General features: G+C 40.4%; 43 protein-coding genes, 1 tRNA gene and 1 pseudogene. 34 read left to right on the top strand and 11 right to left on the bottom strand.

The genetic code is table 11. The features are described 5' to 3' along the window. The 6 genes from KKH91_07575 to KKH91_07550 all read right to left on the bottom strand — a co-directional run. Nucleotides 1-783 (bottom strand): diaminopimelate decarboxylase (locus tag KKH91_07575; GenBank protein ID MBU0952661.1); only part of this gene is annotated, 783 nt, incomplete at its 3' end. 18 nt (nt 784-801) lie between these two features. Further along, the gene (locus KKH91_07570) at nt 802-1,782 is read right to left on the bottom strand and encodes a tetratricopeptide repeat protein (GenBank protein MBU0952660.1); all 981 of its coding nucleotides are present in this window, start codon (nt 1,780-1,782) and stop codon (nt 802-804) included. Continuing rightward, the gene (locus KKH91_07565) at nt 1,761-2,741 is read right to left on the bottom strand and encodes a patatin-like phospholipase family protein (protein ID MBU0952659.1); all 981 of its coding nucleotides are present in this window, start codon (nt 2,739-2,741) and stop codon (nt 1,761-1,763) included. The genes KKH91_07570 and KKH91_07565 overlap by 22 nt, the downstream gene beginning before the upstream one ends. Beyond that, entirely contained in the window at nt 2,728-4,035 is a 1,308-nt protein-coding gene (locus KKH91_07560; GenBank protein ID MBU0952658.1) for a TolC family protein, read from the bottom strand. Before KKH91_07560 ends, KKH91_07565 begins: the two co-directional genes overlap by 14 nt. 1 nt (nt 4,036) lies before the next feature. Then, nucleotides 4,037-5,359, bottom strand: a complete 1,323-nt coding sequence (gene argH, locus KKH91_07555; protein ID MBU0952657.1) for an argininosuccinate lyase — start codon at nt 5,357-5,359, stop codon at nt 4,037-4,039. Further along, nucleotides 5,356-6,552 (bottom strand): argininosuccinate synthase, encoded by a 1,197-nt coding sequence (locus KKH91_07550; protein ID MBU0952656.1) that lies wholly within the window; start codon nt 6,550-6,552, stop codon nt 5,356-5,358. Before KKH91_07550 ends, argH begins: the two co-directional genes overlap by 4 nt. A gap of 155 nt (nt 6,553-6,707) precedes the next feature. On the opposite strand from KKH91_07550, the gene KKH91_07545 reads away from it, so the two are divergent. Then, a complete protein-coding gene (locus KKH91_07545) occupies nt 6,708-7,514 on the top strand; it encodes an undecaprenyl-diphosphate phosphatase (protein ID MBU0952655.1) in 807 nt (268 codons plus the stop codon). A gap of 3 nt (nt 7,515-7,517) precedes the next feature. Here KKH91_07545 and KKH91_07540 read toward each other — a convergent pair whose 3' ends face one another. From KKH91_07540 to KKH91_07530, 3 genes are all read right to left on the bottom strand, one after another. Beyond that, nucleotides 7,518-8,294 carry a T9SS type A sorting domain-containing protein gene (locus tag KKH91_07540; protein MBU0952654.1) on the bottom strand — a complete coding sequence of 259 codons (777 nt, stop codon included), beginning with the start codon at nt 8,292-8,294 and terminating at the stop codon, nt 7,518-7,520. 144 nt (nt 8,295-8,438) lie between these two features. Then, nucleotides 8,439-8,765: a helix-turn-helix domain-containing protein gene (locus tag KKH91_07535; protein ID MBU0952653.1), complete on the bottom strand. Its 327-nt coding sequence runs from the start codon at nt 8,763-8,765 to the stop codon at nt 8,439-8,441. Nucleotides 8,766-8,775: 10 nt separating this feature from the next. After that, the gene (locus tag KKH91_07530; GenBank protein ID MBU0952652.1) at nt 8,776-9,129 is read right to left on the bottom strand and encodes a type II toxin-antitoxin system RelE/ParE family toxin; all 354 of its coding nucleotides are present in this window, start codon (nt 9,127-9,129) and stop codon (nt 8,776-8,778) included. 281 nt (nt 9,130-9,410) lie between these two features. Between KKH91_07530 and KKH91_07525 the strand changes: the two genes are divergently transcribed. Together KKH91_07525 and KKH91_07520 are read left to right on the top strand one after the other, a co-directional pair. Further along, on the top strand, nt 9,411-9,908 hold the full coding sequence (locus KKH91_07525) for a YajQ family cyclic di-GMP-binding protein (protein ID MBU0952651.1): 498 nt from the start codon (nt 9,411-9,413) through the stop codon (nt 9,906-9,908). Nucleotides 9,909-9,962: 54 nt separating this feature from the next. Then, entirely contained in the window at nt 9,963-11,219 is a 1,257-nt protein-coding gene (locus tag KKH91_07520) for an AAA family ATPase (GenBank protein ID MBU0952650.1), read from the top strand. A gap of 170 nt (nt 11,220-11,389) precedes the next feature. On the opposite strand, the gene KKH91_07515 is transcribed toward KKH91_07520, so the two are convergent. After that, entirely contained in the window at nt 11,390-11,587 is a 198-nt protein-coding gene (locus KKH91_07515; protein ID MBU0952649.1) for a cold-shock protein, read from the bottom strand. A gap of 282 nt (nt 11,588-11,869) precedes the next feature. Here KKH91_07515 and KKH91_07510 point away from each other — a divergent pair, with 282 nt between their 5' ends. The 10 genes from KKH91_07510 to KKH91_07465 all read left to right on the top strand — a co-directional run bounded on the left by KKH91_07510 (nt 11,870) and on the right by KKH91_07465 (nt 21,921). After that, entirely contained in the window at nt 11,870-12,670 is an 801-nt protein-coding gene (locus KKH91_07510) for a hypothetical protein (protein ID MBU0952648.1), read from the top strand. A gap of 9 nt (nt 12,671-12,679) precedes the next feature. Then, nucleotides 12,680-14,269 (top strand): S8 family serine peptidase, encoded by a 1,590-nt coding sequence (locus KKH91_07505; protein MBU0952647.1) that lies wholly within the window; start codon nt 12,680-12,682, stop codon nt 14,267-14,269. Then, nucleotides 14,266-15,216, top strand: coding sequence for a PorV/PorQ family protein (locus KKH91_07500; GenBank protein MBU0952646.1), 951 nt, complete (start codon nt 14,266-14,268; stop codon nt 15,214-15,216). The genes KKH91_07505 and KKH91_07500 overlap by 4 nt, the downstream gene beginning before the upstream one ends. A gap of 142 nt (nt 15,217-15,358) precedes the next feature. Beyond that, nucleotides 15,359-16,567, top strand: coding sequence for a Glu/Leu/Phe/Val dehydrogenase (locus KKH91_07495; protein ID MBU0952645.1), 1,209 nt, complete (start codon nt 15,359-15,361; stop codon nt 16,565-16,567). Nucleotides 16,568-16,623: 56 nt separating this feature from the next. Further along, a complete protein-coding gene (gene ppdK / locus KKH91_07490; GenBank protein ID MBU0952644.1) occupies nt 16,624-19,353 on the top strand; it encodes a pyruvate, phosphate dikinase in 2,730 nt (909 codons plus the stop codon). 106 nt (nt 19,354-19,459) lie between these two features. Continuing rightward, nucleotides 19,460-20,023: a peroxiredoxin family protein gene (locus KKH91_07485; protein ID MBU0952643.1), complete on the top strand. Its 564-nt coding sequence runs from the start codon at nt 19,460-19,462 to the stop codon at nt 20,021-20,023. Beyond that, nucleotides 20,020-20,196, top strand: a complete 177-nt coding sequence (locus tag KKH91_07480; GenBank protein MBU0952642.1) for a thioredoxin — start codon at nt 20,020-20,022, stop codon at nt 20,194-20,196. Before KKH91_07485 ends, KKH91_07480 begins: the two co-directional genes overlap by 4 nt. A gap of 2 nt (nt 20,197-20,198) precedes the next feature. Continuing rightward, nucleotides 20,199-21,290: a 4Fe-4S binding protein gene (locus KKH91_07475; protein MBU0952641.1), complete on the top strand. Its 1,092-nt coding sequence runs from the start codon at nt 20,199-20,201 to the stop codon at nt 21,288-21,290. Between the two features lie 132 nt (nt 21,291-21,422). Continuing rightward, nucleotides 21,423-21,707: a BrnT family toxin gene (locus KKH91_07470; protein MBU0952640.1), complete on the top strand. Its 285-nt coding sequence runs from the start codon at nt 21,423-21,425 to the stop codon at nt 21,705-21,707. Continuing rightward, the gene (locus KKH91_07465; protein MBU0952639.1) at nt 21,691-21,921 is read left to right on the top strand and encodes a CopG family transcriptional regulator; all 231 of its coding nucleotides are present in this window, start codon (nt 21,691-21,693) and stop codon (nt 21,919-21,921) included. Before KKH91_07470 ends, KKH91_07465 begins: the two co-directional genes overlap by 17 nt. 2 nt (nt 21,922-21,923) lie before the next feature. On the opposite strand, the gene KKH91_07460 is transcribed toward KKH91_07465, so the two are convergent. Then, the gene (locus KKH91_07460; GenBank protein MBU0952638.1) at nt 21,924-22,922 is read right to left on the bottom strand and encodes an ATP-grasp domain-containing protein; all 999 of its coding nucleotides are present in this window, start codon (nt 22,920-22,922) and stop codon (nt 21,924-21,926) included. A 46-nt stretch (nt 22,923-22,968) separates the two neighbouring features. Between KKH91_07460 and KKH91_07455 the strand changes: the two are divergent. The 21 genes and pseudogenes from KKH91_07455 (at nt 22,969) to KKH91_07355 (ending at nt 42,812) form a co-directional block, all read left to right on the top strand. Beyond that, nucleotides 22,969-23,222, top strand: a pseudogene (locus KKH91_07455) (hypothetical protein). A 9-nt stretch (nt 23,223-23,231) separates the two neighbouring features. Then, nucleotides 23,232-23,313, top strand: a tRNA-Leu gene (locus KKH91_07450). A 37-nt stretch (nt 23,314-23,350) separates the two neighbouring features. Next, nucleotides 23,351-24,643, top strand: coding sequence for a trigger factor (gene tig / locus KKH91_07445; GenBank protein MBU0952637.1), 1,293 nt, complete (start codon nt 23,351-23,353; stop codon nt 24,641-24,643). A gap of 17 nt (nt 24,644-24,660) precedes the next feature. Continuing rightward, the gene (locus KKH91_07440) at nt 24,661-25,275 is read left to right on the top strand and encodes an ATP-dependent Clp protease proteolytic subunit (GenBank protein ID MBU0952636.1); all 615 of its coding nucleotides are present in this window, start codon (nt 24,661-24,663) and stop codon (nt 25,273-25,275) included. Nucleotides 25,276-25,277: 2 nt separating this feature from the next. Further along, nucleotides 25,278-26,522 (top strand): ATP-dependent Clp protease ATP-binding subunit ClpX, encoded by a 1,245-nt coding sequence (gene clpX / locus KKH91_07435; protein ID MBU0952635.1) that lies wholly within the window; start codon nt 25,278-25,280, stop codon nt 26,520-26,522. Nucleotides 26,523-26,539: 17 nt separating this feature from the next. Continuing rightward, nucleotides 26,540-28,891 carry an endopeptidase La gene (lon, locus tag KKH91_07430; GenBank protein MBU0952634.1) on the top strand — a complete coding sequence of 784 codons (2,352 nt, stop codon included), beginning with the start codon at nt 26,540-26,542 and terminating at the stop codon, nt 28,889-28,891. A 280-nt stretch (nt 28,892-29,171) separates the two neighbouring features. Further along, entirely contained in the window at nt 29,172-29,570 is a 399-nt protein-coding gene (locus tag KKH91_07425; protein MBU0952633.1) for a transcriptional repressor, read from the top strand. Between the two features lie 12 nt (nt 29,571-29,582). Then, the gene (locus KKH91_07420) at nt 29,583-30,290 is read left to right on the top strand and encodes a rubredoxin (protein ID MBU0952632.1); all 708 of its coding nucleotides are present in this window, start codon (nt 29,583-29,585) and stop codon (nt 30,288-30,290) included. A 13-nt stretch (nt 30,291-30,303) separates the two neighbouring features. Further along, nucleotides 30,304-30,525, top strand: coding sequence for a NifU family protein (locus KKH91_07415; protein ID MBU0952631.1), 222 nt, complete (start codon nt 30,304-30,306; stop codon nt 30,523-30,525). A gap of 302 nt (nt 30,526-30,827) precedes the next feature. Next, the gene (locus tag KKH91_07410; protein ID MBU0952630.1) at nt 30,828-32,063 is read left to right on the top strand and encodes a cysteine desulfurase; all 1,236 of its coding nucleotides are present in this window, start codon (nt 30,828-30,830) and stop codon (nt 32,061-32,063) included. Next, nucleotides 32,064-32,441, top strand: a complete 378-nt coding sequence (gene nifU, locus KKH91_07405; GenBank protein ID MBU0952629.1) for a Fe-S cluster assembly scaffold protein NifU — start codon at nt 32,064-32,066, stop codon at nt 32,439-32,441. It begins immediately after the preceding gene. A gap of 2 nt (nt 32,442-32,443) precedes the next feature. After that, nucleotides 32,444-32,674, top strand: a complete 231-nt coding sequence (locus tag KKH91_07400) for a hypothetical protein (protein MBU0952628.1) — start codon at nt 32,444-32,446, stop codon at nt 32,672-32,674. A gap of 9 nt (nt 32,675-32,683) precedes the next feature. Further along, nucleotides 32,684-34,369, top strand: a complete 1,686-nt coding sequence (locus KKH91_07395; protein ID MBU0952627.1) for a 2-oxoacid:acceptor oxidoreductase subunit alpha — start codon at nt 32,684-32,686, stop codon at nt 34,367-34,369. Nucleotides 34,370-34,381: 12 nt separating this feature from the next. Then, on the top strand, nt 34,382-35,227 hold the full coding sequence (locus KKH91_07390) for a 2-oxoacid:ferredoxin oxidoreductase subunit beta (protein MBU0952626.1): 846 nt from the start codon (nt 34,382-34,384) through the stop codon (nt 35,225-35,227). Further along, on the top strand, nt 35,220-35,750 hold the full coding sequence (locus tag KKH91_07385) for a TlpA family protein disulfide reductase (GenBank protein ID MBU0952625.1): 531 nt from the start codon (nt 35,220-35,222) through the stop codon (nt 35,748-35,750). Before KKH91_07390 ends, KKH91_07385 begins: the two co-directional genes overlap by 8 nt. Beyond that, a complete protein-coding gene (locus KKH91_07380) occupies nt 35,747-36,940 on the top strand; it encodes a flavodoxin domain-containing protein (GenBank protein MBU0952624.1) in 1,194 nt (397 codons plus the stop codon). The genes KKH91_07385 and KKH91_07380 overlap by 4 nt, the downstream gene beginning before the upstream one ends. Before the next feature lie 12 nt (nt 36,941-36,952). Beyond that, the gene (locus KKH91_07375; protein MBU0952623.1) at nt 36,953-37,528 is read left to right on the top strand and encodes a rubrerythrin family protein; all 576 of its coding nucleotides are present in this window, start codon (nt 36,953-36,955) and stop codon (nt 37,526-37,528) included. A gap of 95 nt (nt 37,529-37,623) precedes the next feature. Further along, complete coding sequence (locus KKH91_07370) at nt 37,624-38,271, top strand: N-glycosylase/DNA lyase (GenBank protein MBU0952622.1); 648 nt, start codon at nt 37,624-37,626, stop codon at nt 38,269-38,271. A 5-nt stretch (nt 38,272-38,276) separates the two neighbouring features. Continuing rightward, nucleotides 38,277-40,229 (top strand): ferrous iron transport protein B, encoded by a 1,953-nt coding sequence (gene feoB, locus KKH91_07365; protein ID MBU0952621.1) that lies wholly within the window; start codon nt 38,277-38,279, stop codon nt 40,227-40,229. A gap of 11 nt (nt 40,230-40,240) precedes the next feature. Next, nucleotides 40,241-40,921, top strand: a complete 681-nt coding sequence (locus KKH91_07360) for a FeoA domain-containing protein (protein MBU0952620.1) — start codon at nt 40,241-40,243, stop codon at nt 40,919-40,921. Nucleotide 40,922: 1 nt separating this feature from the next. Further along, the gene (locus KKH91_07355) at nt 40,923-42,812 is read left to right on the top strand and encodes a glycosyltransferase family 39 protein (GenBank protein MBU0952619.1); all 1,890 of its coding nucleotides are present in this window, start codon (nt 40,923-40,925) and stop codon (nt 42,810-42,812) included. Nucleotides 42,813-42,929: the final 117 nt, after the last annotated feature.

The following is a 42,929-nucleotide window of genomic DNA, read 5'->3' as shown; positions in this document are numbered from 1 at the left end:
GGGTTTCAGCAGAGCAAGTACTTCTTTTGCAAGAGCGCCAGGCGCAGGCGGGATTTCGTTATGATATTTAATACCTAAGCCGCCGCCGATATCTAAATATTCAATGTTTATCCCTGCGTGTTGAAGTTTGATAAAAAGTTCTGCCATTCTTTTCGCCATCAGCCGGAATGTGGAAGTTATTTGCGAGCCTATATGGCAGTGGATTCCTGAAAGTTTAAGATTCCCGTACTTGCCAGCCAGTAAGTATGTTTCAAAAGCTCTTTTATATGAAATGCCGAATTTACTTTCTGATTTGCCAGTAGTAATGTATTTGTGCGTATGCGCATCGACATGCGGGTTAATCCTTATTGCAAGGCGGACTTTTGTTTTTTCCTGCTTAGCGATTTTATTTATTAGTGCTATTTCCTGCACAGATTCAGCATTAAACATAAGGATTTTAGACCTTATGGCATACCTGATTTCTTCCCGGGTTTTCCCTACGCCCGCAAAAACTATTTTTCCGGGTTGGGCGCCCGCTTTCAAAGCAATGTATAATTCGCCTCCGCTGACAACATCAGCCCCGGCGCCTTGCGCAAATATGGTTTTGCATACTGAGAGGTTTGTGTTTGCTTTAACAGCATAGCACAGAGTATGGGAAACCGGACTGAAAGCTTTTTCATAAGCATTCAGATTTTCAATGATTTTATTTTTTGAATAAATATATGTTGGCGTGCCGGTTTTACTGATTATTTTTTCTATCGGCACATTTTCGCAATAAAGTTGCTTGTTTTTATAGAAAAACATTTTAACTCCTTTTTGGTTTTATTGTTTTTTTTCAAGGTAACTTACAAAATAACTGCTATATTCTTTCAGCATTGGAGTATTGGCAAGTTCATCCGATTTTTTTAGTTCTGTATAGGCTGTTTTTGTATCATTTTTTAAAAATGAAAAAAAGCCCGAAAGAAAATATACCATTGCATCATTTGGATATTCGATTTTAAGCTTGGTGATTAAATCCTGGAAAGCTTCATAGTCGCCCTTTTTAAAATAGGCTGCCAAAAGATGAAGCTTTATATCTTCCCTTTCCGGATGCAGGGCACTTTCCTTTAAAAGGAGGTAGATGCTTTCGGTATACTTGGCTTGAACATAGTAAAGCATTGCTAAACGCAGGTTGTCTTCCGGGCTCGGTTCAAGCGAAAGGGCTTGTTTCAGCATAGATGCTGACATTTCCCAGTCGTGCATAATTTCGTAACATTTAGAAAGGTTTCTGTATAGAGCGCTTGTTGATTTTATCAATAGCGCCTGTTTGTAATTTTCAATGGCCTGGGTATTGAGCCCCTGTTCCTGGTAAATTTTGCCAAGCTCAAAATAAGAGTGGAATTTATCGCCTTGCAGGTTTATAACTTTTTTGTATTCGTCAATAGCAAATGAGTTCATAGAAGTTTTTTCGTAAGTAGAGGCTAAACTAAAATGATATTTCCATTCATTCGAGTTAAGCCGGATGCATTCCTGGAAGGCTTCTATAGCGCTGGCATAATCATTCAATGCCCGGTAAGACAATCCTTTTTTTTCAAGCAAGTCCAGTTTTATATCGTTTGGCAAATCGTAATCCTGTAATGACAGGCACTGGTCAACTACCATTTGGTAATTTCCGGAGCTATAGTAAAGATCCGCAGTATCTTTAATTTCCCGTAATCTTTTTTCTGGGAGGGTATTTTGTGCAAAGCCCAACCCGCAGGAAAAAGTGATGAGCGGCAATATTAAAACTGCATGTTTTATTTTTATGGGTGTTCCAATAACCATTTGAAAGTCCTGTCCATCATCATTTGTTTTATTTGTGGAATCGATTTTCTTGTTGCAATAATACCGGCATCAATGCACTCCCTGCCTCGCCAGAGCTCGTAAGTGCTTACACCGCTTACTGAAGGGGTGACTACAATATCAGCCAGTTTGAGCGATTCCTGGGAAAGCATCCCCGCTTGTATGTATATTGACTGGCTCAATATAAGCATCATATTCGTAGTATTGTTTCTTGAGAAATCATCTTTTATATCGACAGCTATTATGATGTCGGCATTAAACATCTTTGCCAGGTCAACAGGGACATTGTCTACCAATCCGCCGTCAACCAGGTAACGGTGCCTGTATTCAACAGGGCTGAAAACTCCTGGAATTGTTGCGCTGGCGCGCGCCGCGCTGGCCACGTCGCCTTCACGGAAAATAATTTTTTCGCCGGTTTTCAAATCTGTCGCCACGCAGGCGAAGGGCGTTGTAAGTTCATAAAACTGCTTATTGCCGATATTTTCGGAAATATATTTTTCCATGTTTTCTGTTGATAATAGTTTTTCAGAAATAATCATCCCTACCAGCGAAGGCGCCGAAAGGTTTGTAAGTTTGTCCCAGCCTATTTCTTCAGACATGGTTTCAATTTTTCCTGGGTCTACGCCGGCGCAATAAAGGGCGCCTACGAGAGCGCCTACGCTTACTCCAACAATTGCATCAACGGGGATTCCTTCTTCTTTCAAAACTTTAAGTACGCCGATATGCGCCATTCCTCTGGCTCCGCCTCCGCCTAACACCAATACAACCTTCGGGCGCTTTGGCGGGGCCAAAGTAACAACTTCGCGCCAGAAATATTGCGTAAGAAAGCTATCGGGGTTAACCCGGTCAAAAACCGGGCCGTCCTGTTGAGGGAAGGCTGCCGTAATGGAACTCAACAAAAAAAAGATAACGGATAAAGCAGATATTTTATTCTTTTGCAAGGGTCTTGCCTATTGCATGTTCTACGGTAACGCGGCTTATCAGGTGTTCTTTAGTTGCTTCAATATAACTTAGTTTATATTTCACGTAGGAATTGTATACAGCAACCATTGTCGGTGAATTGCCAATAATCCCCGCGGGTAAAAGCTGCTCGGAATTATTCAGTTGATTTTTTCTTTCAGACATTTCATTCATCCAGAAATTATAGTCCATGTAAGATTTTCTTACTTCAAATTGTATTGAATCTTCCATGTCTTTACGTTTTAGTTTGTTCTGGTCCTTCTGCAGGTTTTTTTGCCTGGTTCTGTAAATTGAAGCAAACCCGTCGTAAATAGGCAAACTCAGGTTAACTGTGGCATTCCACGCTTTTTTATCAAAATTGAAAGTTTCACCGGGAAATTCGTAGTGCGCGCCCAGCGAAACCGTGGGAGACCTGGCTGCCATTGAGAGTTTTACTGAAAGAGCGTCCATCTCTTCCTGAACCTGAACCTGTTTTGGTTCAGGCCTGTATTGGAAAGCCCAGGCCAGCAGTTTATTCAGGTCATAAATTTCCATTATGGGTTCAAAGGTTTCGTTTATTTCAAAACTTGTATTTAGTTCAAGCCCAATCGTCTGTAAAAATTCCAGTTTTTGTTTTTCGTATTCATTTTTAAGCAGAGTGTATTCATTTTTAAGCCCTTGCAGGCCGTCCTGAACTTGTAATTTTTCCACGGAAGTCCACGAAGACGGGGCCGGAACGCTCTCCATCTTTTGTTCTATGGACGATATAACCGTTTTATAGGTTTCTAGTTTTTTTTCAGTGGCTAAAAGCGAGTAAAACTCTTTTTTTACTTCAAAAGTAATATCGTTTTGTACTACTTTTTTTTGACTGTCTGCGCGTTCCAGATTTGATTGAGCCAGTTTAGAGTTCGATTTATATACTCCTCCGGAATAAACATGCTGCCAGAGAGATAACCTGGTCAGGCAATAATCCCCCGGGGTTGTCCTGGGAATAAGCAGTGAACCGAAAGTGGGCGGCAGCATCATCCAGTGGTCCGTGTCTACCCTTGAATAATTGAACGTCATGTCAATTTTAGGGTAATTAAAGGATTCCGCTTCATTGATACGCTCGACCGCTATTTTTATTTCTTTGTCGGCAAGCAAGGCTTCTTTTCTATTGTTAAGGGCTAACGAAATACTCAGGCTGATACTAAGGACTCTTTCGGGAACCGCAGTATTTGATTCCTGGCATGCAGCTCCCATAGGGATCAAGAAAGTTGCCAGAATTGTCGAGGCCAAAACGATTATTCTTTTCATATTATAGGATCTTAATAAGTTCCGTGATCTGTTTACGGACCGATTTGATTGAGCTGCCGCCTTCCGAAATTTTTAAATTAACTACATTGTCGGCAGATAAAACTTTTTTAACATCGTTGTCAAAAAGGCTTGAAAACTTTTTCAAGCCTGCCACTTCCATGTTTTCAAGCGGGGTTTCATTATCCCGGCAGTAATTTACAATGTTTTTGACGACGCTGTGCGCTTCTTTGAAGGGCATTCCTTTTTTTACAAGGTAATTTGCCAGTTCTGTGGCTATCATAAAACCTATTTTCATTTCTGTGTTTGAAATTTTACGTACTTTCATGGAAACAACCATGCCGGCCATAACTTCAAGCGACGCTGACAAGGTGTCAATCGCATCAAAAAGCGGCGGCTTGTCTTCCTGCAAATCGCGGTTGTAAGTGAGCGGCAAGCCTTTCATCAATGTTAGCAGTGCAATAAGTGATCCGTAGACCCTGCCGGTTTTCCCGCGCACCAGTTCAGCGAAATCCGGATTTTTTTTCTGGGGCATAATTGAAGACCCTGACAGATACTCGTCATCAATCTCGATAAAGTTGAAACTGGGGTTTATCCAGATAATTATTTCTTCCGCCAGCCGCGATAGGTGCATCATGGTAATGCTTGCGGCAGACAAAAATTCTATAATGAAATCCCGGTCGCTCACTGAGTCCATGGAATTTTGGCTTACCTTTGAAAAACCGAGCAGTTTTGCGGTAAATTGCCGGTCAATGGGGAAAGATGTCCCCGCTAAAGCAGCGCTGCCAAGCGGCAGAACGTCTGCGCGTTTATAACAATCCTGCAAACGCTCCTTGTCCCGTTGAAGCATCCAGGCATAAGATAAAATGTAGTGGGAAAAAAGCACGGGTTCCGCCGGCTGCAGATGTGTATAGCCGGGAATCAGTTTGCCTTCATTTAGTTTTGCCTGTTCAATAATATTTTCCTGGAAATCAGAAATAAGTTTTTTCAGGAGCATTATCCGGTCCTTCAGATAAAGCCGCAGGTCAAGCGCAATCTGGTCGTTGCGGCTGCGGGCGGTTCTTAACCGCCCGGTAGTTTTTTCGCCGATAAGTTCAATAAGTTTTTTCTCTATTGCGTAATGAATGTCTTCCTGAGGCGGCAGGTTTTTGCCGTTTTCCAGGTATTTTTGTATTTTTTGCAGGCCCTTAACTATTTTCCCGGCATCAGCAGCTGAAACAATTTTACATTTTGCAAGCATTTTTACATGAGCAATAGAGCCGGTAATATCGTATATTGCCAGCCGTTCGTCAAAAGAAAAGGATGCTAAAAAGTTTTTCAGAATCATTTTTTCCTCAGTATAGAATTGACTTCTACGGGCAGGCCGAAGAGTTTAATAAAACCTTCCGCATGGCGCTGATCGTATATGTCCTCTTTTTCGAATGTGGCCAATTTTTCCCAGTAAAGCGAGCTGGCAGCTTTGCGGCCTTCTACGTTAATGTTGCCTTTGAAAAGCTTGAGTTTTATCGAGCCTGTAACATATTTTTGAGTTTCGTTGATAAAGCCGTCAAGGGCTTCCCGCAAAGGGCTGTACCACAAACCGTTGTAAATTAATTCCGCGTATTTCGGTTCAATTACTTCCTTGTAATGAAAGGTTTCCCGTTCAATAGTAAGGTATTCCAATTCCCTGTGGGCGAAAATCAACAATGTGCCGCCAGGAGTTTCATAAACCCCGCGGGATTTCATCCCAACCAGCCGGTTTTCAACAAGGTCAGTGCGGCCTATGCAATGTTCTCCGCCGATTTTGTTTAAAGCAGCTATCAGGGCTACCGGTTCATAAGTTTTACCGTTGATTTTTTTAGGCACGCCTTTTTCAAAACAAATTTCAACAAAGCCGGGTTTATCCGGTGTTTTAGAAATTTGTTTTGTCAGTTGGAAAATATCTTCCGGCGGAGGATTGTTCGGGTCCTCCAGGATTCCGCCTTCGTAACTGATATGCCACAGATTTGCATCGGAAGAATAGGGTTTCTTTTTTGTAACCGTTATCGGTATTTTATGTTTTTGCGCGTATTCAATTTCATCTGTGCGCGATTTTAATGTCCATTCGCGCCAGGGTGCGATAATTTTGATTCCGGGAGCAAAAGCCCGGAAAGTAATCTCAAACCGCACCTGGTCGTTGCCTTTACCGGTAGCGCCGTGGCTTACGGCCCAGGCATTTTCTTTTTTTGCAATCTCGATTATTTTTTTTGCAATAATCGGCCGGGCCAGGGAGGTTCCCAGCAAATATTTGTGTTCATAAATAGCGTTTGCTTTAACAGCCGGGTAAATAATATCAGTGACGAACTCTTTTTTTGCGTCGATAACATAAGCTTTCAATGCGCCGGTGTTTAGGGCGCGTTTTTTAATTGCCGGCAGGTCTTCATTCTGCCCTACATCGATTATGGCTGCGATGATATCCGCATTATAGGTATCTTTAAGCCATTTTATCATTACAGAAGTGTCCAAACCGCCTGAATAAGCTAAAACGATCTTGTTTTTCATTTTATTACCTTATTAACACCCAATGTTAGCCGCTTAGAAGGCTATTGGGTGCATTCCTCTCAATTATTATATTGGGTGCATTCCTCTCAATTATTACAATTAAGAATTATACAAAAACGGTTGACTTTTGTAAACCCTTTTCGTAGAATAAAGGCATGGATATCATTTTATTAGTAAAAGCGGTGGTTTTAGGAATCGTTGAAGGCCTTACGGAATTTTTACCCATTTCTTCTACCGGGCACCTGATTCTTGCCGGGGAAGCGCTCCATTTTTCCGGTGAAACAGCAAAACTTTTTGAAGTATTTATCCAACTAGGGGCAATTCTTGCCGTTCTTTGGATTTATAGGGCAAAGTGCCTATCTCTCGTAGTACGGTTTCCTAAAGATAAGCAGGCGCAGCGTTTTGGGGTAAGTCTTTTAATTGCATTTTTGCCTGCAGCAATTGTAGGTTTGGTAGTACATAAAGCTATAAAACAATATTTATTCGGGCCGGTGACAGTTGCTATTGCGCTTATTGTTGGAGGACTTGTTATCCTGTTTATTGAAAGGCAGAAACATTCAAATAAAGTTGAACAGATGGAAGATATTACCTTTAAGATAGCATTGGCGGTAGGTTTGGCGCAGGTTTTGGCATTATTTCCGGGTGTTTCGCGCTCTGGCGCAACTATTATGGGCGGATTGCTGGCGGGAATGTCCCGAAAAGCTTCGACGGAATTTTCTTTTTTCCTTGCAATTCCTACGATGCTTGCGGCAACTCTTTTTGACCTGGCAAAGAGTTATTCCTTGTTATCTTTTTCGGATTTTCAGATGCTTGCAATAGGTTTTGTTTTTGCTTTTTTATCGGCTCTGTGGGTAATAACATGGCTCATCAAATTCGTCTCCACACACGACTTCAAACCCTTCGCTTATTACCGCATCGTTTTTGGCGGGATCCTTCTGTGCTATTACTTGTTTAAGTTTTAACTACTATCTTATTATTGCCAATTTGCCCTCATTGGATTTCATTAAAGTGTCATCTGGGTTAGTTATATAAAAAATATATATTCCTGAAGCTAAATTGTCTCCATCTTTGTTTTTCGTATTCCATAAATATCTCCCGTCTCCATCAGTTTCTTCAAATTCAGATACTAATTCACCTAAAATGTTATAAATCTTAAATTTGGCTCTTATTGTTAATTTGCTAAAGACAATGCCAGTCCCATCTGCGGGATTTGAGAAAGTTGTATCTTTGCTTGTTCCCTTTGCAATATAGGGGTTAGGATACACAGAAATATTTTCAAGGTTTTTTTCAGAAAAAATCGCATTGAAAATCCTGTAAACACTAAAATGATTTACTGTTACAGTAATCGTTTTATTTGTTTTATCAACTGATTGTGTATTGGTGACTAGTTCCCATATGCTATTAACTTCGTTTAGCTGATAAATTCGTAAATCTTTTTCTTTGTCAGAATTTACAGTACAATTTTTGTATGATAAAAAAATAGTTACCGGCGAAGATAATAATGCATCAGAATTAAACTCCATTACTGTATTTTTGAGATTTTCAACAGAATCCGTAATAATTTTTTTATCTAATTTCGCGTTATTGTTGGCATTATTGATTATGTTTAATTTAGTTATGGCGGGACTTGCAATGTTGACCAATTGCCCAATATTGGTATTTTGTGGGATTTCTACTTTAAGCCAGTCCTCTGGAATTCTCCGAGCGTAAGCTCGTGGGATATTTACTTTTCTGATTTTCATAGTAAATTTTTTGTTGTAAGGATTAAAAACCTGTAGGAATTACAAATATAGTAATTTTATTATTTGTGTTTGCCGAAAAGTTGTTCGTGTGATTTTATTCTTCCGGATTTGTAATTTTCTCTTGCATCTTTTATACTTATTAGGTTAACCAACTGTCAATAAGGAAGTGTGTTTAGACAGCTTTGGGAATGATATTTTGACACTTCGGCCAAGAGAGTTGGCGATTTTTAGAAGAGTTCCCAGCGTTAAATTATTTCCATCAGCGGTTTCAATTTGAGAGATAAACTGCTGGCTTACATGCAATCTTTTAGCAAGCTCAGATTGGTTCAAATTTTTATTTTGCCTGATTTCAGCTATTTTTTGGGCCAATGATACTTTAGCGCATTCCAACTCATAATGTTTCCTGAATTCTTTGTTTTTTAGTTTTTCTTTTAAGTGAGAATCAATCTTTTCAATTTTACATTTTGTCATAATAGCCACCTCACAATTCTATTTGCTCAATATTTTTATGCTCTTCTACCATTTGCTTTCTCTTTATGCACAGGCTTAGGTCTTCCTGCGGTATCTTGTCTGTTTTCTTTTTAATTGCATGCATTAATACGGCATTATCTTTCAGAAAAAAGAAATAAAATATTCTGTTGCTTTTAGGCCTTAGCTCATAGATGCCGTTTCCTAAATAACCTGTAATTGGCCTATGTAGATTATGCCCCTGATTGCGCAATTCTGCGATATAAGCAAATATTTTTGCTTGTTCTTTTAAAGGCAACTTATCAATAAATTCTTTTACGGGATTATTGCCTCTGTCATCTTTGTAATAATAGATTGCTTTCAGCATATTGTCTACTATTATTATACAAGGTATACCTTGTATTGTCAAGGGGCTTTTTTAATTAAAATATTTTCTGGGTGGGGGTGGATTTGGAGAGTTTGTTGAACTGCTCCTCAGTTATTAGTTTACCGTACAAAATATCCGAATCCGGCTGGGTACCGGCTGTTTTAGCTATTCGAGTTGGGATTGCCCTAGCCTGCATAAAATTATATAATATGAAATAATTGTTCGGGTCCTGAAGTGTCCTGTAAGCTGGTAATCGGGACCCCTGCCCGGGAGGTATTAAAATGGCTACGGATTTTAGTTTTGATATTGTTTCAAATGTGGATTTACAGGGAGTGGATGATTCAGTCAATATTGCAATGCGCGAAATTCCAGTCAGGTTTGATTTAAAAGGTACTAATTCCAGTATTGCTTTTAACCGCACGGAAAAAACAGTAACCTTATACTCCGGTTCAGATTTTCATCTTAAAATAATTAAACAAATTTTATGGGCCAAATTGGCGAAAAGAAACGTGGATCCCAGGTCCCTGGCGCCAAAACCGATTGAAACCAATGTTAGCGGCGAGGCAAAAGAAGTAAACAATCTTGTTTGCGGGATAGAAAAAGAGCTGGCAAAAACCATAGTAAAAGATATTAAAAACCTTAACCTAAAAGTTCAATGCGCCATTCAGGATGAACAGATAAGGGTTTCCGGCAGAATAAAGGATGACCTTCAGGGAGTCATAGCCTTTATCCGTTCAAAAAAATACTCCGTACCGCTCCAGGCAGTAAACCTCAAGTAAAAAAAATTGAAAAATATTGAATTGAATCCGCAGTTTAAAAAAGCGCTGGATTTGATGGAAAATACCGGCAAAAATTTGTTTGTTACAGGCAAAGCCGGTACAGGCAAATCTACGTTATTACAGTATTTCCGGTTAAATACCCAAAAAAAAGTAGTAGTACTTGCCCCAACCGGTGTTGCAGCCCTGAACGTGAACGGGGAAACAATACATTCCTTCTTTGGATTTAAACCCGGGATTACCATAAAAAAAGTCGACAAACTGAAGAGAAAAAACAGCGGGATTTATCAGGAAATTGATGCTATTATTATTGATGAAATTTCCATGGTAAGAGCGGATTTACTGGATTGTGTGAACCTTTTTTTGCGCTTAAAAGGCAGGGATAGCAGCCGGGCTTTCGGCGGTGTGCAGATGATTTTTATCGGGGACCTTTACCAGTTGCCGCCGGTAGTTAAGGATGAAGAAAAAGAAATGATGAGAATGCATTACGAGAGCCCCTATTTTTTTGATGCAAAAGTTTTCGAGTACTTTTCAATGGAATTTATTGAACTTGGAAAAATATACCGCCAGGAAGATGAAAATTTCATAAGCCTGCTTAACTCCATCAGGAACAATTCTATTTCATATAAACAAATCGCTACGCTTAATGAACGCCTGGGTTTTGAATTTACGAAAGAGCTGGAAAAAGGCTTTGCAGTTCACCTTACTACAACCAATAAAATGGCTCTGGAAATAAATAATGAGCGTTTAAACGAATTGGGGGCTGAAGTAGCAACTTACCAGGCGCAAGTTAGCGGGGATTTTAATGACAAATCTTACCCAACCGACTATGAATTGAAAGTAGGAAGGGGAGCGCAGATTATGATGCTGAATAATGATTCTTCAGGCAGATGGGTAAACGGTTCCGTTGGTAAGATTGTAGATATTAGGCCAAGTAATGACGGAATGGATGTTATTTTAGTAGAATTAGCTAACGGCCGCACAGAAGAAGTGTTACCGCATGTCTGGGAAGTGCTCCATTATAAACTCAATGAAAATACGCATACCATTGATACAGAAACTGCCGGTACTTTTACTCAGCACCCTATGAAACTTGCCTGGGCTATTACTATTCATAAAAGCCAGGGCAAAACATTTGATAGGGTCATAATAGACATCGGAACCGGCACGTTTGCCCATGGGCAGATGTATGTTGCGTTAAGCAGGTGTGTTTCTTTGGAAGGGGTTTCGCTTAAAAAACCCATAAAGAAGTCGCATATTTTGATGGATTGGAAGATAAGGGAATTTATGGAAAGGAATTCACCCCAAAACTAAAATGGAAGCAGTTTTGGGGTTTCGTCCAACTCAAAAAAAACCACCATGAAATACTCACGGTGGTTTTTATTTTTTGCAAGTTGCTAACAGATTTTGGCGTTTTCCGCCAGGTCCTCTACCAAAATACTTGAATTCGAGGGGGTAACTGATTAACTTCTATGCTCCACATATCATATCTTTGATACGTTTTGTGCTTTGGCACCCTTCGCGTCGTTGAGAACTTCGAACTCAACATTATCACCTTCATTCAGGCTCTTATAACCGTCGCCCGAAATGGATGAAAAGTGTACGAATACATCCGCACCTTCTTCCGGTGTGATGAAGCCGTAACCTTTGCTGGAGTTAAACCATTTAACTTTACCTTTCATTAGAAAATTCACCTACTTTTGTGAAGTTAAGATTTTTGAATTGTTTACAAGGTTTTTTGATTTTTACAAGAAGTGATACTGATTTCTTTTGTGGAAGGCAGCTCAACTAATTTTGTAAATGTGAAAAAATTTGTAACTTCAAACTTCACTACGCAGTTATTATAGCATACAACATTTTATTTGTCAATAGGTCAAAAAAAATAGGTGTTTGACAGTACTGAAATATTTTGGTAAGATTGGGAACATTATTAGAAACATTAAAGGATTATTAAATAAAAATTTATGGAAAATCTACCGATAATTGTTGTTAATTTGTTTATTCCAATCTCCGCAGGGTTGATTTTTTTTGCGCTGGCAAGATACGTGCGTTACATCGCGCCCATCAGGCATTTCTCGGCCGGAAAAGCGACCTATGACCAGGCCTATTACGGGTTTATCGCTTTTGGTTTATATTTAGCTACCAGACCCCTGCAAATCCTTGTTGGCCCCCATCCTTTTCCTTTAATAGTAAACAACATCCGTGAGTTTTTTATGATAGGTGTTTTTGGGCCGTCGGTTTTTCTGTCTATTTACGGCCTGGCTTACGGCGGTGAAAATATTAAAAAGAGCATGGTATGGACTGTATATAGCACCTGTATTATTTTTGCAATAATATTTGGACTGGTAAATATACGCGCCATCGGAGGAAGCGAACCTATTTTTTATATAGGTAGTTACGCGGCTTATGACGGCCTCTGGTTTAAAGATATGACACAGCAAAGATCTTTACTGATGACAATATTGTTTATATGCAGATTAGTCAGTCCGGTTATAATATTGGCGGCAGGCGCTACAATTGCTCTGCACAGAGCTGCTGCTTATCCGGAAGATAGAAAAAAATTATACAGCAATATGCCCAAGAAACTTGTTTTATCAGCCATAGGTACTTATTGTTTCAGTTTTTCCATGCTTTCCGTGGGCGCTGTCTGGATTTTAGGCGGCATACCAAACCAATGGTGGGGCTACTATATAGGCGCTTTTTTAGCGGGTTTTTTTGAAGCCTGGAGCATTTCGCTACCTATAAGGAAGGAACAAGACTTATAAGTTAACAATTTGAAACTAAACCCCTTTCCTTTAATTTTAATTTCATTATTAGTAATACTTCCTCAGTTCACCTCAACGTCAGAAGCGTTTCAAAGAGAAAAATTTTATTCCCGGCGAACCAAAAAAAATATCGATGTTGTAAAAGGCGAAGTTATAGTAAAATATAAATCGTCTGCGGGTAAAACACTAAAAGCAAATCATGCCAGGCGGATCAACGCTGTCAACAAGGGCGGAGCGGAGCATTTGGGTGTTGATGTAATGGAATTGCCTGAAAATATGTCTGTTGAATCCGCTGTTGAATACTATAAAAGCCTGCCCGAAGTTGAGTATGCAGAACCAAATTATGCCAGGCATGCATTTATAACTCCTGATGATACGCTTTATAATTCTTATCAATGGGGTGTCCAGAGGGTAGATTGTCCTTCTGCCTGGGACATGATAAAAGCATCCCCGAGCGTTATAGTAGCTGTTGTTGATACCGGCGTTGATTATACGCATTCGGATCTTGCAGGAAATGTTGATTGGGCAAATGGGTATAATTTTGTTTCAACTTTTACCGCCAATGACCATAATCCGATGGACGATAACGGCCATGGAACGCATGTTGCAGGCATAATTTCAGCAATGACCAATAACAATAAAGGTATAGCAGGTGTCAGTTGGGGGGCAAGGATTTTACCGGTGAAGGTTCTTGATGCAACCGGATCAGGTTCAACAGTATCCATTTCGAGCGGCATCTCTTATGCTGTAAGCAAAGGCGCAAAAATAATAAGTTTGAGTCTTGGCGGCCCTGATTTATCAGAATTGGAAAAAGATGAGATTGAAGCTGCATATAAAAGAGGCTGCATTATTATTGCTGCTTCAGGGAATGAAGCCGGTGATAGCGATACAACGGATGATTATGTCATGTATCCGGCGGCCATGACTCATGTTATCGCAGTAGGAGCTGCAGGCAAAGATAATAAAAGAGCGCCTTTTTCCAATTATGGCCCTGAACTTGATTTAGTAGCTCCAGGAGTTGAGATATGGAGTACAGTTCCAACTCAACTGCCAACCCTTCCTGATGGAACTGACAATACTGAAGGTATTTTTCACCCCTCTGGTTATGCCTGGTCATACGGAACATCTATGGCGACTCCTTTTGTTTCCGGTGTAGTTGCGCTTATCCTGGCAAAGGATCCGGCATTAACTTTTGATGATGTGTATGAAAAACTTACCAGTTCAGCAACAGACATTCTTCCTTCCGGAAAAGACAACGAAACCGGATACGGTTTACTTAACGCTTCGGGAGCAGTAGGCTATAAAGTGCCAGCAGTCCAGCCGACTATAACAGCTATAAGCACTCCGAATCCTTTTAACCCGTCGCAAGGACAGAGAGCGGAGGTATATCTTTCAAAGAGCCTCAAAGGCTCGAGTATTAAAATTACAATTTATAATATTGCAGGCGAGAAAATCAGGACTAAAACAGAAAACATAGCTAGCCATGCTGAGTGGGATGGCAGGAATGATGACGGTGATATTGTTGCAAACGGGATATATTTATATGTTATTGAGACAGATCTAGGAAAAACAAAAGGAAAGATCACTCTGATAAAATGAGAAAGAATATTCTTTTACTGATTCTTTTTTTAGGAACCGGTAATTTCCTTGTCTTTGCCCAAGGGCAGACACCCGGTACGACAGCGCTGCCGTTTTTAAAAATAGGTTTTAGCGCCAGGCCGCAGGCGCTTGGCGGCAACTTCGTTGCCTTGTCGGACGATGTTTCAGCTTTTGAATATAATCCCGCGGGTTTAGCCAACCTGAAAGGTTCCCAGTATAATTTTACTCATATGGCGTTATTTGACAATGATGTAACTGCTGATGTTTTTATGTCAGGTGTGGGTTTTGGCAATAACGCAATAGGATTCAGCGCTAAAGTCCTTAAAGTAAAAGATTATACAACGGCAAAAACAGACGTGGCCGGGGTTGAAACGATTGTTCAAACTACGGGATTAGAATTGAGTGACAGTAATTTTTCTTTTTTGTATGCCCGGAATTTTCCGGTTAGTGAATACAATTCAAGCGAAATAAAATTTGGTTTTACAGCAAACTCAATAATAGAAAAGCTTGATACCGGTCAAGTAAGCGCTCTATCAGCTGATTTAGGATTGCTGTATTTATCAAGGTCCACCGGCAACAGGTGGGGCGTTTCTGTTGCCAATGTTGGTTCTGTTTCCGGGTCCCAGGTTTTGCCTATGACTTTGAGAATTGGCACGGGATTTACTTCAAAGGAGTTTAATACCAGCATAGATGCTGTTCAGGCAATTGATTCTAAGGTAAAATTTGGCATTGGGTTGGAAATACCTCTGCAGAAAGTATTTATATTAAGGTTCGGTGGTTCTTACCAGCAGAGTTTGGATTTTTCTGCTGGTTTTGGGTTTGATTTTAAGTATGTAAAAATTGATTATGCTTATACGCCTCATGCAGATTTAGGTACATCTACCAGGATTTCACTTCTTATTGATTTTACCCCAAAACCAGAACATTTCTACTTTGGTAAACAATAGACATTTCTACACACATTTCTACGTTGGCTTGACTAGGGTTGTTTAATTTTATACAATCCAAATCTACATAAGTAAATCATTAATAAGGATAAATACCCCATACCGCTTCCAAGCGCGGGACATGAGGTACTGGTAATGAAAAGTGTCCATTTTCGATTCGCCTGCCCTAGAAAAACTGATGGTGATCCCACGTAATGCAAAGGAATTATTAAAAAAGCCTGAAAAACAAATTACTGTAAATATCGGCGTATGGCTTGATAGCAAGACCCTGGTTGTCTGCGAAGCTTACATAGTTTACCACAATATGGTCAGGGGTGCTGCAAAAGGCGGTATTAGAATTGCCGCTAATGTTACCATGGAAGAAACCACCGACCTGGCGGAAAGAATGACCCTGAAAACCGCTCTTACAGGTATTCCTTTCGGCGGCGGCAAGTCAGGCATCCGCATGGAAAATAAAAATCTTTCGCCTTATGATAAAAAAGAAATTATAAAAGAGTATGTCCACCTGATACGCAATGACCTCATGTCCGGTGTTTATATTCCTGCTCCGGATATGGGCACAGGCCCAAGGGAAATGGCCATAATTTACGGAGAGCTTCACATACCGGAATGTGTCACGGGCAAACCCGTTGGAATCGGCGGCCTGCCGGGAAGAAAGGAAGCAACCGGCTATGGTGTTGCCATGTCCGCTATCCATGCTTACAGCAAATATTTCAAAAAAGATATGAAAGGCGTAAAAGTTGCTGTTCAGGGCTATGGGAATGTGGGAAGCTGGGTGGCCTATTTTCTTCATGACAGAGGGGCAAAAGTAGTAGCCATTTCGGATGTAACGGGCGGCATATATAACAAGGAAGGGATTGATATTACGAGGTTGAGTGAGTACGTTAAAGAAAAAAACCAGGTCACTGGGTTTCCCGGTTCGGATGAAATATCAAATGAAGAGCTACTTGCGCTTGACGATATAGAAATATTGATTCCGGCCGCAGTTGAAAATGTGATAAATGATAAAACAGCGCCGAAGATAAAAGCAAAAATTATAGTTGAAGGCGCAAACGGCCCCACTACGGCCGAAGGCGATAAAATAATTGACCAGAAAGGGATAATTCTTGTGCCGGATATTTTAGCGAATTCCGGCGGTGTTATAGGTTCATATATTGAATGGAGAAGTTCAAAATCCGGAAGCATTACGCCGGTTGTGGAAGTTTATAAAATAATCAGTGACCTTATCATACAGTCTTTTGAAAGAGTGAGTGATTTGGCTTCTAAAGAAAAGATGACCAACCGAAACGCTTCTCTTGTGTTAGCAACCCAGGAAGTTATAAGTGCTATGCAGGAAAGAGGATGGATTTGAGTGGCTCCGAGGGATAAAAGTAAAATAAATTAAATTTAATGTGAAGGAGAATTACTATGGCTAAGAAAGGCAAGTATGTTTATTTCTTTGGCGCCGGCAAAGCCGACGGCAACGAAAAGATGAAAGATTTATTAGGCGGTAAGGGTGCAAATCTTGCGGAGATGGTAAATATAAAAATCCCGGTTCCGGCAGGATTCACAATTACAACGGAAGTATGTACTCATTATTATAAAAATGGGAAGAAGTACCCAAAAGAGCTTGCCGGGCAGTTAAAAACAGCCCTCGCAAGAATTGAACAGATAATGGGCAGCAAATTCGGCGACCCCGTAAACCCTCTGCTTGTTTCAGTGCGTTCAGGCGCGCGTAAATCCATGCCGGGTATGATGGAAACCGTATTGAATGTCGGGTTGAATAATATAACCCGCGAAGGGCTTATAAAGAAAACCAATAATCCCCGTTTCGTCTATGACGCCCAGAGAAGGTTGATCCAGATGTATTCCGATGTAGTTATGGAAAAAGCGGCAGGTATTGAACCGGCAGAAGGCAAAGGCATCCGCCAGCAGCTGGAACACGCGCTTCAGGCAATGAAGGATAAATACGGCGCAAAACAGGATACTGATTTAACCGCAGATAACTTGAAGGAATTAATTGAAATATATAAAGCAAAAGTAAAAGAAGTTTTAGGCAAACCGTTTCCGGAAGACCCGATGGAACAGCTTTGGGGCGGAGTAGGCGCGGTATTTTCAAGCTGGCAGGGCAAAAGAGCAATTTCCTACAGAAGAATTGAAAACATTCCGGATGAATGGGGAACAGCTGTAAATGTACAGGCGATGGTATTTGGTAATATGGGCAATTCATCTGCAACAGGAGTTGCTTTTACAAGGAATCCTGCCACCGGCGAAAAAGTATTTTTCGGCGAGTGGTTAGTTAACGCGCAGGGGGAAGATGTTGTTGCCGGTATCCGTACTCCGAACCCGATTAATGAATCAGGGAAATCGGAACACAGCGAGCACCTGGAATCGCTTGAAAAAGCCATGCCAAAGATTTATGGCGAGCTTGATACGATACAGAAAAAACTTGAAAAACATTACCGCGATATGCAGGATATAGAGTTTACAATCCAGGAAGGCCTCCTTTGGATGTTGCAGTGCCGCATAGGAAAAAGAAACGGCCCGTCAGCAGTCCGCATGGCTAATGATATGGTAAAAGAAAAACTCATAAAGAAGGAAGAAGCGGTTATGAGAGTTACCGCTTCGCAGATGGACGAGCTTCTTCATCCGATTATTGACCCGAAGGCGGAAAAAACAGCTGCAGTTATCGGAAAAGGTTTGCCGGCAGGCCCCGGCGGAGCCGCAGGCATGGCGGTTTTTTCAGCCAATGACGCGGTAGCATGGGCGAAGCAGGGAAAGAAAGTAATTCTTGTCAGGGAAGAGACTAATCCGGAAGATGTCGAAGGGATGAGAGTAGCGGAAGCTATTCTTACTGCCCGCGGCGGCATGACTAGCCATGCCGCTCTTGTGGCCCGGGGCTGGGGAAAATGCTGTATAGTCGGAGCAGGCGGCATTTCTGTTGATTATCATAGCAGGACATTCAAAACAAAAGACGGCGCTACAATAAAGGAAGGCGACTGGATTACGCTTAACGGTTCAAGAGGTTATGTATATTTGGGCCAGCTTCCAATGGTAAAAGCGACGGAAGATAACCCTGAATTTGTCGTTTTTATGAAAATGTGCGACAGTCTCCGCAGGCTTAAAATAAGAACCAATGCAGATACGCCGGAAGATGCGGCAAAAGCCAGGTCTTTCGGAGCGGAAGGCATAGGCCTTTTCAGAATCGAGCATATGTTCTACGGTAAAGGCGCGGAACAGCCGCTGTTTATATTAAGAAAAATGATTGTTTCCAAAAATGAAGCGGAAAGGCGCGCAGCGCTTGAAGAACTTTTTCCGTATATGAAAGCAGATATAAAAGGAACGCTTGAAGCGATGGACGGTTTACCGGTTACAATCAGGACCATAGATCCGCCGCTTCATGAGTTCGTTCCAAACAACCGTGAAGAAAGAGAAAAACTTGCCCAAAGTTTGGGCATAAATATGGAAGAGTTTTCCAAACGCGCAGACGGCCTCCACGAAAATAACCCGATGATGGGACATAGAGGCGTACGCCTTGGTATCACTTATCCAGAAGTAACGGAAACCCAGGTAAGGGCGATTCTTGAAGCAGCGGCTGAATTGATTAAAGCCGGGAAGAAAGCTTTCCCGGAAATAATGATTCCGGTTGTCTGTACTGTAGAAGAATTTGCAAACCAGAAAGTGCTTGTTGAAAAAGTATATAAAGAAGTTATTCAGAAATATGGAATGAAAAAACTTCCATACATGGTAGGAACCATGATTGAAATTCCAAGAGCCGCGATGACAGCAGACAAAATCGCGCAGACTGCGGAATTTTTCTCATTCGGAACCAATGATTTAACCCAGATGAGCTTTGGTTTCTCAAGAGACGACATAGGTTCATTCCTGCCGGATTATCTTGACAAGAAAATTTTAAAAGCAGACCCGTTCCAGACCATCGATATCGAAGGAGTCGGGGAACTTATACAGATGGGCATCACCCGGGGCAGAAAAGCCAGGAAAGACCTTAAGGTCGGTATCTGCGGTGAACATGGCGGAGAAGCGGCATCAGTAAAATTCTGCCATAAAGTCGGTATGAACTATGTTTCCTGCTCGCCTTACCGAGTGCCTATCGCAAGATTAGCAGCTGCCCAGGCAGTAGTGGAAGAGAAGAAATAGCAGATAATCAGATTATTGGATAATTGGATAAATAGAAAAGAGCCTCTATATAAAGGGGCTCTTTTTTTATATTGGTTTTGGGGTGTTTATTTTATATAATAATCTCATGTTAAAAAAACATATTTGCCTGACAATCGTAACGTTGATGCTCTTGTGTAATTTTCAGGTTTGGGCAGCAAAAAGAAATAAAACCGTTATTGTTCCAAAGAAAGAAATTATTCATCAGCGAAAGCTGGTTGTTGGCAGTAATGTCGGAAATTTGGCGCCCGATTTCTCATTGAAGGATATTGACGGTAAGCAGGTGTCCCTGAAGAAGTTAAAAGGAAAGGTCGTATATATAATATTTTGGTCCTATATATGTATATCATGCAGGGCAGAGCTTCCTGCAGCTCAAAAACAGCTTCATAAAGTTTATCCTAAAGATGTAGTTGTGCTGGCTTTCAGCCCCAGGGATACACCGAAAGTATTGAATAAATTCCGTAAGGCTCATGGGATTACCTTTAGCATGTTTACAAACTCATATAATATTTTTGAAAAGTATGGGGCAAAAGTTTCGCCCTATGCGGTTATTGTAGACAAATCGGGAGTTATCCGTTTCAGTAAAAGCACTGCGCTGAACAAAAAGACCATAAAGTATATAGAAAAGCTTATAAAACAGAAAGTAAAATGAGATATAACTATAAAAAAATATTTCTTACAGCGCTTTTATTATTGTCCTCCTTTGTAATGATGTATTACGGCATTAAAACTTATCAGATTGAAGAAACCCAAATAAACGGCAGTACCCTTTGTCTGGAATGCATAGGAATAGGCGTTGGTAATTCCTACGGAAATTTAGAGTAATTATGAACAGCGATCCAAATACAATCCCCAGTCAGCCCCAGCAAGACCGCCGAAAGAGATCCCGTATAGGCGATGTTTTTGTACTCGATAAAATTGTTTCAAAAGAGCGCATGCGGGAAGTATTGCAGGAACAACGCAACACCAAAAAAAAACTCGGCAAAATCCTTCTTGAAAAAGGTTATGTAACAAAAGAAGAACTGAAAGATGTAGTAGCAAAGCAAAACCTGGCAAACGGCTACTGGCAAAAGATTGTCCAAACACTTTCCTTTATTTTCACAAACAGTTACGTGAAAACAGTGACTGAAAAATCAATTTATGTCGGTCAGGGTAAAGGTTTTTGCCTGCCTTTCCTGCATTGTTATGCCTGCCCCGCAAGCGTTGCTTCATGCCCGATAGGAAATTTACAGCATTTCTCTGCGATAAGGTCAATTCCCTATTATACTTTAGGGTTTATAGGTTTGGTAGGTATGACCACGGGCCGTTTAGCTTGCGGGTGGCTTTGCCCGTTCGGTTTCCTGCAGGACCTGATGTTTAAAATAAAAAGCAAAAAAATTAGGATACCGACATTTTATAAATATTTCAAATATTTTTTCCTGGTTGCTTTTGTATTTGTTTTGCCCTACATCACAGGCATAAAATGGTTTTCACAGATATGTCCCAACGGAGGATTGATAGCGGGAATTCCGTGGGTATTATGGAATCCTATCAGCCCGGTGACTGGCGATCCCACAATACCGGCGGGGTCGGTTAACCTTTTTTTCTGGTTAAAGATGGCCATTTTATTGTTTTTTCTTGTCATGTTTGTTATGTCCAAGCGCCCTTTTTGCCGCATCATGTGCCCCATGGGTGCTATGCTGTCTTTGTTTAACCGGGTTAGTTTAATGAATATGGAAGTATCTCAAACAACCTGTGGAACCTGCAATTTATGCCGGGAAGTCTGCCCTGTGGATATTAAAATTTACGATGACCCTAAATCAATGGAATGCATCAGATGTTTGCACTGCACCGCCTGCCCTTCGGTAAAATTCAAACTCACAAGCTTCAAAACCCCTTCTCTTACTCCAGAAACAAAAACAGTATCCTCTCAGCAATAATTTTTCACCTTTCGGTTATCTCCGGGAACTAATTAGTAATAAATGCGTCTATATGTGTAGCAGGCGGGATATAAATTTTGGAGCTCTTGACTTGCCATACAAATGTATGTATAATAATATGGAGAAAATGGCATGGATGTAAAAGTGGGTAGTTTTATTTGGGATGTAGAAAAAGAAATACAGAATGAACATAAGCATAAAATCGATTTTCATACTGCATTTCATGCATTTAAGGACCCGGAGAGGAAAATTTATATTGATTCAAAACATAGCAAACAGGAAGAAAGACTCTTTTGCATAGGCAAAGTGGATAATAGAGTTTTAACAGTAAGATTTACATATAGGGAAGGAAAGATTAGAATATTCAGAGCAGGATATTGGAGAAAGGGGGAACAATACTATGAAAAGAATGATTGATGAAAATAAACCTATCGGTAAAATGACAAGAATCAAAGATTTTTTGCCTGCCCCGGAAGAATTAGCCATTCCTGAAAGAAACGTGAAAGTTACAATTTCCCTAAGTGAGGAAAGTATAGATTTTTTCAAACGGATAGCAAAACAACACCACACAAAATATCAAAAGATGATTCGTAATCTTTTGGATAAGTATGCTTTACAACATTCACATTGATTTTAAATCAGGTTGTAGCGTTTGAGGGCGGAATCGAGAATCTGGCAGAGAAGCTGTTCGTAAGTTATTCCCATCGCTTTCGCCACCAGCGGGAAAACATCAATCTTTCCTATGTTGGGAAGCGGGTTACATTCCAAGAAATACGGTTCGTCGGTATAATCAACTCTGATATCTATCCTGCTTAAATCCGTGCAGCCAAGCACCTTATAAGAATCCAGAACCAGGGCGTTTATTTTTTCTTCCAATTCTTTGTCTATTTCAGCGGGGCAAAGATATTTAATATCCGTAGAATCAACCCTTGCTTGCGTGTAAAAATCTTCACCCAGGTCAGTTTTTCCCGAAATTGCAGTTTGAACGATAGGTAAAACTTTACCGGGGTTATTTCCAATAATCGGAACTGTAAATTCGTACCCTACGATAAATTCTTCTATTAACGCAGGCTGCTTATAATTGGTAAGAAGCCACTCAATGCGTTTTTTTAGTTTTGTAAAGTTGGTACAAAAAGATTCTTTTGAAATTCCTTTGCTGGTTCCTTCTATGGAAGGTTTAACTATCAACGGAAACCTGAGCTTGAACTTTTTTGGCGAGAGTTCATCGGTTGAGTTTACACAGATAAAATTCGGTGTTTTTAAATTATGATAATGTAATATTTTTTTTGCCAGGGTTTTATCAAGCGTAAGAGCCATAGTAGCTGCATCACTGCCCGAATAAGGTATGTCGTAAAGCTCAAAAATTGCAGGCGCCTGCGATTCGCGGTTCCTTCCTTTCACTCCTTCGCAAATATTGAAAACAAGGTCCCATTTTTCGCCTTTGTGCAGGTTTTCTACTAATTTTTTTGTATTTCCTATGCGGATAATGTTGTGACCGCTTGTTTTTAATGCGGATGTTATTTCCTGGATGGTTTCTTCGGAATCAAATTCAGCATATTTGTCAGGAGGGTCGTCGGATTCTAATTTATAATCATTTTTAGCGTCATAAGTAAATCCGATTTTCAATGCCATGATGATAATTCTACATTATTTAAGCGTTGTTTGTCAACTTGAATAAATTTCAGTTATATTATATAATACCAAAATATTTATATACGACATTTTTAATGCAGAGACTGATCAGCAAAGAGAGTTTTGCTTCGGTTGTTTTATCTGCGGAAAGGAACTTAAATTTGACAGGAATAAATTGAATGTTAACGGCGGTGCAATTGCCCTGGGGCACCCGATCGGTGCATCGGGCGCCAGGATACGGCCAAGGGTTTATGTATCGGCGGCGGGCTGGGTATTTCGGTTTTAGTCGAATCAATATAACCAAAAAATGGGCGCGTGGCGGAACTGGCAGACGCGTACGGCTTAGGACCGTATGGGGAAACTTGTGGAGGTTCAACTCCTCTCGCGCCCAGTTTTTCTAAAAAAACACTAAAAAAAGGACGGATTTTGTGGAAAATCTTAAAACGACAGTAAAAGACTTAAGCGCAGTGAAAATTCAGATTGATTTTGAGATACCAAAGGAAAAAATCATTTCTGAAACGGAGTTGGCTTTTCAAAATATCCAAAAGGTAGCAAAAGTTGACGGATTCCGGCAGGGCAAAGCCCCCATGACGATGGTAAAACAAAAATTCGAAGCCGCCGCAAAGGAAAGAATCGCAGAAAACATTATCAGAGATACTTTGTATCCCGCCCTTAAAGAAAAAAACATTAACCCGGCCACCAATCCGGTTATAGAAAAAATAGATTTCAATTTTGAAAAACCGATGACTTACAGCGTGACCGTAGAAAAGCACCCGGAAGTTACAGCCAGGAATTATAAAGGCCTAAAGTTTAAAAAAGAAACTAAAAAAGTAACCGAAAACGATATAAATAAAAGCCTGGAAGAACTGCAGAAATATAATACCAGGCTGGTTGAAAATACCTCGGGTATCACAAAAAAAGACAGCTGCGTAATGGTTGATTATACCGTCTGGATGGAATCTGCTGAGCTTAAAGAAATGAAAGCTGAAAACCAGATGATTGATCTAACCCACAAGAATCTTTTGCCGGGCCTCGCAGAGGGTTTAACAAATTCCAAGACTGATGATTACCGCGAGATAACGACAATATTGCCTGAGAATTTTGCTAAAAAAGAACTTGCAAACAAAGAAGTTGTGTTTAAAGTTACAGTAAAAGGCATCAAAGATAAACAACTGCCTGAATTAACCGATGATTTTGCAAAAGAGTTCGGAAATACCAGCCTGGCGGAATTGAAAACCAAAATCAAAGACGAACTTGAAAAAGAAGTAAAAAAGCTTGCCGAAGAAAAACTTGAAGAAGAGATTGTAAAAAGCCTCATAGAATCCAATCCCATGGAAATTCCGGAATCAGTAATGCATGAGCATGCGCATTACCTGGGGGATGTTGCTACCCAAAAGCTTAAATACCAGGGTTTTACGCCTGACCTTATTGAAAAGCAGAAAGAAAGTATTCACCAGAAAACTCATGAGGAAGCCCAGCGCCAGATTAAGCTGATGTATATTCTGGGCTCAATCGCGAAGCAGGAAAAAATTGAGGTGAAGGATGAAGATTTAAAGCTAAAAAAGGATGAGCTTGTTAAATCGAATCCCGGCAAGGAAAGCCAGCTTGAGAAGTATTTCACCGATGAACGCGAAAAGTTGATTTCACAGATAAAAACTGATAAGATATTCAAGTTTATTATAGAGAATTCGAAGATAAAAGAAGTCGCGGTAGACAAGTAAATACGGAGGTCATGGTTATGCCCAGTATCGTTCCAACGATTATAGAAAGATGGACCCAGGGCGGAGCTGTCGGTTATGATATTTTTTCCCGGTTGTTGAAGGAAAGAATAATTTTTGTCGGAGGTTACGGCGGCCAGGTTACTACTGATTCCGCAGATTTGATTATAGCCCAGCTGCTTTATCTGGATGCTGAAGACCCGGAAAAAGATATTTCTCTCTACATCAATTCACCCGGAGGCATGGTTACTGCCGGGCTGGCTGTATACGATACGATGCAGTACATAAAAGCGAACATAACTACGGTTTGCGTGGGCATGGCGATGAGTTTTGGAGCCCTGCTTCTTGCAGCCGGCGCCAAGGGTAAAAGATTTGCGCTTCCTCATGCGAGGATCATGGTCCACCAGCCGTTAATTTATGGCGGCGGGCTTTCAGGCTCGGCAACAGACATTGATATTGAAAACAAAGAACTGACTCATACCAAAGCGAGATTAATTGAAATTCTTGCCAAACATACAGGCCAAACGATTGAAAAAGTCAGGCAGGATACCGAGCGCAATTTTTACATGTCGCCTGAAGAAGCAAAAGCTTACGGGATCATCGACGAAATATTGTCGTTCAGGAAAAAAATATAAGTATGGATAATTTAAAAGAAGGCTCCGGGCTTTATAAATGCATTTTTTGCGGAAGAGGCAAACCCGAGCAGGTGCGCCTTATCGGGACTAACGGCATTTATATTTGCGAGGGCTGTATAGACAGTTCCCACAATATGCTCAGCGATATGGGCAGGGAAACCCGTAACCGCAAAGTCAAACAGCTGCCCAAACCAAAAGAAATTAAACAGACGCTTGATGAATACGTTATCGGCCAGGAAAAAGCAAAGAAGACTTTGGCTGTTGCTGTTTATAACCACTACAAAAGAATTTTTTCCTACGATAAAATGTCCGATGTTGAACTTCAAAAATCGAATATACTTCTTGTAGGCCCCACTGGCACGGGTAAGACGCTCCTGGCTGAAACTCTGGCGAGACTGCTTCACGTTCCCTTTGCCATTGCAGATGCCACAGCGCTTACCGAGGCAGGCTACGTTGGCGAAGATGTCGAAAATATTCTCCTTCGCTTGCTGCAGAATGCCGAGTTTGACGTAAAAAAAGCTGAACGCGGAATTATCTACATTGACGAGATTGACAAAATCTCCCGTAAGAGTGATTCTCCCTCGATTACCCGTGATGTATCGGGTGAAGGAGTACAGCAGGCATTATTGAAAATCATTGAGGGCACAATCGCAAACGTCCCGCCCCAGGGAGGAAGGAAGCATCCCCAGCAGGAATTTATCAAGATGAACACCACTGATATATTGTTTATCTGCGGGGGCACTTTCGACGGGATCGAAAAAGTTATCGGAACGCGGATGAATCAGTACACGGTAGGGTTTGGTTCTGAAATAAGTTCGAAAAAAGACAAGAAACCTTATGAATACCTGCCTTATATACAGCCGGATGATTTAATTAAATTCGGCCTTATTCCGGAATTTGTCGGGAGAATACCCGTTGTAGCAACCATGCACGGTTTATCAAAACCGGACCTGGTCAATGTGCTTACAAAACCCAAAAATTCGACAATAAAACAATTTAAGAAAATTTTTTCCATGGAAAACGTAGAACTCGCTTTTACTGATGAAGCGCTGGAAAATATTGCCGCCCTTACAATTAAAAGAGGCAGCGGCGCCAGGGGCCTGCGGGCCATAATTGAGGAATTGATGCTTGACATAATGTATGAATTGCCTGACCAGAAAAACCTTGAAAAATGCGTGATAGACGAAAAAGTCGTGAAGAAAGTTTACCCGCCCATACTAATCTATAAAAATCAGCCGGCTAAATAAAGCGGAGAAAAAATCGCATGAACGCAGAAAAGAACGAAAAAATAGAAAAGAAGCTAGTGATACCCGCAAAACTGCCGTTGCTCCCCGTACGGGATGTTGTAGTATTTCCTTACATGGTAGTTCCGTTAGCTGTAGGCAGGGATAAATCCATAAAAGCGCTTGAAGTAGCCATGGCTACTGACAGGCTCGTTTTTGTTGCGGCGCAAAAAAAAGCAAATACCGAAGACCCGCAGGTTGAAGACCTTTTTAAAGTCGGAGTTATCTGCGAAGTTTTACAGATGCTTAAGATGGCCGACGGCACGCTGAAAATTCTTGTAGAAGGCGTAAAAAGAGGCACCATCACTGATTCCAGCTATATTTCTGAACGGGGATACCTGGAAGTGTCATTTGATATTATAAATGAAGAAGAAGAGGGAGCCCCGGAAATAGAAGCGCTTAAAAGGGAAGCCCTCGAATTGTTCGACCAGTATGTTAAATTAAACCGCAGGCTGGTTGTTGATATTTCAAATGCGGTCCGCAGTATTGAAGACCCGTCAAAACTCTGCGATACGATTACCTCTCACCTGATGATAAAAATCGGCGAGCGCCAGAGCATACTTGAAACGATTTCCCTGAAAAAACGCTTGGAAATGCTTATAGAAATTTTAAACAGGGAAATTGAAATCCTTAATATCGAACGCAGAATACAGACCCGGGTAAAAAACCAGATAGAAAAAACACAGAAAGAATATTACCTTACGGAACAGATGAAAGCCATCCAGAAGGAATTGCGCCAGAAGGATGATTTTTCCAAAGAAGTTGACGAAGTCAGGCAAAAAATAAAACAGGCGAAAATGCCACCGGAGGCGCTGGAGGAAGCTGAAAAAGAACTTTCGCGCCTTGAAAAAATGATGCCTTTCTCGCCGGAAGCCACAGTAATCAGGACCTATCTTGACTGGCTGATTGAACTTCCGTGGGCCGTAGGAACTCCCGATAATTACGATTTGAAAAGAGCAAAAAAAATACTTGATGAAGACCATTACGGTCTGGATAAAATAAAAGACAGGGTAGTAGAATACCTGGCGGTTTTGAAACAGGTTCAGAAAATTAAAGGGCCGATCCTTTGCTTTGTGGGCCCGCCCGGAGTCGGAAAAACCTCGATAGCCAAATCCGTAGCCCGCGCGCTTGGCAGAAATTTTATAAGGGTTTCTCTCGGAGGCGTGCGCGATGAAGCTGAAATCAGGGGGCACAGAAGGACCTATATAGGTTCGCTGCCCGGCAGGATTATCCAGTCCATCAGAAAAGCTAAATCAAAAAATCCGGTATTCCTGCTTGACGAAATAGATAAAATGGGGACAGACTGGCGAGGAGACCCTTCGTCCGCTTTGCTTGAAGTCCTGGACCCGGAACAAAACACAAATTTTGTCGACCACTATCTGGACGTAGGTTTTGATTTGTCTTCGGTAATGTTCATTACAACCGCAAATACTCTTTATTCGATACCGCCCACGCTTGTAGACCGGCTGGAAGTATTAAGGTTCTCAGGCTACACAACGGATGAAAAATTGAAAATAGCGGAACAGTACCTCCTGCCAAAACAGATAAAAGAACACGGGCTTGCAGACAAGCAAATTAATATATCTTTGGACGCGGTGAAGGAAGCCATACAAAACTATACCCGGGAAGCGGGTGTAAGAAACCTGGATCGCGAGATAGCAAATCTTTGCCGTAAAGTTTCAAAAGAGATACAGTGGGACAATAAAAAAGAAACGGTTTGCGTAACTAAAGATAATGTAGGCAAATATCTTGGAGTTGCCGGATTTATACGCGAAAAAATTTCTCCCAATGACGTAGGAGTTGCAACCGGCCTTGCCTGGACGGAACAGGGCGGTGAAACCCTTACCATAGAAGTAGCCATGCTTAAAGGAAAAGGCAAATATACTTTGACCGGAAAACTTGGCGAGGTTATGCAGGAAAGCGCCCAGGCCGCATTGACTTACGTGCGTTCAATTTCAAAAAAATACAAAGTAAAAGATGATTTCTTTAAAGACAAGGATTTTCACATACACGTGCCCGAAGGCGCTATCCCAAAAGACGGCCCTTCCGCCGGTATTACCATAGCGACGGCTTTAGCAAGCGTGATGATCAATAAACCTGTAAAAAAAGACCTGGCGATGACGGGTGAAATAACGCTGCGCGGAAGAGTGCTTCCCATCGGCGGGCTGAAAGAGAAAATGATTGCCGCCTTCAGGGAAAATATCAAAATTATCATTATTCCCGAAGGAAATAAAAAAGACCTGGCGGATATTCCTGAAAAAATCCAGAAAGAACTTAAAATCATACCCGTAAAACACATGGGTGAAGTCCTTAAAGCCGCTTTTCAAAAATAAACCTTCCAGGTGTACAAGAGATTTCCATGAAACTTTTTGTGTAATTGCGCCATAATCTTGAGCCCCCTTAGCCCAACAAGGTCTTTTAGCTCCAGATTATAGGAATTAACGGTATTTAATGTTGCTCGCTAAAGGCAAAAAAAAGGGGTGTCCGCTTTTAATTCTTAATTAACACTGTTAGCTATCACATGTCCTATCGCAGATCCTTGACAAATATAAAGCAATTGTATAAAATCATTACATAATTGTAATCATTACAATATTGAGGGAAAATAAAAACATGGAAAAAGTTAAAAAACTATTAGAATCAAAAGGTATCAGGCCGACGTACCAGCGTTTAAAAATCCTTAAGTATCTTGAAGATAACAAGGAACACCCTACTGTAGATATAATCTATGAAGTAATGAAAAAAGATATTCCTACTATATCAAAAACAACAGTTTACAATACCCTGAATTCTTTAATTGAAAATGGCGTGGCACTTCCTATTATTATTACCGGCAAAGAAACACGGTTTGATTCAAATGTCATGTCGCACCATCATTTTTATTGCGAAAAATGCGGCAAGATACTTGATTTGAAGGTTGAGTGCGAACATTTTAAAAAAGGGAACATCCAAGGGCATAAAATCAAAGAACTGCATGGTTACTATAAAGGTATTTGCAAAAATTGCTTATGACGAAGGTAAAAGATGGAGCTAAAAGCACTATATAAAATTTCTTACGGTATATATATTGTCAGCTCAAAAAAAGGCGATAAATTCAATGGCCAAATAGCTAACACTGTTTTCCAGGTGACTGCTGAACCCCCGACTATTGCAATCAGTGTAAATAAACAAAACCTTACCTGGGAGTATATAAAGGAAAGCAAGGTTTTTACGGTTTCAGTTCTTTCAAAGGATGCGCCTATGCCTTTTATTGGCACATTCGGGTTTAAATCAGGCCGCACAATAGATAAATTCAAAGATGTAAAATATAAATCAGGGCTGAATGGCGCCCCAATAGTTCTTGATTTTGCAATTGGTTGTTTTGAAGCAGAAGTTATTAATAGTCTTGATGTTGGTACGCATACAATTTTTGTTGGTAAGATTATCGGCGCTGAAATACTTAGTGAAAATGAACCGATGACGTATACTATTTATCGTGATGTTAAAGGCGGCAAGTCACCAAAAACTGCGCCGACTTACATAACGCCAGCTAATATAAAGGAAGCTGATAAAAAGGAACAAGGGGGAAAGGCGATGGCAAAATATAAATGTACCATTTGCGGTTATATCTATGACCCGGACAAGGGTGATCCTGATTCCGGAGTGAATCCCGGAACTGCATTCGAGCAGATCCCTGATACGTGGGTTTGCCCGGTTTGCGGAGTAAAGAAAGACCAATTTGAAAAGATCTGAAAGGGGAGAAGCTATGAAAGCGAAGGTGGAAGCGGCGTTAGCGAAAGTAAGGCCGGCATTACAAATGGACGGCGGGAATGTTGAGCTGGTAGATGTAAGCAAGGATGGTGTTGTAAAAGTTAAATTAACAGGCGCGTGCGGGCATTGTCCGATGAGTCAGATGACCTTAAAGATGGGGATAGAACAGGTATTAAAGGAAGAAGTGCCTGAAGTAAAAGAAGTAGTGGCAATATAAAAAAAGGAGACAAAACTATGGGATGCGATTGCGGTTGCGGAAAAGAATGTACGCCGGAGAAAAAGAAAGTTTATAAATGCGAATGTTGCGGCAAAACGTCAGAAACACCGAAAGATTGCTGCAAAAAACCGATGAAGGAAGTAAAATAAAAGGAGGTCGCTTCATTGCCGATTTTTTCACCAGGACCCAAATAGAAGAGATGTTGATTTGGATCAAATTGAAACAAAATATAGAAATATCTGCGACAACAATAAATATCAATTTAGTGTTTTCGCAGTAAAAGAAATGGATGAAATGCAACTATGAAAGAAATCTATCTGGATAATCATTCAAACACAAGAATTGACGAGCGAGTGCTGAACGAGATGCTTCCGTACCTGAAGGAAAACTATGGCAATGCGCAGAGCATGCATTCTATAGGCGCAAAATCAAAAGACGCGCTTGATTTAGCTCGCAAACAGATTGCGGATTTAATCGGTTCAAAAGAAAATGAAATATATTTTGTTTCCTGCGCTTCGGAAGCAAATAACATGGCTATAAAAGGGACGGCAGAAGCCTATAAACAAAAAGGCCCTAAGGGGCACATAATTGTTTCCGGCATAGAACATTTTTCCGTGCTTTATTCCGCCAAAAGGCTTGAACAGGCAGGATTCACGGTAACTTATCTTCCTGTAGACAAATATGGTTTAATTTCGCCTGAAGACGTAAAAAATGCCATCAAAGCGGATACCATTCTTGTTTCAATCCAGCATGCGAACCCAGAAATCGGAACTGTGCAGGATATTGAAGCAATTTCAAAAATAATCCATGAAAAAGAAATAATCTTTCATGTTGACGCTGTTTGTACGGTTGGAACGGTTCCTGTTGATGTGAATAAACTGGGCGTTGATTTGCTGACCTTGTCAGGAACGCAATTTTACGGCCCGAAAGGCGCCGCGGCGCTTTATATGAAAAAAGGAACAAGAGTGATACCTCAAATTGACGGCGGCATACAGGAAAACGGCCGGCGCGCCGGCACTGAAAATATTCCCGCGATAGCGGGTTTGGGTAAAGCGGCTGAAATTGCTAAAAAAGAAATGGCGCAAAATTTTGATAAACTTATTTCTTTGCGCGATAAATTGATTTCACAGCTGCCAAAGCATATAGAATATTCCTATCTTAATGGACATCCGGTAAAACGACTGCCGAATAATGTAAATTTTTCCATAGAATTTATTGAAGGCGAAGGAATGTTACTGTTCCTGGATCAAAAGGGAATTTATGTGACCAGCGGGTCTGCATGCACTTCCAAAGCCCTAAAGATGTCGCATGTACTGGCTGCAACTAAAATGGATACAGCTGTTGCGCAAGGTTCCGTTTTGATGACTTTGTCAAAATACACAACAGAAGATGATATTGATTTTATACTAAAAGAATTTCCGCCGATAGTAAAGAGGCTGCGTGATATGTCGCCCCTTTATGCGTATTTCCAAAAAACTGGAAAACGGCAGGAGGCGGGCCCCGGTACGGATTATGAACACGAACATGAGGAGGTTTAGATGGCTTTCTACTCTGAAAAGGTAATGGACCATTTTCAAAACCCAAGGAATGTAGGCGAAATTCCCAACGCTGACGGCAAAGGCGAAATAGGAAACCCGGTTTGCGGGGACATGATGACGTTCTATATTAAAGTAAAGGATAACCGGCTTGAAGACGTAAAATTTAAAACGTTCGGCTGCGGAGCGGCAATAGCGGTATCGTCAATGGTTTCTGAGATGGCGAAAGGTAAAACACTTGATGAAGCCATGCAAATAACAAATGCCTCGGTTGCGCAGGAACTTGGCGGGCTTCCTCCAAATAAAATGCATTGTTCAAATCTTGGCGCCGACGCTCTTCACAAAGCGATAGAAGATTACAAAAAGAAATTGGTGAAATAACTATGGAAAAGAAAGAAAAATGCAAATGCCCGTTTTGCGAAAATGAGCTTGAAATGAGCTGTTATGAACCGGTTTTCTGCGAACCGTGCCGGAAAAAGATTAATATCTGCAAAAAGTGCGGAAAGACATATAATGCAGAGCTGAATGTATGCCCAGAGTGTAAAGAAAAGCGATGCCAGGCAAAACTAAAATTATCTAAAACAAAAGATAACAAGTGGGAAGCAAAACAATAAAGGGATTATATGGAAATAAGTGTTTTAGTCGGCGGTAAAGCTGGCGAAGGCATAGACCAGTCAAGCCTGGTTATTGCAAAACTTATTAATCAGCTTGGGTATCAAATCTATGTTTACCGTGATTATCCTTCCCTGATAAGGGGAGGGCATACTTTTTCTATTATCAGGGGCGCCCAGAGAAAAATCAGCGCGCATTATGACCATGTAGATTATATTCTTGCTTTCAATCAGGATTGTATTGACCTGCATAAGGATAGGATTAAAAAGGATACATGCGTTATCTATGATTCAGATATTATAAAGCCTGAGATTTTTCCTCCGGGTTTAAAAACAGCCGGCATACCTCTTGCTAAAATAGTTAAAGAAGAAAATGCCATAGCGATAATGAAAAACTCCTGCATTTTGGGAAGTTTTTGCAAAGTTGCTGGTATAAAATGGGAAATTCTGGAACAGGTTTTTAAAAACAATATTCACAAAGAACTTGAGCAGAATCTTAAAATTGCCAGGCGCGGATATGATGAGGCAAAAGAGGCAGACAACAAAATATCCCGGGCTTCCGAAAAAGCTCCTATGCCTGTTGTAACGGGCAATGATGCAATCTCTCTCGGGCTTGTAAGCGCGGGCCTCGAAGCATTTCTGGCTTACCCAATGACACCAACGTCAGGAGTACTTCATTTTTTGGCTCAGCAGGCGGAAGAATTTTCCCTCAAAGTCGTGCATCCTGAAAGTGAAATTGCCGTGATGCTTATGGCAACAGGTTTTGCGTATGCAGGAAAAAGGGCCGCTGTGGCGACGTCCGGCGGCGGGTTCTGCCTTATGACAGAAGGGTTGAGCTTTGCAGCGATGGCGGAATTGCCGGTTGTGATAGTTCTTGGCCAGAGGCCGGGGCCCAGCACTGGTTTGCCTACATATTCCTGCCAGACTGAATTGCATTTTGCGCTAAATGCCGGACAGGGCGAATTTTCCCGGTTTATTGTTGCGCCGGGGGACGCAGATGAAGCATATTTTTGGTCCGCTTTTGCGCTCGACGCTGCGTGGAAATACCAAATACCGTCATTTGTGCTTACAGATAAAACCTTGAGTGAAGGAAATTTCAATCTGAATACAGATTCGAAATGTTTTATTTCAAAACCCGATTTGGCGCCTTTGTTGTGGGATAGAAAAAACCCGCAAGCATATAAAAGGTATCAGGTTACCGAAACTGGTATCTCTCCGCTCGCTTTTGTCCCTGAAAAGGACGTTGTTATAAAAGTTAATAGTTACGAGCATGATGAAGCAGGAATTACCACAGAAGAACCCGAAATAACGAAAATGATGCAGGATAAACGCCTGCTTAAGGAAAAATATTTATCGCAGGAACTTGAAAAAATTGAAACAGTAAAGATTTATGGCAACAAGGATTCTAAAACCGCCCTGGTTTGTTGGGGATCTAATAAAGGCGTTTGTATCGAACTGGCTGAAAAACTTGGGTTGAAAGTAATCCAGCCGGTAGTTCTTTCGCCGTTTCCAGAAAATAAATTCAGGGAGGCTTTGAAAGGAATAGAAAAAACGATTTATATAGAAAATAATTCAACCGGTCAGCTTGAACGCCTGGTAAGAACTTACGGTTTTAAAGCCGATAAAATGATTTTAAGATATGACGGCAGGCCGTTTTCACTGGAAGGCTTGGAAGCAGAACTAAAAAAAGTGATTTGATTTGGTGAATATATGACAGAACTGAATACGAGCGCGAAAAATACATGGTGCCCGGGGTGCGGGAATTTTGCAATTTTGGGTTCGATAAAAGCTGTTATAAACGCTTTAATTGAAGAAGGCACTCCAAAAGAGAAAATAGTTATAGTTTCCGGTATCGGCTGCCACGCAAAAATAGTTGATTACCTGAATATAAATAGTTTTTATTCATTACATGGAAGAGTGGTCCCCGTTGCAACAGCTATAAAACTTGCTAACCCAGATCTGAAAGTAATAGGTTTTGCCGGCGACGGAGATTGCTACGGCGAAGGTTTGGAACATCTGTTATTTGGAGCAAAAAGAAATGTTGATATCACCATGATTGTGCACAACAACCGGGTCTACGGCCTTACAACCGGCCAATATACCCCAACTTCACCTCTGGGCTACAAAGGCCGCTCAACACCCGGAGGTTCAAAAGAACTTCCTATAAATCCGTTAGAAATTGCTCTTGCGAGCGGTGCAACATATGTTGCCAGGGGTTTTTCCAATAACATGGAACTCATGAAAAAATTATTTAAGGAAGCAATTTTGCATAAAGGATTTTCTCTTGTGGATGTGCTCCAGGTCTGTGTGACATTTTTCAATATGTACGATTACTACAATAAAAAAGCTTATGAACTGGTTGATCATAACACCGGCAGGTTTGACGATGCTATGAAAAAATTAAGAGAATGGGATTATAATATGAATGTTCCTATTGCTCTGGGAGCATTTTACAAAAAGGAAGACACTACTTTTGACGAAAATTTCCATCAAGGAAAAATTGACGGAAATATTCGGTCAGCAAAAATGCAGGAACTGTTAAAAAAGTATGTTTAAAAAACCGGAGGATAAAAGCATGAAAAGGAGAATGTTTTTAGCAGCAGTTATTGTTTTGGGTATAAGTTTTGCAGGTATAGCTCAGACCTCCCCTGAGGATAAAGCAATTGATTTTTCGCTCAAGAGCATTAAGGGTGAGCAGGTAAGCCTGAAGAGCTTCAGGAATAAAAAGACAGTAATGATTGTTTTTTGGGCCAGCTGGTGCGGCTACTGTATTGAGGAAATTCCGGAACTAAAAAAATTGTACGATGCTGTTGATAAAAATAAATTTGAGATTCTGGCTGTAAATGTTCAGGAAAAACAGCAAGATGTCTCTGCTTATGCAAAAAAGAGAGGAATTAAATATAAAATTTTGCTCGATACCGATGGAACAGTCTCTGCCGCTTATAAAGTTACAGGTATCCCTGCAAATATTATAGTAGATAAAAACGGTAACATCATTTATAATGAGCATCAAGTGCCGCATGATTCAATTCAATATGTTAAGAAGTTAATCGGGCAGAAAACTAAGGGGTCAAAATGACAGCGGTAAAAATTGCAGATGGTTTATTTTGGGTCGGAGCCATTGACTGGAACTTAAGGGCTTTCCACGGGCATACTTACAACACCCAGAGAGGTTCAACCTATAATGCATATTTAATCGTAGACCCTGAAGGAAAAGTTGCGTTGGTTGATACGGTCCTTGAGCCGTTTGCCAATGAAATGATTGAAAATATCAAAGAGATAATCCCGCCGGAGAAAATAGACTACATAATTGCCAATCATGTGGAAAGAGATCATTCAGGGGCATTACCTGCAATACATAAACTCTGCCCAAAAGCGCTGGTTTTAGGCACGGAAAAATGCAAAGAAGGATTGTATAAGAATTATTACGGCGATTGGGAATTTAGAATAGTAAAAAGCGGGGATAAGCTTAAATTGGGTAAAAAAACCTTAACATTTATTGAAGCTCCCATGATTCACTGGCCGGACAGCATGTTCACATACATGATTGAAGACGAGATTTTACTGCCGAACGACGCTTTTGGCCAGCATTATGCCACTTCAGAAAGGTTTGACGATGAAGTGGATAATAGTTTTCTTATGGACGAGGCGGCAAAATATTATGCAAATATAATCTGGCCCTTAAGCCAGATTGTTTTGAGGAAAATCGAGGAAGTGCAGAAAGCGAATATACCGATAAAAATGATTGCGCCCAGCCATGGAATTATCTGGCGCAAAGACCCGATGAAAATAGTAAATTCTTATATTAATTGGGCCAAGAACGAAACAAAGAAAAAAGTGGTTATAGTTTACGAAACCATGTGGGAGTCTACAGCGAAAATGGCTAAACAAATAGCTGATGGAATTATGGATGCGGGTGGTATTGACGTTAAACTGTATGATGTCAATTCAGCGGATCGTACTGAAGTTATTAAGGAGATGCTTGATGCAAAAGGATATTTGATAGGTTCTTCTACGCATGGGAACGATATGCTGCCCAGTATAGAAGGGTTTTTGGGGTTTTTGAAAATCCTAAAACCGAAAAACAGAATTGCAACGGCTTTTGGTTCCTACGGTTGGGCTGGCGGAGCCGTAATGCGGATTGAAGGGGTGCTCAAAGAAACAGGGATTGAGCTTGCACAGCCTTCAATATCTGTTAAATTTGTTCCTGATGAAAATGAAATGAAGCAATGTTACGAGTTTGGCAAAAATTTTGCGCAAAAAATATGAAGGGAGGACGGAATGAAAAGCATTAAAGGGAGTAAAACTGAAAAAAATCTTTTAGCAACGTTTGCAGGCGAATCGCAGGCAAGGAACAGATACACGTATTTTGCATCTGCGGCAAAGAAAGAAGGCTATGAACAAATTTCTTTTCTCTTTACTGATACTGCTGAAAATGAGAAAGAACATGCAAAGGTATTTTTCAAGTATTTAGAAGGCGGCGATGTTGAAATTACGGCAACTTACCCGGCAGGTGTTATCGGTAAAACAACAGAAAATTTGAAAGAAGCCGCGGCAGGTGAAAATTTGGAATACTCCAAATTATATCCAGAATTCGCAAAAATTGCTGAAGCGGAAGGTTATCCGGAAGTTGCCGCGTCCTATAGGGCGATTGTTGTTGCAGAAAGACAGCATGAAAAAAGATACCTGGCGCTCTTAGAAAATATTAAAAACAACAGAGTATTCAAAAGAGAAAAAATTACAAAGTGGAGATGCAGAAACTGCGGGTATATTCATGAAGGCGCAGAAGCTCCAAAAGAGTGCCCCGCCTGCAAACATCCGACTGCGTATTTTGAGCTTTTAGGTGAAAACTGGTAAAAATGTTAAAACTCCCCTAGACCGAACCCCCACTGTCCCCCTTTGCTAAAGGGGGAGGAAAAGGGGGTTGTTAAGAATAGAAGGGGAGTTGTAAAATGAATATAATAGAATTAAAGCGTTTATATAGGTTAAGAAAAGGCGAGATCATTTCTAGGCTGAATGAGTTCGGCTGTGTTTTACGCAAAGGCGCGCGTAAAAGCGCGCAAAAAGACATTTTCCCTGAATTGTGTTTCTGCCTGTTCACTCCCCAATCAAAAGCAAAAAGCTGCTGGGAAGCTGTATCCATTCTTAAAAACAATAAATTGCTTTTCTCCGGCGAAGCCCAACAAATCAGCGAACATCTCAATAAAGTCCGTTTCAAAAACAATAAAGCAAGATATGTGACAGAATCCCGTAAAATTATGGGTGAATTGCATAAAAGATTGCTTGATCCCAAAGAACAAGCCAATACTTTTGAGCTCAGAAATTGGATTGTGAAAAATATTAAGGGAATCGGATATAAAGAAGCCAGCCATTTCCTTAGAAATATCGGGCTTGGGGAAAACCTGGCGATTTTAGACCGGCATATCCTGAAAAATATGAAAGCTCTGGGGGTTATAAAAGAAATTCCAACATCAATTACGCCGAAAAAATATTTTGAAATAGAAGAAAAACTCAAACAATTTTCTAAGAAAATCAAAATCCCGATTTCTCACCTGGATTTGCTTTTTTGGTCTAACGAAACCGGAGAGATATTCAAATAAACTAAATGGAAAAAATTGTATTAGTAGGAAATCCGAATGTCGGAAAAAGCGTTATATTTAATTGCCTGACAGGCAATTATGTAACCGTGTCCAATTATCCGGGAACCACCGTAGATGTTTCGGACGGACTGGTGAAGTTGAACAATAAAGTATATCAGGTTATAGATACTCCTGGGGTAAATTCTCTTATTCCGCATTCAGAAGATGAAATAGTCACTTCAAATATATTGCTTGAAGGAGACATTAAAGCAGTAATCAATGTTCTTGACAGTAAGAATCTCGATAGAAGCCTTATTCTTACCCTTGAATTGATAGAGACAGGATTGCCATTGATAGTAGTACTCAATATGCATGACGAAGCCAAACAGCGCGGTATTAATATTGATGCAGAGGCGCTTTCTTCAACCCTGGGATTAAGCATAGTCAAAACTGTTGCTATAACAAAAGAAGGCATACCGGAGTTGAAAGGACTGCTCTCCCAAGAAATAAAACATGACAGTCCAAATTTTAAAATAGAATATAATGAAATAATTGAAGACTCATTGAGCAATATTAGAAAGGAATTGCCGGCATTTTTGAAAGATAACCGCGCTTTTGCTTTAAGGCTGCTTGCGTCGGATCTTGAAGACGAAAAAATATCAAAATATCTGGTAAAGGAAACTGTTGAAAAAGTACATTCAATAAAAAATTTTTGCCGGAAAGAACTTTCAAAGCCGGTTGAAGCGGTGCTGATGGATGAAAAACTTAAAATTACGGGAAAACTTTTTAAAAAAACCCTGAAGTTCTCGGCGCCGTTGAACCGGGTAATACAGGATTTTTTGGGCCGGATGACTTTGCGGCCTTTCAGCGGCCTGATAATTCTCTTTTTTGTGCTGTTAGTAATGTATGAGTTTGTCGGCAGGTTTGCCGCAGGCGCAATGGTGGATTTTTTTGAAAATACAATTTTCAAAGGTTACATTAATCCGGTATTCATGAAATTATTTGAAAAGTATATTCACATCGCGTTTATTAATGAATTATTTATCGGAGAATATGGAATAATAACCATGGCATTGACTTACGCGTTTGCTATTGTTTTGCCTATAGTAACCGTTTTTTTTATTTTTTTCGGATTATTGGAAGATTCCGGGTATTTACCCAGGTTATCCGCTCTTTCAGACAGATTGTTCAGCAAAATCGGACTCAATGGCCGGGCGATACTTCCCATGGTGCTGGGTTTAGGCTGTGGGACTATGGCAGTTTTAACTTCGAGAATACTTGATACTAAAAAGGAAAGGCTGCTGGTAACCTTGCTGCTTGCGTTATGTATCCCGTGTTCCGCGCAGCTGGGTGTAATCCTGGGATTGTTGGGAAGCATATCATTTACAGGTTTTATAATTTGGTTTCTTTCCATCCTCTCATCATTTGTCCTTGTGGGTTTCGTGGCGTCAAAAATTGTTAAAGGCGAAAAGAGCCGCTTTATCCAGGAATTGCCGCCGATAAGGATTCCAAAAATCAGCAATATTCTCGTAAAAACATTCGCAAGAATCAAATGGTACCTGAAGGAAGCTGTTCCGTTGTTTATTGCAGGCACTCTTTTCCTGTTTTTTTTGAGCAAGTCGGGATTGTTGGGATTTTTAAATAAACTAATGAATCCGATTGTTGTTGATTTGCTGAACCTGCCTATAGAAACTTCATCCGCGTTTATTGTGGGATTTTTAAGAAGAGATTACGGAACTGCGGGCCTTTACATGCTTTATAAGAAAGGAATGATGACAAATCAGCAGGTAGTGGTAAGCCTGATTGTGGTTACATTGTTTATGCCGTGTATAGCGCAGTTTCTTGTAACAATAAAGGAAAGAGGAATTAAAGCTGCCGCAGGGATTATGCTTTTTGTTACGACTTACGCGATTTTGTTTGGCAGTATGGTAAATTTACTGTTAGGCTATTTAGTTAGCTATAAAATTATTAGTTTATAGAGGTAAATAAAATGAACGAAGAAAAAACATCCATTCATGGCCTGTGTCCGGCAAAACAGGAGATAGAGGAAGCTTTAAGCATTATTTGGGAATTAAAAGAAAAAAACAATGACACAAAAGATACTGTATCAAAAAAAATTCATGAAAGTATAGGAAGAGATATCTTCGCGGATTTAGAAAACAAAGGATTCGTTTTATTAAAGGATGCAAAGGTAATGTTCAGCCCGGAAGGGGAGAAAATTGCTAAAGACCTGATCCGCAGGCAAAGGGTTGCCGAGAGGTTGTTATCCGATGTGCTTGATATTGCCGAACCAAGTTCCTTTGCCTGTGATTTTGAACACATACTTTCAAAAGAAGTTGAGGAAAGTATCTGCACTCTTTTGGGGCATCCCAGGCAGTGCCCGCACGGATCTCCTATTCCTGTGGGCGAGTGCTGTGAAAAAGCAAAAGATAGAGTTGACAGCATAATTATTCCGTTATCAAAAATAAAAGCCAATAGCGATGTAAAAATTGTTTATATCCTGGGAGAAAAAGACATTCAACTGCACAAACTGATGTCTTTCGGCCTGGTTCCGGGAAATACAGTGCGTGTTCACGAAACATACCCTTCCTTTATTATCCAGCACGGCGAGACCCAGATTGCCATTGAAGAGGAAATAGCAAAAAACATATTTGTAAAAAAACCCAAATAAAATGAAAGCTAAATTAATTGCTTTTGGTTTGCTTTTAGTGTTATTTGTAAGAGTCCTGATGTTCATAAGTGTTGCCACCGACACTTATGACGAGATGGATTACCTTAAATCCGGCTGGTACCTTGCAAAATACAACACTTGGGATATTGAAAGCACCATAAGACATCCTTCTCTCTCATTTTACACTCACGGCAAAATACTGAATAACTTCCAGTTCAAGGATTGGGATCAAAGGCTTTTCTACGCAAGAGCTTTGATGTCCTTGTTTTCTTTATTGTTGGGTTTTTACATTTTCAAATTTGCCCGGGAGCTTTATGGGAATAAGGCCGGGCTAATCGCGCTGGGGTTGTATTCTTTTTCACCGAATGTGATAGCTCATTCCGGGTTGATTACCACAGATATATTGGTAAGCTGTTTCATGTTTATAACCGTTTATTATTTCTGGAAGTTCAGGGATGATAAGTCAAAAGTAAAATGGGTGCTTGTTTCAGGTGTTTTTCTGGGATTGGCATTACTATCAAAATATACTGCGGTAATTCTTTTTGCGATACTGCCAGTATTCCTGATTGCTGAAAATTTGCTTTACAAAAAGAAACTAAAAGCAGTTTCATTTGTATTTATTATCTTAATAGGGTTATTTGTACTAAATTTAGGGTACGGATTTAACGGAACCTTCGGCAAGCTTGATAAAAGGATATTGAGAAGCAATTTGTTTTTGGCTTTAGATAAAACCGCTGTACTAAATTTACTGCCGCATCCCTATGTAATCGGATTTGACCGCCAACAGCATATAAATGAAATAGGCCACCCCGCGTTTCTTATGGGCAAGTATTCCTATCATGGCTGGTGGTATTATTTCCCCACAGCATTTGCGTTGAAAGAACCTCTGCCAATTTTGTTAATGATTTTGATATTCCTTCTTTTCTTCAAATACCGCCAAATAGGAAAATCTTTGCCTGCTGATTACTTCCTTATCATTCCAGTCGCGATGCTGGTTGTTGTAGCGTGTTTTTTCAATAAAAATAATACCGGGTTCAGGTATTTACTACCGTTGTTCCCGTTTATGTTTGTACTATTGAGCAATCTAGCCAATATAAAAGTTAAACTCATTAAACCGGTTTTTATTGTGTTGCTATTGTGGTACGCTGTAGATAGTTTGCTGGCGCATCCGTATTATATAGCGTATTTCAATGAGTTGGCCGGCGGGTCAAAAAACGGTTATAAATACCTCGCAGATTCAAATCTTGACTGGGGACAGGACAGGAACCTGGTTATCAAATATATGAAAGATAAAAAACTGCAGTTTAATCCTAAAACTCCTGTCGCAGGAAAGATCATAATAAACGCAAATAACCTGGATGACGTTTTTGTCCTTAATAAAAATACGCATAAATGGCTCCGGGATTTTAAACCTTCGGGAAATATCGGGTATTCCTGGCTGATTTATGATATCTCGCAAAGCGATTATGAAAATATTCTGAAAAATAATCCAAGAGTTGAAAAGAAACAGGAAATTCTAGATTCTTATGTAATTAAAATCTCAACCGATATATATTTTTATCTGGAAAAACTTAAAACTGAACCGGAAAACCCTGTTTTGCACAACAATCTGGGTTTTGTGTATTGGTTGAAAGGTGATATTGATAAATCAATCGCGGAATTTTCAAAGGCACTGGAGCTCGACCCCTACCAGGTTGAATATTATTCCAATCTTGCGTATGTTTACAATCAAAAGGGTGATAAGAAGGCCGCATCCGCGCTTATGGGAAGCTATAGGCAGTATTCAGGCAGGTCTATGATGAAAGCGATTTATTATATCCAATATGGAGAGGACAAAATTATCCTTGATAATATTTTTGTCCTCCCGGTATCAGAAATCAAAGTTATGTAGTAGCAAGAACACTGTTTTGAGCGACATTGAGATATTTAGGTGAAAAAACCGTTAAGAAATTGACATGTTTGACGACCGTAGGGAGGAGTTTGTCAATTTTAGGTTTTTGAACCGTCC

The sequence above is a fragment of the Elusimicrobiota bacterium genome, from assembly GCA_018816525.1.
Lineage (GTDB): Bacteria > Elusimicrobiota > Endomicrobiia > CG1-02-37-114 > XYA2-FULL-39-19 > OXYB2-FULL-48-7.
This window is presented reverse-complemented; position numbering and strand designations above follow the sequence as displayed.

Bases quoted from the DNA above. Each gene is read 5' to 3' on its own strand.
- KKH91_07540 (MBU0952654.1), bottom strand. From the start codon at position 8,294: ATGAAAATCAGAAAAGTAAATATCCCACGAGCTTACGCTCGGAGAATT.
- KKH91_07560 (MBU0952658.1), bottom strand. From the start codon at position 4,035: ATGAAAAGAATAATCGTTTTGGCCTCGACAATTCTGGCAACTTTCTTG.
- KKH91_07515 (MBU0952649.1), bottom strand. From the start codon at position 11,587: ATGAAAGGTAAAGTTAAATGGTTTAACTCCAGCAAAGGTTACGGCTTC.
- KKH91_07395 (MBU0952627.1), top strand. From the start codon at position 32,684: ATGGAAATAAGTGTTTTAGTCGGCGGTAAAGCTGGCGAAGGCATAGAC.
- KKH91_07440 (MBU0952636.1), top strand. From the start codon at position 24,661: ATGCCCAGTATCGTTCCAACGATTATAGAAAGATGGACCCAGGGCGGA.
- KKH91_07470 (MBU0952640.1), top strand. From the start codon at position 21,423: ATGGATGTAAAAGTGGGTAGTTTTATTTGGGATGTAGAAAAAGAAATA.
- nifU (MBU0952629.1), top strand. From the start codon at position 32,064: ATGGCTTTCTACTCTGAAAAGGTAATGGACCATTTTCAAAACCCAAGG.
- ppdK (MBU0952644.1), top strand. From the start codon at position 16,624: ATGGCTAAGAAAGGCAAGTATGTTTATTTCTTTGGCGCCGGCAAAGCC.
- KKH91_07385 (MBU0952625.1), top strand. From the start codon at position 35,220: ATGTTTAAAAAACCGGAGGATAAAAGCATGAAAAGGAGAATGTTTTTA.
- KKH91_07525 (MBU0952651.1), top strand. From the start codon at position 9,411: ATGGCTACGGATTTTAGTTTTGATATTGTTTCAAATGTGGATTTACAG.
- KKH91_07530 (MBU0952652.1), bottom strand. From the start codon at position 9,129: ATGCTGAAAGCAATCTATTATTACAAAGATGACAGAGGCAATAATCCC.
- KKH91_07370 (MBU0952622.1), top strand. From the start codon at position 37,624: ATGAATATAATAGAATTAAAGCGTTTATATAGGTTAAGAAAAGGCGAG.
- KKH91_07475 (MBU0952641.1), top strand. From the start codon at position 20,199: ATGAACAGCGATCCAAATACAATCCCCAGTCAGCCCCAGCAAGACCGC.
- KKH91_07355 (MBU0952619.1), top strand. From the start codon at position 40,923: ATGAAAGCTAAATTAATTGCTTTTGGTTTGCTTTTAGTGTTATTTGTA.
- KKH91_07415 (MBU0952631.1), top strand. From the start codon at position 30,304: ATGAAAGCGAAGGTGGAAGCGGCGTTAGCGAAAGTAAGGCCGGCATTA.
- lon (MBU0952634.1), top strand. From the start codon at position 26,540: ATGAACGCAGAAAAGAACGAAAAAATAGAAAAGAAGCTAGTGATACCC.
- feoB (MBU0952621.1), top strand. From the start codon at position 38,277: ATGGAAAAAATTGTATTAGTAGGAAATCCGAATGTCGGAAAAAGCGTT.
- KKH91_07380 (MBU0952624.1), top strand. From the start codon at position 35,747: ATGACAGCGGTAAAAATTGCAGATGGTTTATTTTGGGTCGGAGCCATT.
- KKH91_07535 (MBU0952653.1), bottom strand. From the start codon at position 8,765: ATGACAAAATGTAAAATTGAAAAGATTGATTCTCACTTAAAAGAAAAA.
- KKH91_07360 (MBU0952620.1), top strand. From the start codon at position 40,241: ATGAACGAAGAAAAAACATCCATTCATGGCCTGTGTCCGGCAAAACAG.
- KKH91_07390 (MBU0952626.1), top strand. From the start codon at position 34,382: ATGACAGAACTGAATACGAGCGCGAAAAATACATGGTGCCCGGGGTGC.
- KKH91_07410 (MBU0952630.1), top strand. From the start codon at position 30,828: ATGAAAGAAATCTATCTGGATAATCATTCAAACACAAGAATTGACGAG.
- KKH91_07485 (MBU0952643.1), top strand. From the start codon at position 19,460: ATGTTAAAAAAACATATTTGCCTGACAATCGTAACGTTGATGCTCTTG.
- KKH91_07510 (MBU0952648.1), top strand. From the start codon at position 11,870: ATGGAAAATCTACCGATAATTGTTGTTAATTTGTTTATTCCAATCTCC.
- KKH91_07545 (MBU0952655.1), top strand. From the start codon at position 6,708: ATGGATATCATTTTATTAGTAAAAGCGGTGGTTTTAGGAATCGTTGAA.
- KKH91_07480 (MBU0952642.1), top strand. From the start codon at position 20,020: ATGAGATATAACTATAAAAAAATATTTCTTACAGCGCTTTTATTATTG.
- KKH91_07400 (MBU0952628.1), top strand. From the start codon at position 32,444: ATGGAAAAGAAAGAAAAATGCAAATGCCCGTTTTGCGAAAATGAGCTT.
- clpX (MBU0952635.1), top strand. From the start codon at position 25,278: ATGGATAATTTAAAAGAAGGCTCCGGGCTTTATAAATGCATTTTTTGC.
- KKH91_07420 (MBU0952632.1), top strand. From the start codon at position 29,583: ATGGAGCTAAAAGCACTATATAAAATTTCTTACGGTATATATATTGTC.
- KKH91_07425 (MBU0952633.1), top strand. From the start codon at position 29,172: ATGGAAAAAGTTAAAAAACTATTAGAATCAAAAGGTATCAGGCCGACG.
- KKH91_07465 (MBU0952639.1), top strand. From the start codon at position 21,691: ATGAAAAGAATGATTGATGAAAATAAACCTATCGGTAAAATGACAAGA.
- KKH91_07500 (MBU0952646.1), top strand. From the start codon at position 14,266: ATGAGAAAGAATATTCTTTTACTGATTCTTTTTTTAGGAACCGGTAAT.
- KKH91_07460 (MBU0952638.1), bottom strand. From the start codon at position 22,922: ATGGCATTGAAAATCGGATTTACTTATGACGCTAAAAATGATTATAAA.
- KKH91_07550 (MBU0952656.1), bottom strand. From the start codon at position 6,552: ATGAAAAACAAGATCGTTTTAGCTTATTCAGGCGGTTTGGACACTTCT.
- KKH91_07375 (MBU0952623.1), top strand. From the start codon at position 36,953: ATGAAAAGCATTAAAGGGAGTAAAACTGAAAAAAATCTTTTAGCAACG.
- KKH91_07570 (MBU0952660.1), bottom strand. From the start codon at position 1,782: ATGGTTATTGGAACACCCATAAAAATAAAACATGCAGTTTTAATATTG.
- argH (MBU0952657.1), bottom strand. From the start codon at position 5,359: ATGATTCTGAAAAACTTTTTAGCATCCTTTTCTTTTGACGAACGGCTG.
- KKH91_07520 (MBU0952650.1), top strand. From the start codon at position 9,963: ATGGAAAATACCGGCAAAAATTTGTTTGTTACAGGCAAAGCCGGTACA.